The organism is Bacillus sp. FSL M7-1020 (genome assembly GCF_038050415.1).
GTDB classification, from domain to species: Bacteria; Bacillota; Bacilli; order Bacillales; family Bacillaceae_G; genus Bacillus_A; species Bacillus_A toyonensis.
Genome location: NZ_JBBOTW010000001.1, coordinates 4,449,977 through 4,506,759 on the forward strand (window position 1 = coordinate 4,449,977; position 56,783 = coordinate 4,506,759).

Consider the following 56,783-nt stretch of genomic DNA (forward strand, 5'->3'; position numbering starts at 1 on the left):
GAGCTGTAATATACGAGTCCGTTTCTGGGTTATATACGCTCGTGTCAATTCCATTTACAATGCCACTCAGCTTATCATTATATTTTCGTAGCAATCCATCTAATTTCTCACCGAAAAACTCATATTGTATTTCTTCTTTATATGTCGGGCTAACCGCTGTAATTTGATCAGAAGCGATAATACCGCCTTTCATAAAGTTCACATTTCCATAAAACTCTAGCTGCTCACTATGAAAATATTCATCACCAAGCTCTAACAGGTCGTACATCACTTCAGGAGAAAATACACCTTGGAACTGCAGGTTATGAATTGTATATACCGTTTTAATACGCTCATATAATGGGTTGTCTTGATACTTTTCGCGAAGTAAGAAATTAACCATAGCGGTATGCCAATCATGGCTATGAAGAACATCCACTTCAAAATCAAGATGCGGAATACACTCTAAAACTGCCTTCGAAAAATAAGAAAAACGCTCTCCGTCATCATAATGACCGTACAAAGAATCCCTCTTAAAATAATATTCATTGTCTATTAAATAATACGTAATCCCGTCTTGCTCACCTTTTAAAATTCCGCAATATTGATTTCTCCAGCCAAGAGGAACGTTAATTACTTTATGAAGCGTACATCCATCTCTTAATTTTTGCGGAATAAGACTATAATTCGGAAGTATAATACGTACATCCACACCTAATTTTTTAAGCTCTTTTGGGAGCGCACCTGCTACATCAGCTAATCCTCCCGATTTAACAAACGGTACACATTCTGATACTGCAAATAAAATATTCACTTGTTGTCCCACTGCTCGAAAAGCATATATTACTCTTCTTGCAGCTTCCTCCCTTCGAGTTTTCATTTAAATTAAAACTTTAATCAGTGGAGGAAAGACCCCCACTGATTCTTCAAGAATAACTATTAATCGTACTGTTTTGAATGCTTCCTTTTTCTACAACGTACGGCTCATCGGTGTTTCCTTTTAAAACGACACCGTCACCAATTTTCACGTCTTTATCAATAATAACACCGTCTATTATACAGTTATCTCCAATTTGGCTCTTTTGCATAATAATACTATTACGAACAATTGAACCTTTTCCAATTTTAACAGAACGGGAAACAACACTGTTTTCTACTTCCCCTTCAATAATACTGCCATTTGCAATCATTGTATTTTTCACGACTGCACCCTTTAGGTAACGAGTTGGTGGCTCATCTTTTACTTTCGTAAAAATCGGTGCTTCTTTCTTAAATAATTGCTTCCAAATAGCAGGTTGCAAAATTTCTAAGCTATGTTTATAGTAACTTTCAATCGAGTCAATAATAGCTACATATCCTGTATGCTCATACGTAGCAATATGCAGTGATTTTCCGCGCTTTTCTCTCACTACATCAAATAAACTGTATTGCTCCACATCTTTATATGTCTCAAATAAATCTAACAATAATTGTTTCTTTAACACGTATGTTTGAAGCGAAACCCCTTCATGGCAAACTTCAGTAATATCAGCTGCCGTATGTATATGCCGCTCTAACACCGCCTGGAAATTTAATGCTGTTACGAGATGGCTATTCGTAATAACAACGTATTCTTCTCTGCTTCTTAGAAAATAATCAATATGTCTTCTAAAATGTGCAAAAGATCCAAACTCATCTTGGTCACATTGGCAATTTGGTGGGAATAAAAACAATCCGTCACGTTTTCTATCTAAATCCCACTGTTTCCCTGAACCAACATGGTCCATTAACGAACGGTTTTTATGGCTTGTAAAAACCGCCACACTATGAATATTAGAATTCACCATATTGGAAAGCATGAAATCAATGAGTCGATAACGGCCCCCAAACGGTAGCGCCGCTAGTGAACGATGCCCTGTTACTTTCTGTAAGGAAGTAAAACTTCCCGTTGCATTAATAATTCCTAACATTTTTTCTCCCATTCATTTCATCCCCCTTTTCTATTTCCCTTCAGCAATTAATACTACATCGTCAACATTTTTTTCTGGACGAATGATTGTTCCATCTTCAATAACCATTTCCGATCCAACAATTGCTCTTTCAATCACAACATTTTTCCCAATCTTCGCTCCTGGCATAACGACGGAATCAATAACCATACTACCTTCTTCCACCGTCACCCCTTGGAATAAGACAGAATGCTTCACGTCCCCTTCAATGACGCACCCTTCGTTAATCAGTGATTCTTCCACTTTTGCCTTTTCCGCAATATATTGAGGCGGTTCGTTTGGATTGACAGAATAAATACGCCAGTTACGATCATTTAAATTCAATGATGTTTCATCGCGAAGTAAATCCATATTCGCTTCCCATAAGCTTTTCACTGTTCCAACATCTTTCCAATATCCTTCAAACGGATACGCCATTAGCTTCTTCCCTTCATCTAATAAAAGCGGAAGTACATCTTTTCCGAAATCATTACTAGATTCAGGATTTCTTGCATCCATTTCTAAATACTCTTTCAAAATTGCCCAGTTAAAAATATAGATTCCCATTGATGCAAGATTACTTCTTGGAAATTGCGGTTTCTCTTCAAACTCAACAATTTCCATCTCTTCATTCGTATTCATAATGCCAAAGCGACTCGCTTCATCCCAAGGCACTTCAATAACAGAAATCGAAACGTCCGCTTCTTTCTCAACATGGTAATCTAGCATTTTACTGTAATCCATTTTATAAATATGATCGCCTGATAAAATAAGGACATACTCTGGTTCGTACTGACTTAAATAGTTTAAGTTTTGATAAATGGCACTTGCCGTACCTGTGTACCACTTCACACCTGAAGACTCCGCATAAGGAGGTAATACTGTGACTCCACCGTTTACTCGGTCTAAATCCCAAGCATTGCCGATTCCGATATAATTATGAAGTTCGAGCGGTTGATACTGCGTCAAAATCCCAACCGTTTCAATACCAGAATTCGCACAATTACTTAACGTAAAATCAATAATGCGATATTTACCACCAAATGGAACAGCTGGCTTGGCTAAATTTTTTGTCAATGCACTTAAACGACTACCTTTTCCCCCTGCTAGTAACATTGCTACGCACTTTTGTTTTTGAGCCATCTTGTTTTTTGCTCCCCTTTCTAGTCTTCACTGGTCGTAATATGGATACGCCAAATGGTGGAATTGTAATTTCTACATGTGCCTCTTGATTATGGTACGGTTCTAGAGTCGCCTTAAGACGTTTTTTATTCACTTGCCCCGAGCCGCCATATTGCTCCGCATCACTGTTTAAAATCTCGTTATAATACTCGAAATCTGGCACACCTACTTTATAGTTTTCATATGTAGCTTTCGTAAAATTACATACGACAACTAACGCATCTTCTTGTTTATCTCCTTGGCGAATAAACGAGAAAATACTTTGCTCATTATTATTAGCATCAATCCACTGAAATCCTTCAGGTGAATGATCAAGCTGCCAAAGTGGTTTTGAGCGCTTATACAATGCTATGAGCTCTTTAAAGTAATCATGCATATAACGATGCATTTCAAAATCATGTAAATTCCAATCTAAATCTTCAAGGTCTTTCCACTCATCAAACTGCCCAAATTCTCCTCCCATGAAAAGTAATTTCTTTCCTGGATGAGTAAATAAATATCCATATAATAAACGAAGCTGAGCAAACTTATCCCAGTAATCTCCTGGCATTTTATTTAATAACGACTTTTTCCCGTGAACGACTTCATCATGAGAAAGCGGTAATATGAAGTTTTCAGAGTAAGCATATAGTAAAGAGAATGTTATTTTCTCATGAATATACTTCCTGTATTCAGGTGCACACTCCATATATTTCAGCACGTCATTCATCCAGCCCATATTCCATTTGTAATTGAATCCAAGTCCACCTTCATAAGTTGGAGCTGTTACAAGTGGCCAAGCTGTTGAATCTTCTGCTGTCATAAGAAAGTCTTCATCCTCTGCAAATACCGCTTCATTTAACTCTCGTAAAAATGAAACAGCGTGCTCATTACTTTGCTCCTGTCCTTCTTTATTCCAGTACAACATATTCGCAACTGCATCCACCCTGAAACCGTCAATATGGAAATATCTCATCCAAAATAACGCATTTGAAATTAAGAAATTACGTACTTCCCTTTTTCCTAAATCAAAATTGACAGTTCCCCATACTTGGTTTTCTTGTACATCCTTATCTTTATATTCATAAGTCGGTGTCCCATCAAACAAATATAGACCGTGAGCATCTTTACAAAAATGCCCCGGCACCCAATCTAAAATGACACCGATTCCATATTTATGACATTCATCGACAAAATACATCAAATCATGTGGTGTGCCGAATCTACTCGTTGCTGCATAATATCCCGTCCCTTGATATCCCCAAGAACGATCATATGGATGCTCAACAAGCGGCATGATTTCAATATGTGTAAATTGATGTTCCACCACATACGGAATGAGTTCTTCTACCATTTCCCTATAAGAATACAGCGTTCCATCTTCTTTCTTCTTCCAGGAACCGAAATGTAATTCATAAACTGTCATCGCTTCTTTATAAACCGGCTTTTTCTTTTTCTTACGACTCCAGTTTTTATCATTCCATTCGTATCCCCTCATATCAAAAACTACAGATGCCGTATTCGGTCTTACTTCTGCATATACAGCGTACGGATCTGCCTTAAAAATGACGTCACCAGCCATCGTTTCAATCGCATATTTATATATTTCCCTTTCTTCAATATGCGGTATAAACAAGGACCAAATTCCCTCTTCTGTCTCTTGTAGCATCTTATGTTGCTCATAATCCCATTCATTAAAATCGCCAACAACACTCATTGCTTTCGCATGAGGAGCCCATACTGTAAATCGTACCCCTCGCATCTCATCTTCCGTCACAATATGTGCGCCAAAGATGCTATAACTCTCATAGTACTTTTCTGTATGAAACTCATCTCGTTTCACTTTTTCACAATTTATTACACTCAATATGCTCACCTCACTAAGATGACAGAATTTTTTATACTTTAACTATTTCTGCAAAAAACTGTGATATCCTTGTTAATTTATAAAAAATATTCGTTTTTTTCTTAAAAACGTTGGTTTTTCTTCACATTTCCGTGTAAAATATCGAATTTTGACGAATATTCATTGCAAACGCTTCATTTTCCCCTATCTTTTTTACTATCATTTTTTCTCAACCTCTATTTTATTAGGTTTAGCCTATTTTTCATGCTATTTTCTACTTAAAACCGCAGCAAAACAATCTGTCATAAAAAAATATTTCTCAATATTTTTTGTCATAATTTTATTGAAATGCAAAATTCATCAGCATATACTTGTTCTCAATAAAGAACATTACGCTTTCGTAAATATAATTCATACTAGAATACTGTGTTTACTTTACGAACGTTTCATAAAAAATCATATTAGGGGGCTTTCTTAGGTCATTGAAACAAAAAGTAGGAATGGGAGTTGTCACAGCAACGCTTGGCTTATCACTTACATGCGGCGGTGTATTCGCCTACTTCAATGATTCTGAAACATCTAGTAACTCATTTCAAGCTGGAACACTAGATCTTTCTATTAATCCAAGTGTAATCGTTGATGTGAAAGATTTAAAGCCAGGTGACTTTATTGAAAAAAATTTCACGCTTGAAAATAAAGGGTCATTGGATATTGCAAAAGTAGCACTTGAAACATCCTATGAAGTTACAGATGCAAAGCTAAATAATGACGGTGAAGATTTAGGCGACCACATTATCGTAAAGTTTCTAGTGAATGATGGAAAGCCATCGAATCCAAACGATGATCATGAAATTTTGTGGGAAACAAAACTATCAAAATTAAAAACTATGAAACTTGAGGATGTAGCTACATCTTTAGAACGTCATAACTTAATAGACGGTATTACATCTGGTGAAACAGATTATTTACACGTGCTCTTCTCCTTTGAAGACAACGACCAAGATCAAAATAAATTCCAAGGTGATTCCTTACAGCTAAACTGGACATTCCATGCCGAGCAAACAAAAGGCGTGGAGAAATAATTTTTAAAATACAAATTACCGGAGGCCTATAAAGGTTTAAACATTACGCAAGAAGCGAACGGAGTTATGTATTATGACTATTCTCCATACTTGCATAAGTTTTTACCTATTAATGCAGATGGTGACTTTAAAGTTGGCATTACCCCTGAATCCTTTAAAGTAGAAGGACCAATGAACACAGGCGTATATATTTTCGATTATGCAACTGCAGGTCCTGATTATCCAAGCGGTGTAAATAACTATTGGTTTATCCCACAAGGTGCTCAATATGCGAAAACTAGTTATGATAAAAAAGAAGTATACAAAAATGATGAACTTACTGTAACACTAAACGCAAAACACGTAAAACAATTTGTTGCAGGGGAATTTAACGTAAAATTCCTAGAGAAAAATTTCAAATTTGCAAATGCGAAATTGAATCCTGCTTTTGAAAAGCTACTTTCTGAAAAAGGTGTAATCGCAAAAGTGAATGAGCCGAAATTAGAAGCCGGTTCTGTTACAATAGGCGGATCTATCGATGATAAAAACTTCGCCGGATTAGATGGTGATTTCCCGTTCATTGATGTAACTTTCAAAGTAGAAAATGATGAATTTTATGAAGCAAATGCCCAATTAGAATCACCAATTTTTGTTTACTGGAAACAAGGTGAAACAGAACCGAATAGAATGCGTGTACTTCAAGATCAAACATTCTCAGTTATGTCCTTAAACTCACTAGTAGAAGGAAATATTAAACCTGGTGCATTCTTAAATGAACGTGGATATTTAGATGAAAAGCTCGATTATACAAAGCTTGGTGTAAAAGTATATGCAACTGATTCTTACCGTCATAAATTTGAAGGCTCACTAGATAAATACGGATACTTCAAACTGAATGGACTTCCTGTTAATAATCGTGACTATAATTTATACTTAGAAGTACCAGGGCATTTAACAAGCCGTTTAACAACAAAATTAGGTACTGAAAAAGATGGTAAGCTACTTGGCCAATATTATTATGCACGACCTGATGAAAACCTTGCCGGTGATGTAAATGGTGATAAAGTCATTGATATTAAAGATGCTGAAATTATCGCTAGCAACTATGGTAAAAAAGGAGTATCTGTAAAAGGCGGCGACCTTAATAGCGACGGAATTGTCGATGAAAAAGACATTCGTTTCGTTGAAAAGAACTTCTTGAAAAAAGGACCAGATGCATCTAAATCACAAACAGCTGTAGAAAAATCAAAAAGCGGTACACTCGCAGATATTTTAAAGAAATTGGGCTTAACGCCTAAAAAATAATAAAGTGAAACTTTAATCAGTGGGGGGTTTGTTCATCCCCACTGATTATTAGCCCACACCAATCGGGGTCTTACTGCCCGGCAAATAGCGGGATAAAAAAGAGCACTCTACTTTACGTAGAGTGCTCTTTTTCTATAAACGACCCTTATCCAGCAAAAGGGGTATATTGGGGATATACAAGGGAAACCGGAAAAGGAATTTATATTAAATTATATAAGTTCAGAGGTAAGAAGCAGTTTCCCACCTCTGAATTATTTAGCAATTATTATAGTACTGGTGCCATTGTTTCTTTTAATACTTTTACAGAATGAGCGAATTTCACTTTTTCTTCTTCATTTAGCTCAAGTTCTACAATTTCACGTACACCTTCGCGGTTAATTACAGCTGGAACACCTACGTAAGCATCTTTCTCACCGTATTGACCTTCAAGGTATGCAGATACAGTTAATACGCTGTTCTCGTTGTTTAAGATTGCTTTAGTTACACGAAGTAGTGACATACCGATTCCGTAGTAAGTTGCACCTTTACGCTCGATGATATGATAAGCTGCATCACGTACGTTTTCGAAAATTTTATCTAAGTCTTCTTGATTGTACTGTTCGTTGTTAGCTAAGATTGTTTCTAGTTTTTGTACACCGATAGTAGCGTGGCTCCATACTGGAAGTTCAGTATCACCGTGCTCACCAACGATGTAAGCATGAACGTTACGTGGATCTACATCTAAGTAGTCACCTAACATGTAACGGAAACGAGCAGAGTCTAAAGTTGTACCAGAACCGATTACGCGCTCTTTTGGTAGACCAGATTCTTTCCAAGTTACGTAAGTTAAAATGTCAACTGGGTTAGTTGCGATTAAGAAGATTCCATCGAATCCGCTATCCATAATACCGCGAACGATTTGTTTAAAGATCTTTGTATTTTTCTCAACTAAGTCTAAACGAGTTTCACCTGGTTTTTGTGGTAATCCCGCAGTGATAACTACTAAATCTGCATCTTTACAATCTGCATAGCTACCGCTCCAAACTTTTGTTGGTGATGGAGAGAATGGTACCGCATGGCTTAAGTCCATTGCTTCCCCTTCTGCTTTTGCTTCATTAACATCTACAAGTACGAATTCTTCAGCTACACCTTGGTTGATCATTGAGTAAGCGTAACTACAACCTACAGCTCCTGTTCCTACTAATACTACACGATTGATACCTTTTTTCATGTTAATTTCCCCTCTCTATTGTTCACATATATTTTTTTATGATTGTTTAAGTAATTAATTAAAATACTAATTTAATGTTGTTTAACTTCTTTACATTCATATTGTAGCACGTATCATTGTGAATTACTTCACAATTTATGACCTATTTGTGAACTTTTTCACATAGAGTGTAAAGTTATTGGAATAGGTGTGGAATCCATTTCAATGGAGACGTTTTCTTTAGATTGTGAAAGGGTTTTTCTTATGGTTTTTGTCGATAAGTGAAATTATATCGGCGATTATTAGAATATATCGACCGTAACTTCAAATATATCAGCGATTATTGAAATTTATCGATCGTAACTCAAATTATATCAGCGATTTTTGCAATATATCGACTTACCGACAAAACTCGACAATAATGACAACATAAAAAGCTGTCTCCAGTAGATTACTTATTGGGAGACAGCTTCTTCTATATATTATCTATTTTCCGCAGTAGCCCCTAAAACAGCAGCTTTTACGTAATTTTGACCGTTTAATTTTTGTAAATCCACAGCCGTTCCCGTCACAACAACACCGATAACTTTTACATCTTGCTCACTTGGTTTTATTTTCTTTCCTTTTAGGTAGTCATATATACGTTCATATTCCTCATAATACTTTCCCTTTTGCTCCAGTCCATTTTGAATTGCTAAAAGAAAATCTTTTTCCGTTCCATTTCCAAATTCAATATCACCTGGTTTTGCTTTAAAACCGTACACATTATAAGCACTTTCGGTCATATCATCAATAGAATATGATTTTTTATCATCATACGTATCTACCCAATACCAAACAGGATGCACCCCTTCTGGAAGTATCTCTTTTATTTCAGACACTTTATACGGTTTATCAAAAGATATAGCCAATTCAGCTACTTTCTTTTCATCTTTTATTTTCTCTATATCATTTATATAACGATTATATGAAGCAAATGGGAGATAAAACTGCATCTCTCTTTCCATCGTTTGATTATTATACAATTCACTTGTCTTATTAATACGTTCATTCCCCATTACAACATTATCTGATATTGTTAATGGATTTACATTCGATAATCGGCGAAATGTATTCCAAACTTTATACTCATACACTTCATCTTCCCACTTAACAGGTTTCCCTTCAATAACCTTATATGTTTTATACTCTACTGTGCTTTTAAATAAACCGTTAGAAGTAATTGCTACGCCTCTTTCCGTATTAGGTCTTGTAATTTGTCTTATCATATTTAAGTCACGATCCATAGTTAAGTAAGCTCTATTGTTCAATTGTGAAATTACTATTATAAAACCAAAGAATAGAACAATAAAAAGTGAAATCGAAATTACTGTAATTTTTAATAATTGTCTTCGCTTCGCCTTCTTCAACATTTTTGATACTTTACTTGAATCTATATCAAAATCGAAATCATCTCTGCTCATCTTCAAACCTCCCATACAGCTTTTTAAACTCATTGCGAGCCCTATACAAAGAAACACGTACGGTCTCTTCTTTCATCTCTAATACGGTTGCTATCTCCTTATATGAGAGTTCATAGTCATACTTTAATAAAAGAATATGTTTATATACTGGATTTATCTTTCCAAGTATGCTTTGTATTTCTACTTGAAGCTCTTTTCTTAAAAGTGGTTCATCTAATCCTTTTGCTCCAATTAATTGAACAGATTCAATCGGGATTTGTTCAATACGCTGTTGCCTTCTTGCTAGATCACGATGCCTATTAATCGCAACTTGAAATAACCATGTTTTTATATACGTAATTTTCATATTCGGTATAGATACTAATGCCTTATGTATCGTGTCTTGAACGATATCTTCTGCTTCTACTGGTGGTACTCCAATTTTAAGTAAATACCTATAAATGCTTTTAGATGTTTCTATAATGATTTTTTCATACTCCATCGCTCTCTCCTTTCTATTAGTTAGACGATTCAAATAGAAAAAAGTATACAAGAAATCCATAAAAAAAAGCAGACTATCCAAAGCCCACTTTTACACAACAAAAAAGAGATAGCAGATTATGCTATCTCTTTTAGTATGACCCGTACGGGATTCGAACCCGTGTTACCGCCGTGAAAGGGCGGTGTCTTAACCACTTGACCAACGGGCCAATTCTGGCAGAGAAGAAGGGATTCGAACCCTCGCACCGCGTTCGCGATCTACTCCCTTAGCAGGGGAGCCCCTTGAGCCACTTGGGTACTTCTCTATAATATGGCTCCGCAGGTAGGACTCGAACCTACGACCGATCGGTTAACAGCCGATAGCTCTACCACTGAGCTACTGCGGAACAATTATGGTGGGCCTAAATGGACTCGAACCATCGACCTCACGCTTATCAGGCGTGCGCTCTAACCAGCTGAGCTATAGGCCCATAATTGAAAAGCGGGTGAAGAGAATCGAACTCTCGACCAGAGCTTGGAAGGCTCTTGTTTTACCACTAAACTACACCCGCATTAAATTGTAAATGGTGAGCCATGAAGGATTCGAACCTTCGACCCTCTGATTAAAAGTCAGATGCTCTACCAACTGAGCTAATGGCTCATTTTGAAAGTGGTGCCGGCTAGAGGACTTGAACCCCCAACCTACTGATTACAAGTCAGTTGCTCTACCAATTGAGCTAAGCCGGCTTGCGATTTCAAAATGGTGGCTCGGGACGGAATCGAACCGCCGACACGAGGATTTTCAGTCCTCTGCTCTACCGACTGAGCTACCGAGCCTTTATGTAAAAAAATGGCGGTCCCGACCGGGGTCGAACCGGCGATCTCCTGCGTGACAGGCAGGCATGTTAACCACTACACCACGGGACCATTTGGTTGCGGGGACAGGATTTGAACCTGCGACCTTCGGGTTATGAGCCCGACGAGCTACCGTGCTGCTCCACCCCGCGATGATAAAATATTTAATTTAGAAAAAATGGAGGAGGTAGAGGGATTCGAACCCCCGCGCGACTCTCGCCGCCTGTCGGTTTTCAAGACCGATCCCTTCAGCCGAACTTGGGTATACCTCCGAGATATAAACTTTGAGTGGTGGACCTTGTAGGACTCGAACCTACGACCGGACGGTTATGAGCCGTCTGCTCTAACCAGCTGAGCTAAAGGTCCTTATGGTAGCGGCGGAGGGGATCGAACCCCCGACCTCACGGGTATGAACCGTACGCTCTAGCCAGCTGAGCTACACCGCCATAAGTAATATAAAAATAAGTGGAGCCTAGCGGGATCGAACCGCTGACCTCCTGCGTGCAAGGCAGGCGCTCTCCCAGCTGAGCTAAGGCCCCATGTTTTTGGGAATATCGGGAAGACAGGATTTGAACCTGCGACCCCCTGGTCCCAAACCAGGTGCTCTACCAAGCTGAGCCACTTCCCGTTAATAAAAGCGCGCCCGAGAGGAGTCGAACCCCTAACCTCTTGATCCGTAGTCAAACGCTCTATCCAATTGAGCTACGGGCGCATATGGTGCCGAGGGCGGGGGTCGAACCCGCACGGTGGTCACCCACCGCAGGATTTTAAGTCCTGTGCGTCTGCCTGTTCCGCCACCCCGGCATGTCATATTGAAAATTGGAGCGGAAGACGGGATTCGAACCCGCGACCCCAACCTTGGCAAGGTTGTATTCTACCACTGAACTACTTCCGCAAGACATGTTATGAGATATTTTATTAAAAGTGCGGGTGAAGGGAGTCGAACCCCCACGCCAAAGGCGCCAGATCCTAAGTCTGGTGCGTCTGCCAATTCCGCCACACCCGCATATTAATTTATTTAAGAAAAAATGGGGCGACTGATGGGAATCGAACCCACGAATGCCGGAGCCACAATCCGGTGCGTTAACCACTTCGCCACAACCGCCATAGTTACTGGTGCCGACTAGAGGACTTGAACCCCCAACCTACTGATTACAAGTCAGTTGCTCTACCAATTGAGCTAAGTCGGCTAAATGGTGGAGGATGACGGGATCGAACCGCCGACCCCCTGCTTGTAAGGCAGGTGCTCTCCCAGCTGAGCTAATCCTCCATTTGCCTGGCAACGTCCTACTCTCACAGGGACAAGGTCCCAACTACCATCGGCGCTAGAGAGCTTAACTTCCGTGTTCGGTATGGGAACGGGTGTGACCTCTCTGCCATCATTACCAGACTGTATTCATTTAAGACAAGAATTATTGTAACTTATTTAACTTTTAAAGTCAACAAGTTTTTTATATTCTTTCAAAACTAGATAACATTGCTTCATATTATATGGTTAAGTCCTCGATCTATTAGTATTCGTCAGCTCCACATGTCACCATGCTTCCACCTCGAACCTATCAACCTGATCATCTTTCAGGGATCTTACTAGCTTACGCTATGGGAAATCTCATCTTGAGGGGGCTTCATGCTTAGATGCTTTCAGCACTTATCCCTTCCGCACATAGCTACCCAGCTATGCCCTTGGCAGAACAACTGGTACACCAGCGGTGCGTCCATCCCGGTCCTCTCGTACTAAGGACAGCTCCTCTCAAATTTCCTACGCCCACGACGGATAGGGACCGAACTGTCTCACGACGTTCTGAACCCAGCTCGCGTACCGCTTTAATGGGCGAACAGCCCAACCCTTGGGACCGACTACAGCCCCAGGATGCGATGAGCCGACATCGAGGTGCCAAACCTCCCCGTCGATGTGGACTCTTGGGGGAGATAAGCCTGTTATCCCCGGGGTAGCTTTTATCCGTTGAGCGATGGCCCTTCCATGCGGAACCACCGGATCACTAAGCCCGACTTTCGTCCCTGCTCGACTTGTAGGTCTCGCAGTCAAGCTCCCTTATGCCTTTGCACTCTACGAATGATTTCCAACCATTCTGAGGGAACCTTTGGGCGCCTCCGTTACACTTTAGGAGGCGACCGCCCCAGTCAAACTGCCCACCTGACACTGTCTCCCGGGTCGATAAGACCCGTAGGTTAGAATTTCAATACAGTCAGGGCGGTATCCCACCAGCGCCTCCACCGAAGCTAGCGCTCCGGTTTCAATGGCTCCCGCCTATCCTGTACAAACTGTACCAAAATTCAATATCAGGCTACAGTAAAGCTCCACGGGGTCTTTCCGTCCTGTCGCGGGTAACCTGCATCTTCACAGGTACTATAATTTCACCGAGTCTCTGGTTGAGACAGTGCCCAAATCGTTACACCTTTCGTGCGGGTCGGAACTTACCCGACAAGGAATTTCGCTACCTTAGGACCGTTATAGTTACGGCCGCCGTTTACTGGGGCTTCAGTTCAGAGCTTCGCTTACGCTAACCCCTCTCCTTAACCTTCCAGCACCGGGCAGGTGTCAGCCCCTATACTTCGCCTTACGGCTTCGCAGAGACCTGTGTTTTTGCTAAACAGTCGCTTGGGCCTATTCACTGCGGCTTTCCGTTAAGAAAGCACCCCTTCTCCCGAAGTTACGGGGTCATTTTGCCGAGTTCCTTAACCAGAGTTCTCTCGCACACCTTAGGATTCTCTCCTCGCCTACCTGTGTCGGTTTGCGGTACAGGCACCTTTTATCTCGCTAGAAGCTTTTCTTGGCAGCGGGGAATCAAAGACTTCGCTCCATAAGGAGCTTCCCCATCACAGCTCAGCCTTCACGATAAGCGGATTTGCCTACTTATCAGCCTAACTGCTTGGACGTGCACAACCAATCGCACGCTTCTTCTATCCTTCTGCGTCCCTCCATTGCTCAAACGATAAAGAGGTGGTACAGGAATATCAACCTGTTGTCCATCGCCTACGCCTGTCGGCCTCGGCTTAGGTCCTGACTAACCCTGAGCGGACGAGCCTTCCTCAGGAAACCTTAGGCATTCGGTGGACGGGATTCTCACCCGTCTTTCGCTACTCATACCGGCATTCTCACTTCTAAGCGCTCCACCAGTCCTTCCGGTCTGACTTCACTGCACTTAGAACGCTCCCCTACCACTGATACCATTGGTATCAATTCGCAGCTTCGGTGGTGTATTTAGCCCCGGTACATTTTCGGCGCAGAGTCACTCGACTAGTGAGCTATTACGCACTCTTTAAATGGTGGCTGCTTCTAAGCCAACATCCTAGTTGTCTAAGCAACTCCACATCCTTTTCCACTTAATACACACTTTGGGACCTTAGCTGGCGATCTGGGCTGTTTCCCTCTTGACTACGGATCTTATCACTCGCAGTCTGACTCCTAAGGATAAGTCATTGGCATTCGGAGTTTGACTGAATTCGGTAATCCGATGAGGACCCCTAGTTCAATCAGTGCTCTACCTCCAAGACTCTTACACTTAAGGCTAGCCCTAAAGCTATTTCGGGGAGAACCAGCTATCTCCAGGTTCGATTGGAATTTCTCCGCTACCCACACCTCATCCCCGCACTTTTCAACGTGCGTGGGTTCGGGCCTCCATTCAGTGTTACCTGAACTTCACCCTGGACATGGGTAGATCACCTGGTTTCGGGTCTACGACCACGTACTAAACGCCCTATTCAGACTCGCTTTCGCTGCGGCTCCGTCTCTTCAACTTAACCTCGCACGGGATCGTAACTCGCCGGTTCATTCTACAAAAGGCACGCCATCACCCATTAACGGGCTCTGACTATTTGTAGGCACACGGTTTCAGGATCTCTTTCACTCCCCTTCCGGGGTGCTTTTCACCTTTCCCTCACGGTACTGGTTCACTATCGATCACTAGGGAGTATTTAGCCTTGGGAGATGGTCCTCCCAGATTCCGACGGAATTTCACGTGTTCCGCCGTACTCAGGATACATTCAAGAGAGAACGAAGTTTCGACTACGGGGTTGTTACCCTCTACGACGGACCTTTCCAGGTCGCTTCGTCTACCTCGTTCCTTTGTAACTCCGTATAGAATGTCCTACAACCCCAAGAGGCAAGCTCTTGGTTTGGGCTAGATTCCGTTTCGCTCGCCGCTACTCAGGAAATCGCATTTGCTTTCTCTTCCTCCAGGTACTTAGATGTTTCAGTTCCCTGGGTCTGTCTTCCATACCCTATGTATTCAGGTAAGGATACCATACCATTACGTATAGTGGGTTTCCCCATTCGGAAATCTTCGGATCAAAGCTTACTTACAGCTCCCCGAAGCATATCGGCGTTAGTCCCGTCCTTCATCGACTCCTAGTGTCAAGGCATCCACCGTGCGCCCTTTCTAACTTAACCAAACTAAAATTAAAAAAATATGAGCTACACTGTTATCTAGTTTTCAAAGAACATACATTTATATATGAGAGATAGTTCTCTCAAAACTGAACAAAACGAAACACGGAAACTTATATTGATGAACAGCGTTCATCAATTCTCCATAGAAAGGAGGTGATCCAGCCGCACCTTCCGATATGGCTACCTTGTTACGACTTCACCCCAATCATCTGTCCCACCTTAGGCGGCTGGCTCCAAAAGGTTACCCCACCGACTTCGGGTGTTACAAACTCTCGTGGTGTGACGGGCGGTGTGTACAAGGCCCGGGAACGTATTCACCGCGGCATGCTGATCCGCGATTACTAGCGATTCCAGCTTCATGTAGGCGAGTTGCAGCCTACAATCCGAACTGAGAACGGTTTTATGAGATTAGCTCCACCTCGCGGTCTTGCAGCTCTTTGTACCGTCCATTGTAGCACGTGTGTAGCCCAGGTCATAAGGGGCATGATGATTTGACGTCATCCCCACCTTCCTCCGGTTTGTCACCGGCAGTCACCTTAGAGTGCCCAACTTAATGATGGCAACTAAGATCAAGGGTTGCGCTCGTTGCGGGACTTAACCCAACATCTCACGACACGAGCTGACGACAACCATGCACCACCTGTCACTCTGCTCCCGAAGGAGAAGCCCTATCTCTAGGGTTTTCAGAGGATGTCAAGACCTGGTAAGGTTCTTCGCGTTGCTTCGAATTAAACCACATGCTCCACCGCTTGTGCGGGCCCCCGTCAATTCCTTTGAGTTTCAGCCTTGCGGCCGTACTCCCCAGGCGGAGTGCTTAATGCGTTAACTTCAGCACTAAAGGGCGGAAACCCTCTAACACTTAGCACTCATCGTTTACGGCGTGGACTACCAGGGTATCTAATCCTGTTTGCTCCCCACGCTTTCGCGCCTCAGTGTCAGTTACAGACCAGAAAGTCGCCTTCGCCACTGGTGTTCCTCCATATCTCTACGCATTTCACCGCTACACATGGAATTCCACTTTCCTCTTCTGCACTCAAGTCTCCCAGTTTCCAATGACCCTCCACGGTTGAGCCGTGGGCTTTCACATCAGACTTAAGAAACCACCTGCGCGCGCTTTACGCCCAATAATTCCGGATAACGCTTGCCACCTACGTATTACCGCGGCTGCTGGCACGTAGTTAGCCGTGGCTTTCTGGTTAGGTACCGTCAAGGTGCCAGCTTATTCAACTAGCACTTGTTCTTCCCTAACAACAGAGTTTTACGACCCGAAAGCCTTCATCACTCACGCGGCGTTGCTCCGTCAGACTTTCGTCCATTGCGGAAGATTCCCTACTGCTGCCTCCCGTAGGAGTCTGGGCCGTGTCTCAGTCCCAGTGTGGCCGATCACCCTCTCAGGTCGGCTACGCATCGTTGCCTTGGTGAGCCGTTACCTCACCAACTAGCTAATGCGACGCGGGTCCATCCATAAGTGACAGCCAAAGCCGCCTTTCAATTTCGAACCATGCAGTTCAAAATATTATCCGGTATTAGCCCCGGTTTCCCGGAGTTATCCCAGTCTTATGGGCAGGTTACCCACGTGTTACTCACCCGTCCGCCGCTAACTTCTTGAGAGCAAGCTCTCAATCCATTCGCTCGACTTGCATGTATTAGGCACGCCGCCAGCGTTCATCCTGAGCCAGGATCAAACTCTCCAATAAAGTTAGTTTGTCTAGCATCTAAAAATAAAAATTGACGTTTCACGTTGTTTGTTTCGTTCAGTTTTCAAAGAACTACTTGGTCGCTCATTTGCGACTTCCTTATGTTAACATCTTCGTTTTTCGATGTCAACTAAGTTTTTTAATTTCTTTTTTGACGTTTTCTGCGTTTCCGCATCAGCGACGGTTATTAATATATCATGGTGAAAATTGAAATGCAACACCTTTTATAAACTTTTTTAAAACCACCCACATTTCTTTTTTAATATCATATACTTAAACGAAATATCTCTTTCATGTATAAGCAATTCCTACATATATTCTATATAAAGTTACTCTATCAAAAACCGTTTCTTTCTATAATAAACGTTTTATTCCTATAAAATATCATACAAGGAGGAATACATATGGACTATACCGATTTATTACTCAAACTAGGTCTCTCGGCTATTTTAGGATTCGCCATCGGTTTAGAACGTGAATTAAAACGTAAACCACTTGGTTTAAAGACTTGTTTAGTTATCTCTATTATTAGTTGCCTCCTCACTATTGTTTCTATTAAAGCAGCTTACAATTTACCACATACCGACCATATGAATATGGACCCCCTTCGACTTGCTGCTCAAATTGTATCAGGAATTGGTTTTTTAGGTGCAGGTGTTATTTTACGAAGAGGAAACGATAGTATTGCTGGGCTAACGACCGCCGCCATGATTTGGGGTGCTTCTGGTATTGGCATTGCCGTTGGAGCTGGTTTCTATATTGAAGCGATTTTCGGAATGTGCTTCCTTATGATTAGTGTAGAACTTATACCATTAACGATGAAATTTATAGGACCTAGGTCATTTCGTCAACGTGATATCGCAGTGAAACTTGTTGTACGAAATATGGACAATATCCCGATCGTAATTGAAGAAATAAAAGAAATGGATATAAAAGTTAAGAACATGAAGCTCAAAACATTGGAAAATGGTTCGCACTATTTACATTTAAAATTGTCTATCGATCAAAAAAGACATACTGCTGATGTTTATTATGCTCTTCAACACCTTGAAAGTGTTCAACAAACTGAAGTTGAAAGTATGTAATAGAAAACAAACTCTCTTTTAAATTAGAGAGTTTTTCTTTTTTCTATAATGGTAACAATGAATGTAGTCCTGCAAAGTAAGGAGGAATTGGCAATTGAAATCCCGTCCAAATTTAGTAGATACATTTCGTGATTCCATTATTTTTCGTTTAATTTGCTTTATTGTTGTACTTACTGCTTTTTCCGGCTTTCTTATACATAGATTAGAACCATCGCACTTCACCACATGGTTTGATGGAATTTGGTGGTCAATCGTTACAATTTTCACTGTTGGCTATGGTGACTTTGCCCCACATACACTAATAGGCAAATTCATCGGTATGAGTATTATTTTATTTGGAACCGGTTTTTGTTCTTATTATATGGTTCTATTCGCCACTGATATGATTAATAAACAATATATGAAAGTTAAAGGAGAAGAAGCTGCGACTGCTAGCGGTCATATGATTATTGTCGGCTGGAACGAACGGGCAAAACATGTTGTAAAACAAATGCACATCTTACAACCAAACCTTGATATCGTTTTAATTGATGAAACACTTTCTTTACTTCCAAAACCATTTCATCATTTAGAGTTTATAAAAGGTTGTCCACATCACGATCAAACGTTATTAAAAGCTAACATTACAACGGCACACACCATATTAATAACGGCTGATAAAGAAAAAAATGAAAGCTTAGCTGATACACAGTCCATCTTAAATATTTTAACTGCAAAAGGACTTAATCCAAACATTCATTGCATCGCTGAACTTCTTACTTCGGATCAAATTCAAAATGCAACGAGAGCTGGTGTATCAGAAATTATAGAAGGAAATAAATTAACGAGCTATGTATTTACCGCTTCTCTTTTATTTCCTTCTATTTCAGGTGTACTATTCTCACTTTACGATGAAATCTCTGATAACAAATTACAACTGATGGAGCTTTCTCCGCCTTGCACCGGACAAACTTTTGCAAATTGTAGCTATACTCTTTTAAAACAAAACATTCTCTTACTAGGTATAAAGCGTGACGATCAATATATGATTAACCCAGTCCATACCTTCATTCTTATCGAAAGCGACATACTCATTGTTATTCACCATTAAAAAAGTGACGCTCTAGTTCCTGTACTAATACTTTCCCAATATTAATATACTTACTTTTCACATCTCCATCTGGATCTTTCGGCTCAGCAAATTGATCAAATCCGCTCGTTCCAGCTGTTAACGCATTCACATTATCATCTAGTTCGTCTTGATACACATGCGAAAGAATATACGGCGTTTCAAGACGGACTATTACACCAGGCACATCTAATTCCCCATCCACAGCTGTAAATGGCACTCGTAAAAATTGATAGCCATCTTCTTCGTCGATTTTGTAATCAAAGCACCCTTTATCGTAATCCCAATTGCCACCAATACTATATCCAAGTGGTTTCATAACCTCTTCTAACTTATATAACGCATATGTATGTCCTTTTAACTTTGATTGAATCGGAATCAAGCCCATCCCTCCAAGACTTTTCCTTTAGCATACCCATTCTAGTTTGAATATACCGATGGACATTTCAGTAAAATAATAAAAAGCGACCGGAGATCCGGTCGCTTTTTATTATTTTAAACGCTCTTCTAATTCTGCTTTTAATTCTTCAAATCCTGGTTTACCAAGTAAAGCAAACATGTTTTTCTTGTATGCTTCTACTCCTGGTTGGTCAAATGGATTTACGCCTAATAAGTAGCCGCTCATCGCACATGCTTTTTCGAAGAAGTATACAAGGTAACCGAATGTGTACTCATTTAATTCAGGAATATTTACGATTAAGTTTGGTACTCCGCCATCGCTATGTGCAAGTAATGTGCCTTCATATGCTTTTGTGTTTACGAAGTCTACAGTTTCACCTGCAAGGTAGTTTAATCCATCTAAATCGTTTTCTTCTGATTCGATTGTCAGTTCATGTGTAGATTTACCCACTTTAAGAACTGTTTCAAATAAGTCACGACGACCTTCTTGAACGTATTGACCTAATGAGTGTAAGTCAGTTGAGAAATTTGCTGAAGATGGGAAAATACCTTTTTGATCTTTTCCTTCACTTTCACCAAATAACTGTTTCCACCACTCAGCGAAGTATTGAAGTGCTGGCTCATAGTTAACAAGCATTTCAATTGTTTTTCCTTTATTGTATAAAGCGTTACGAACTACTGCGTATTGATAAGCTGGGTTTTCTTCTAGTTCTGATGCCCCGAAGTCGTCATGGCCAGCAGCTGCACCTTTCATCATCTCTTCAATATTTAAGCCACTTACTGCGATTGGTAATAAACCAACTGGCGTTAATACAGAGAAACGTCCTCCAACATCATCTGGAATTACGAATGTTTCGTAGCCTTCGTTATCAGCTAATGTTTTTAATGCACCACGCGCTTTATCTGTAGTTGCATAAATACGTTTGCGAGCTTCTTCTTTTCCATACTTCTCTTCTAATAACTTACGGAAAATACGGAATGCAAGTGCAGGCTCTGTTGTTGTACCTGATTTGGAAATAACGTTAATAGAGAAGTCTTTACCTTCTAATACATCCATTAAATCTTTCATGTAAGTGGAGCTAATGTTTTGTCCAACAAATAGCACTTGTGGAGTTTTACGTTGTTCTTTAGAAAGCGTATTGTAGAATGAATGGTTTAACATTTCGATTGCTGCACGTGCTCCTAGGTAAGAACCACCGATACCTACAACAAGTAAAATGTCAGAGTCATTTTTAATTTTTTCTGCGCATTTTTGAATGCGAGCAAATTCTTCTTTGTCATATTGAAGCGGAAGCTCTACCCACCCAAGGAAATCGTTCCCAGCTCCAGTTTTTTCGTGGATTGCATGATGTGTTACTTTCACTGCATCACGTAAATAAGTGATTTCATGTTCACCGATGAAGGATAACGCTTTAGAATAGTCGAACGTTACATGTGTACTCATCTTTTTCCCTCCAATTATGGATATGTATTTCTGTATTCACTTTAGCGAAACTGAAGTTGTAAATCAAGCGATTCAACCAGTGTAAACGTAACCAATATATATTTTTTAGAAAAAGTTCATTTTTTGCATAAAAATTCGCATTTTTCGGTATAGATGTATATACATCTTTTTTTCACACATTTTTTATGTATAAAAACAACATAACTGCACCATTCTATAAAAGAGTTGATTAACTCAGCGCTTGCTCATGCTTCACAATTAAGGGGGGCTTTTTCATGAGTACATTGCAACGTATCGCATTAGTCTTTACTGTAATTGGTGCAGTAAACTGGGGACTAATCGGGTTCTTCCAGTTTGACTTAGTAGCAGCCATTTTCGGCGGACAAAACTCAGCTCTTGCACGTATTATTTACGGCATCGTTGGTATATCTGGGCTTATCAATCTTGGTTTACTCTTTAAACCATCTGAAAATCTTGGTACACACCCAGAAACAAACGAAATTCGATAACCAGTATGTCCTTTCACCTCCGACATACGAATATGATTGCATGCAATCATATTTGCAAATATATATCATAAGATAAAGTAAAAGAGGAACGCTCATATGCGCTCCTCTTTTACTTTGTTAACTCGGACTCTTCAATCCATTCTGTCAGCTTTTCTCGCAACGTATTAAATCCGTCCTTAGATGGATTCGGTATAAGAATCCTTCCTTGTTTTCTTTTCGCCGCTTTTAACGATAAACTCATTTTTCTGTGCTCTTCATCAATTGAAAGTACTTTTACTTCTACTGTATCGCCGACTTTCAAAAAGTCATGAATATCCTTTACATATCCATTTGTAATTTCAGATATATGCACAAGTCCTTGTGTTTCTGCATCTAACGCTACAAATGCACCGTAATCTTGAATTCCAGTCACTTTCCCTGTTACAACCACTCCTGTTGTATATTGTTCTGACATATGAAACACTCCCATACGTTTACCATTTTCTCTACAAATGTAGATTGCAAAACAGATGTACTTATTTTAAATATCCGATTAATTAGTACGCCTGTTACGTATCGCTACCTAACAGGCGCATACCTTATATTAGTAAATTATACCACTATGACAGAACTCATTCAAAATTCACGAAAAAATTTCCTGTAGCACGTATAATTCTCCAATATTGGGATAGAATACTAACACATGGCTTTCTAGTATTCCCCCCCTTTTATGGACAAAACGTATTATGTTTTGTCCTTTTTTTATTCTCGACGAACCGTTCCATTCTCTTCATTGCTTCTATAAGTTGTTCAAGCGATGTTGCATACGAACAACGAATAAATCCTTCACCACTTTCTCCAAATACACTTCCAGGTACAACAGCCACTTTTTCTTCTAGTAATAACTGTTCTGCAAATTCCACTGAAGTTAGTCCAGTTGAGGCAACAGAAGGAAAGACATAAAACGCTCCGCCCGGCACATGACACGTTAATCCCATCTCATTGAAAGATGTCGCCATAAAATTACGGCGTTTCTTATAGCTATCTCTCATTCGAATGACTTCATCATTCCCTCCGCGTAATGCTTCAAGAGCTGCGAACTGGGACATCGTCGGTGCACACATCATAGAATATTGATGAATTTTAAGCATCAACTCTGAAAATTGAACGGGAGCTGCGATCATACCGAGACGCCATCCTGTCATCGCAAATCCTTTTGAAAATCCCGAAATTAAAATCGTATGTTCGCGCATGTTTTGAATGCTCGCGAAACTCGTATACACTTCGTCATATACAAGCTCTGCATAAATTTCATCAGATAATACGATTAAATTGTACTTCTCAACCATTACTGCTAACTTTTCTAGTTCGGATTTGTTTAACATTGCACCTGTTGGATTATTTGGGGAACAAAGTAAAATTGCCTTTGTTTTCGCTGTAATAGCTGCTTCAATTTGTTCGGGTTGTAATTTAAACTCTTTTTCTAAAGTAGTCGCTATAGGAACTGGAACTCCTCCAGCTAATGTTACAAGTGGTGCATAAGAAACGAAGCTCGGTTCAATAATGAGTACTTCATCATCAGGATTTATAATGGCACGCATCGCTACATCTAACGCTTGGCTCGCTCCAACCGTAACAATGATTTCATCGTTTGAATCATAAGATACTGCAAATTGTTTTTTTAGATACTTTGCTATTTCTTGACGGAGCTCCAATAATCCTGCATTTGCTGTATACGCTGTATATCCTTGCTCTAAAGAACGGATACATGCTTGCCTTACATTCCAAGGTGTAACAAAGTCAGGCTCTCCCACTCCAAGTGAAATAACACCATTCATACTTGCGGCTAAATCGAAAAACTTTCGAATACCAGACGGTTGTAAAGATTCTGCTACTCTAGATAGTTCAAACTGCTTCATGGTGTCACCACAATTCGCTTATCATCATCGTTTTTTTCATAAATAATTCCCTCATGTTTATACTTCTTCAAAATGAAATGAGTTGTTGTAGAAACGACAGATTCAATCGTTGCTAATTTCTCAGAAACAAACATCGCTACTTCTCCCATCGTCTTTCCTTCTAATGTAATAGAAAGATCATATGTCCCTGACATTAAATACACGGATTTCACTTCTGAATAGCGATAAATTTGTTCAGCAACTGCATCAAACCCAACACCGTGCTTCGGCGTAACTTTCACATCAATCATCGCTGTTAAACCCGTATGTTCTTTTACTTTTGTCCAATCAATATGTGTTACATAATTCACAATAATCTTTTCACTTTCTAATTTCGCAACCATCTTCTTCACTTCTTCTACTTCTATATTTAACAGCTTTGCCAATGTATCTACAGACAAACGACTACTTTTTTCAAGACAAGCCAATAATTCTAGTTCCTTTTCAGTCACCATATAAATCATCCTTCCTTTTCGTTTCTGTCTAAATTATACAAATACCCTTTCCAATTTGAAAAGAAGATTTTTTTAGAGAATTATGTCAAAATAAAGTGAAACTTTAATCAGCGGAAAGGTTCATCCCGCTGATTATTAGCCCACACCAATCGGGCTTTTACGGGCAGTTAGTCTCCCCCTATCTTCTTTGCTTCAGGCATTTTTAGGGGCGGGAGGCTTATTGTCCGTTAACAAGGGATAAAAGTGAGAGGGGATGGAACCGTGAAACCAAAAGTATATATCGCTGAACCAGTTCCAACATTTGTAGAAAACTATTTATCAGAACACTGTGATTATGAAACATGGAATCAAAATGAGAAAGTACCTCGTGATGTTCTATTAGAGAAAATACAAGATAAAGATGGGTTATTAAATTTCGGATCTGCCATAAATGAAGAATTGTTAAATGTAGCACCGAAATTAAAAGTAGTGAGTAACATTTCTGTTGGCTATGATAATTTTGATTTACTAGCGATGGAAAAGCGAAATGTCATCGGAACGAATACACCATACGTATTGGATGATACAGTAGCTGACCTCGTTTTCGCTCTTATGTTATCTGCTGGTCGTCGTGTTTGCGAACTCGATTCCTATGTGAAAAATGGTGAGTGGAACGCTGAAATCGGAAAAGAACATTTCGGACTAGATGTGCATCATAGTACAATCGGTATTATCGGAATGGGACGAATTGGAGAAGCGGTTGCAAAGCGAGCGAAATTCGGATTTGATATGAACGTCCTGTATTATAACCGTCGTCGTAAAGAAGAAGCAGAACAAAAATTTGATGCTACATATTGTGATTTACAGACAGTAATAAAACAGTCTGACTTTATTGTTCTTCTTACTCCACTAACAGATGAAACGTATCATCTTATCGGAGAAAAGGAATTTTCATTAATGAAAGAAACAGCAATCTTCATTAATGCTTCTCGCGGGAAAACAGTAGATGAAGAAGCTTTAATCCATGCCTTAACAGAAAAGAAAATCTTTGCAGCAGGCATTGATACTTTTACACAAGAGCCGATTCAAAAAGATAATCCGCTCTTATCATTACAAAATGTTGTGACTTTACCGCACATCGGATCTGCGACATTAAAAACTCGGCAGCAAATGGCCATGACAGCCGCTGAAAATTTAGTTGCAGGGTTACAAGGAAAAACACCGCCTAATATTGTTCGCGGGTAATGATGAATAAGCGAAAGGCAAGATGACAATGTCATCTTGCCTTTTTTTGTTAACATATTTTTTTCTACCTTGGAGATGATATGAACAAAAATCAATGGAGTGACAAAAAATGAATCATGAATATACTTGTCCTTATTTCACTTTTTCCACTCGCGGCACTACTATTCATTACGAATTGTATGAACATAAAAATAAAACAAAACGTCCTACTTTCGTACTCGTTCACGGCTTTTTATCTTCCTCATTCAGTTACCGCCGTCTCATTCCTTTACTATCGAAAGCAGGAACAGTACTGGCTCTTGATTTGCCTCCATTCGGAAAAAGTGATAAGTCTCATCTCTTTAAGTATTCTTATCACAATTTAGCAACCATTATTATCGATTTAATCGAACATTTATCTCTCTCAAATATTGTGTTAATTGGGCATTCTATGGGCGGGCAAATTTCTCTCTATGTAAACCGTATACGTCCTGAACTAATCTCAAAGACGATTTTACTATGTAGCTCTAGCTATTTAGCACGCGCAACCTTACCTTTACTGTATTCTTCTTATTTACCGTTCTTTCATTTATACGTAAAGAACTGGATTATAAGGCGCGGGATTGTTCATAACTTAATGAATGTCGTTCATGATCACTCATTAATTGATGATGAAATGAAGGAAGGCTACTCCGCTCCTTTTTATGACAACCGTATATTCCCCGCCCTAACTCGCATGATACGAGACCGTGAAGGTGACTTATCTTCAACTGAATTACAAAAAATTGAAACACCTATACTACTCATTTGGGGTGAAAAAGATCGCGTCGTCCCTGTACATGTAGGACACCGTCTCCATAAAGATTTACCGAATTCAACATTTATCTCTTACGAAAATACAGGGCATTTACTACCTGAGGAAAAGCCTGAACATGTTTATGAAGAAATTATCGCTTTTTCCGCGCAATAAAGTGAAACTTTAATCAGCGGAATGTTTCACCCCGCTGATTATTAGCCCGCACCAATCGGGCTTTTACGAGCAGTGGATCTCCCACCTCACTTCTTTGCCTCAACCGTCTTTTTAGGCGTGGGTCTTACTGCCCTGCAAATAGCGGGATAATATTAAAAAGGCTGTCGGAAATTCCGACAGCCTATAATGAGCAACTTCCGCCTTCTTTTAATACAAGTAACTCTTCAGCTAATTTCTCACATTTTTCAAGCGCAGGTACTTCCTCAAAAGACATAAAGTATATATGTTGAATCTTCTTTGCAATATATTTCGAATCGTCAAACACAGTTACGACGTTCACTACATCGCTCGCTTCTGTTTCATAAAACTCCGGTCCCATTCGAAACGGATCCCAATTCTTCACAACCTCTATCATCTTTTCATATGTACCCATCTACTTCCCGCCTTTTCACTTTTTAATACTTTTCTTTATCCTATCACATCAGCTATTCTATAAGAAGAGAGAGAACTTTCATAACTTAGCAGTTTCACAGAAGAAAGGGGCAAACATATGCAGCTATTTCATAAAACGGTAAATCGGCGCGGAACACATAGTACAAAATGGGATACTTATAAAAACGAAGAACTCATTCATGCCTGGATTGCCGATATGGATTTTGAAGTACCAAAACCAATTCAAACTGCATTACAAAAACGTATCGAACACCCTATTTTTGGCTATACACTTCCACCTGAACATATTGGAGACATTATTTGTAACTGGACAAAAAAACAGTACAACTGGGATATTCAAAAAGAATGGATCGTATTTAGTGCGGGGATCGTTCCAGCTCTTAGTACGAGCGTACAAGCTTTCACAAAGGAAAACGAATCCGTTCTTGTACAACCACCTATTTATCCTCCATTTTTCGAAATGGTTACAACAAACAACAGACAATTATGCGTGAGCCCATTATATAAACAAGATGGCACATATATGATAGACTTCGATCATTTAGAAAAACAATTTCAACAAGGGATTAAACTAATGCTTCTTTGTAGTCCTCACAATCCTATTGGACGCGTTTGGACGAAAGACGAGCTAATGAAGCTCGGAGCGTTATGTACAAAATATAATGTAATTGTTGTCTCAGATGAAATTCATGCCGATATTATTTACGGAGATCGTACTCATACACCATTCGCTTCTTTATCTGAAGAATTAGCAGCACGTACCATTACTTGTATGGCTCCAAGTAAAACATTTAATATAGCTGGATTACAAGCATCTATCATTATTATTCCAAATGAAAAACTACGTAATACCTTTACGTCTATTCAATATAGACAAGGGTTCCATGGGCTAAATACATTTGCTTATACCGCGATGCAAAGCGCCTATACAGAATGTAATGATTGGCTAAGTGAAATCCGTTTATATATAGAAGATAACGCTCAATTCGCTTGTGAATATATCAAAACTCACATACCTACTCTTTCCGTAACGAAGCCAGAAGGTAGCTTTTTATTATGGATTGATTGTTCTCACCTAAAACTTTCTCAAAACGAGCGCACCACGTTACTTGAGGAAAAAGGAAAACTTATCGTCGAACCTGGTGAAAAGTACGGATTAGGCGGCGAAGAACATATTCGAATTAACATTGGCTGCCCACGATCTGTTTTAGAAGAAATTTTAAACAGACTGCGCCATACGTTTTCATAATAAGAAAGGAGCCTGCCCACGAATCAATTTTGGGCAGGCTTCTTTCTCAATTTTTGTCGGTAAATCAATATATTTTAAAAATCGCTGATATATGTTGAGTTACGATCGATATATTTCAATAATCGCCGATATATTTTGAGTTGCGGTCGATATATTCCAATAATCGCTGATATATTTCCAATTACGTTTCACAAAGAAAGCTACCATCCACGGTAGCTTTTACTTTTTCTTCATATCCGACGCTTTTTTTACAATCACACCGCAAGCAATTCGATCACCAGATTTACCCGTTGGTTGTGTCATGCCATCATCAGGGTTTTCAGTAATAATAATAGACGCTCCATCTTTTCTATGAATCGTCGTTTTCCCTTCTTCAAGCGTTATGTGCGGTGCATCGATATCCGCTTTAATCTTTCCAGAACCATCTGCAATTACATTCGGTAAATCACCATTTTCCGCACCCTTCGGATTGAGTAAGCCATGCTTTTTATTATCTGGATTAAAATGATTACCAGACGATTCAAAACGAGGCGCTTTACACTCTCCAATTTCATGTACATGTATGCCGTGCGGACCAGGCGCGAAACCTTCCCCTTTAATCGTAATTTTCACTCCACTTGTTTGCTGAACTACTTTCGCAGTCCCTACTTCATCTCCTGAAGCATTATGTAATTTCACTTCAATTTCTTTCGGCTTTCCTTGGTCACAACCTGCCATCAGAAATAATAAACAACAACTGAAAAAAAGCCGTTTTTTCATTCTATTCCCTCCAAAATACATTCTGCCCTTAGATTGTCCGAGCATAGAGGGAAACATACAAAAATGAATTACCGTTTCTTTTCAGCTAAAAGCTTTTCTTCTACTTTCTGTAATCGCTCTGCTTCTCGTTTGGATACACGAATGAACATACGCCACGTAGCAACGGCACCAATGATAAATAGAACGCAAACAATCCCTGGAATAATATATTCTGTTTTATCTTCCGGAAAATATAAAGGCATCATATGAAACACTCCTTATTGTAGGATTCAAAAACCATCAGAATTTTCTGTTATATTATTTTAAATTATAGTTGAACCAATTCATATTCTCAAGGGGGCGTTCCGAAAGCGAATGATTTCTTTGACTCCTTCTCCTACTTTCCTTACTATAAACTTGAGGTGAAAAATATGAGAGAAACATTTGAAATTGGTGAAATCGTTACTGGTATTTATAAAACGGGAAAATACATCGGCGAAGTTACAAATAGCCGCCCGGGCAGTTACGTCGTAAAAGTATTAGCTGTTTTAAAACATCCGGTGCAAGGTGACTTACATAACGTAAAACAAGCTGACGTACCATTTTTCCATGAAAGACGTGCTTTAGCTTTCCGTGAACAGACGAACATTCCAGAACAAATGGTGAAGAAATATGAAGGAGAGATTCTAGATTATACAGATTCACTCAAATTAGCATTAGAAACTCAAATGAATTCATTTTCTGAAGATGATTCACCTTTTGCGGTTCGTAGTCTAGAAACATTAGAGCAGTTAAAAAAAGACTACAAACTTTAAAAAAACAAAACGACCAAATTACATACTGTGCAATTTGGTCGTTACTGTGTACTCACTTTCTTTAACACTTTTGAAAAGTCCACGAGTTCCCCTAATGTTGGAGGTGCTGGTTTCACTAAATACTCTTTATCTTTTTCTACTAATTTAAAAATATTGTACGTCGTCATCGCATCATCTAGCGCACAATGATGCTTACCCGTTCCTACTTTTCCATACGCCTCAATCGCTTTCCATAATCCTGTTTGATTTCTTTCTCCAAAAAACTTCTTATACTCAAGCGATAAATCACGACACTGTCCGAAAAACGGAAAAGCTACTCCCGACATTTCACAATTATGCTTCAGCACTTTCATATCCATATTTCCCCACGTTACAATGGTCGGTTTACATCTTTTTTCGTATTCTGCAAGTTTATCAATGAGTTCAGGAAATGAAATCCCTTTATCCACGATTTCTTGTTTAATTCCTAAAAATTTCTTGCATCGATCCGTTAAAGAAGGAAATGTTTTCGGTCTGACATGTGATGAATACGTATCTTCTACCTTACAACCTACAACCGAGACGAGTCCTACCTCAATAATTTCCGGGAAAAATCCTTTTGGTTTCTTTCGATGCTGGGGCATCGTAAACTCAAAATCTAAAAATAAAAATCGTTGTTCATCCATACGATCCCTTCCTTATCATCTTTGTCATTCCTTTCTATTTGACACTCCTACACGAACAAGCTCGAATGCTAATTCCATTTTAAATATTCAGATTGGATGTATCTTATATATATGTCAAATGCCCACAAATATTTTTAAAAATGAGAAAAAATGACCTATGCAGAAAATATGACAAAATCCCTCCTTTCATTTACATCCGCAGTTTTTCTACTTTATAATGACGTTATGTGTGTTTCATCTAGTTAATATTTGACACACTAAGAAAAATGAATGAAAGGAGATGAGATTTTTGCACGAAACAACGCAAGAACTCGCTAACTGGCAGTATTATTTTGCTATCGCAGTCTTTTTAATTACATATGCCATTATTATTTCTGAAAAAATTAATCGCGCTGTCATCGCACTTCTTGGTGCAGCACTCATGGTAATTGTGGGGGTCGTCGATTTACATAACGCCTTTACGAAACATATTGAATGGGGAACGATTACGCTACTCATCGGTATGATGATTTTGGTGAACATTACGAGTAAATCAGGTGTTTTCCAATACGTTGCCATTAAAGCAGCAAAAGGGGCACATGGAAATCCAATTAAAATTTTAATTTCTCTTTCCCTACTTACCGCGCTTGGCTCCGCATTTTTAGATAACGTTACAACTGTACTTCTTGTTGTTCCAGTTACTTTATCTATTACGCGCATCTTGCAAGTAAATCCTGTTCCTTATTTACTTTCTGAAATTATTTTTTCAAACATTGGGGGAACAGCAACATTAATTGGTGATCCGCCAAATATTATGATTGGTTCTGCAAATAAGCACCTAGACTTCAATGCTTTCTTACTGAATCTAGCACCAATCGTAATTATTATTATTGCAGTTACAGCAACAATACTTTACTTCATGTACCGTAAACAATTAATTGCTGATCCTGTACAAGTTAAAAAATTAATGAGCTTAGATGAAAAACAATACATTAAAGATCCAGTATTAATGAAAAAATCTTTAACAGTACTTGGACTTACAATTGTAGGTTTCATGACTCATTCCATTTTCCATGTTGATGCAGCTATTATCGCCTTGACTGGTGCTACTGTACTTATGCTAATCGGTGTGAAAGAACATGAAATTGAAGAAGTATTCGCAAGCGTAGAATGGGTGACGATTTTCTTCTTCGCGGGACTATTCGTACTCGTTGGAGGACTTATCGATATCGGTCTTATCAAAATGTTAGCTCAAAAGGTAGTCGGAATAACAGGCGGAGATATTTCTCATGCATCTATCCTTATTCTATGGGTATCTGGTATCGCCTCTGCAACAATCGATAACATTCCATTCGTTGCAACAATGATTCCACTTATTAACGATATGGCAGTTGGGCTAGGTTTATCACCTTCTGACGCACAAATCGACGTATTATGGTGGGCATTAGCATTAGGTGCTTGCCTAGGTGGAAACGGAACTTTAATCGGGGCTTCTGCTAACGTAATCGTAGCCGGAATCGCAAGTCGTGAAGGACATAAATTTAGCTACATGGAATTCCTTAAAGTCGGCTTCCCAATTATGATTGTTTCATTAATCATTTCTCATATTTACATTTATTTACGCTATCTTATGTAGTAGAAAAAGGGCTGTCCTATGTGGCAGCCCTTTTTTCTTAGTCAACGAAATATCAATTAACCAACAAAGAGCTGTTCCAAAATAGCTTCGAAACAGCTCCCCGCATATATCTACTCGTTATATCTTACCGGCTCATTTCGGATAATGAATAAATGAATCGGCAAGAAAACCGAAAATGTGATTACATGAATAATCGTAAATAGTATAGAGTTCGTTCCGTATCTGTCTAAAATAGCGTAGATGAGATAAATGGACAGCACAATCGATACGGCTGTTGCTAGTAAACTTATAATTGGTACGAAGTTAAAGATGAAACATGCGACATATATACCGAATACTTTCCACCCTGCCTCTTCTTTCAAGAAATCTGGTAATTTATCCTTCGCCAAGTCACCCCACGTCTTACTATTCAAAAATGGAATAAACGCAAGAACCCCATCAGTTGCACCATCATTTTTTGCCATCGTATAAAGTGCAAAAGCCGTTAACAAATACGAAATAATTGCCCAAATTATTATAACAAGAATAAACGCAAAACTAAGAGCAAAGAAACCTGCTAGTACGCTCTGATCTTCCATCTTATCCTCTCCCCTCTCTTTTCAACATATTTCATTACATTGCAAGTTATGTTTTAAAATTTAACCAAACTCTTTGTATAATGAGAGAAGAAAGGTAATAAGAGAGGAGAAACACTTATGCATCCATTTGTACAAGCATTACAAGAGCATTTTACAGCTCATCAAAATCCTGAAAAAGCAGAACCAATGGCTCGTTATATGAAAAATCACTTCCCATTTCTAGGTATTCAAACACCGGAAAGACGCCAATTATTAAAAGACGTCATTCAAATACATACTCTCCCAGATAAAAAAGACTTCCAAATTATCGTACGTGAACTTTGGAACTTACCAGAACGTGAATATCAAGCTGCCGCACTTGATATTATGCAAAAATATAAAAAGCATATAAACGAAACTCATATCCCATTTTTAGAAGAACTTATTGTTACGAAATCTTGGTGGGATTCTGTTGATAGCATCGTTCCTACATTTTTAGGTACTATCTTTTTACAACATCCCGAATTAATTTCTGCATATATTCCAAAATGGATTGCATCAGATAACATATGGTTACAACGTGCCGCTATTTTATTCCAACTAAAATATAAACAAAAGATGGATGAAGAACTTCTTTTCTGGATTATTGGACAACTACATTCTTCAAAAGAATTTTTCATTCAAAAAGCGATCGGCTGGGTTCTTCGCGAGTATGCAAAAACAAAGCCTGATATCGTTTGGGAATACGTGCAAAATAACGAGCTTGCCCCGCTCAGTAAACGTGAAGCAATTAAGCATATTAAACAAAATTACGGAATAAATAACGAAAAAATAGGCGAGACTCTATCATAGATAGACGCGTTCCTCTATTGAGATTTAAAAAAGAACGTGTTAGAATATGTTCATTATTATTAATATAAGTAGCGATGACGGACTTATAAGTACTTGCACAAAAAGCGATTCAGGGATAGTGAAAGCCTGAAGACGCAAGGAAACGGCAGTCTCGAGCATTACATGATAAAGTGGATGCACCTTTTGTGTATCAACTAGGGTGGAACCGCGGGCAAACGCTCGTCCCTAGGCAAATATGCCTTGGGATGAGCGTTTTTTTATGTTTTTCAAAGCATATACTGCTCATTTCACAAGTACCAGAGCACGTCATCGCCAATACGTTAACTTTCAAAAGGAGGATTTTATTATGTATTCAATGGAACAAGTTGTAAACTTAGCGAAACATCGCGGTTTTGTTTTCCCTGGTTCTGAAATTTACGGTGGTCTTGCAAACACTTGGGATTACGGTCCACTTGGAATCGAATTAAAAAATAACGTTAAAAAAGCTTGGTGGAAAAAATTCATTCAAGAATCTCCACACAACGTTGGTTTAGATGCAGCTATTTTAATGAACCCAAAAACTTGGATCGCTTCTGGTCACGTTGGTAACTTCAACGATCCAATGATCGACTGTAAAAAATGTAAAGCGCGTCACCGTGCTGACAAATTAATTGAAGATGCATTAGATGCAAAAGGCATTGAAATGGTTGTTGACGGTCTTACTTTCGACCAAATGGCTGACTTAATGAAAGAACATGAAGTAAAATGTCCTGATTGTGGTAGTGAAGAGTTCACTGAAATTCGTCAGTTCAACTTAATGTTCAAAACATTCCAAGGTGTTACAGAGTCTAGCACAAACGAAATCTTCCTTCGTCCTGAAACAGCACAAGGTATTTTCGTAAACTTCAAAAACGTACAACGCTCTATGCGTAAAAAACTTCCATTTGGTATTGGCCAAATTGGTAAGAGTTTCCGTAACGAAATTACGCCTGGTAACTTCACATTCCGTACACGTGAATTCGAACAAATGGAACTTGAATTCTTCTGTAAGCCTGGTGAAGATTTAGAGTGGTTCGCATTCTGGCGTGAAACTTGTAAAAACTGGTTACTTTCACTTGGTATGCATGAAGAGAGCATGCGTCTTCGTGACCACGGTGAGGAAGAGCTATCTCACTACAGTAACGCAACAACTGACATTGAATTCAAATTCCCATTCGGTTGGGGCGAACTATGGGGCGTTGCATCTCGTACAGACTTCGATTTAAAACGTCACATGGAACACTCTAACGAAGACTTTAACTATATCGATCCACAAACGAACGAGCGTTACGTACCATACTGCATCGAGCCATCTTTAGGCGCAGACCGTGTAACATTAGCGTTCTTATGTGATGCATATGAAGAAGAGCAATTAGAAAACGATTCTCGTACAGTTCTTCGTTTCCACCCTGCTTTAGCACCATACAAAGCAGCAATCTTACCATTATCTAAAAAGCTATCTGAAGGTGCTACTGAAGTATTCGCAGAACTAGCTAAAGACTTCATGGTAGACTTTGATGAAACTGGTTCTATCGGTAAACGTTACCGTCGTCAAGACGAAATCGGTACACCATTCTGTATCACATACGACTTCGACTCTGTTGAAGACAAAGCTGTTACAGTACGTGACCGTGACACAATGGAACAAGTTCGTATGCCAATTAGCGAACTAAAAGGTTTCTTAGAAAAGAAAATCCAGTTCTAATTATAAAAAAAGAGGCTGCTCATGAGAGCTGCCTCTTTTTTATTTTTCACGTTTTTCTTTAATTGCTACTGTACATCTTGAAATACATATTAAATCATCATTTTCATCAATGATACGAATATCCCAAACCATCGTTGAATGTCCTCTATGTATCGGTGTCCCGATTGCTGTTACGATTCCATCTTTCTTTGAGCGAATATGATTTGCATTAATTTCTAGACCGAAACAAATACATTTCTCTTGATCAATTAAATTATATGATCCAACACTTGCTACTGTTTCCGCTAACGCTATAGAAGCACCACCATGTAAAAATCCAAACGGCTGATGCGTACGCTCGTCAACAGGCATCGTAGCAACTACTTTATCTTCTGTCATTTCTAACAACTCAATTCCAAGTGAGTCCATTAAAGTTTTTGCCATATCGTTTTCGCCTTCTCTCTTTAATTAAATGTATAATTTTACCTATTTATTTTCAAACTACCTATAACACTTATATAAGGAGGTTTCACCACAATGAAACAGAAACTTTGTATACTATTGCTCATGTTCTCCTTGCTGACTATTGTACCAAATTGTGCAATGGCAGCCAAAGCATCTAACCTGACAATCGATGTTCAGACTATAACGCAAAAAGGTAAGAAACCTTATATAGAATATCAAATTAGTAGGCCTTCTTTTCACAATTTTTCCGATTCTAAATTTCAAAATAAGCTCAATTTCTATTACAAAAAATCTACTGACAAATTTAAAAACAAATTAGAAAAAGAAGCAAAAAAATATTATAAAGAAACAGAAGGGTCTAGTACACCCTTCCATCCGTACGTGGCGAATGTTGATTATAAAATCTCCTTAAATAAACCACCTTTTCTCAGCCTATATGTGAATTACTATCAATATACGGGCGGGGCACACGGCCTTTATACGTGGAAAGCAAACACATTTGATTTAAATGAAAAAAAATTACTACGCTTAGACGATTTATTTCAACAAGAAGATAAATATAAAGAAGTAATCCGTGCAGAAATTGTAAGGCAAATTAAACAAAATGAAAGTATTTATTTTCCTGATGCAACGGAAAAAGTAATGAGTGCTAAAAAGTTTCACTTCTTTTTAGAACCAAACAATCTCGTTATTTATTTCCCTTTATATGAGATCGCTCCTTATTCAAGCGGCATTCCACAATTTCGTATTCCGTATACGTTGCTAAGAGACTATTTGAAGCCTTCTTATCAAAATAATTTGATTGACAACAAGTAAATATTTTCGCTACGATAATGTTAACCTAAAAACAACAGGAGGTTAACATTATGAGAAGATTTCATGTTTTAGATTTAGCATTAGCTGCCATGTTTGTTGCTCTTATGGCCATTGGTGCAAATATTGTATCTTGGGCGCCATTCCTGCAAATAGCGGGCGTTCCGTTATCTATGCAACCATTTTTCGCAATTTTAGCAGGCCTTCTTCTTGGAAGTAGACTTGGTGCATTATCAATGACTGTGTATATGCTAGTTGGCGTAGCCGGCGCACCAATCTTCGCTAACTTCAAAGCTGGATTCGGAGCACTTTTAGATCCTACTGGTGGTTTTATTATCGCATTTATTATCGTTGCTTACGTATCAGGAAAAATAGTAGAACAAAAAGAAAGACCAACATTCAGTACATTTGCTATCGCTTCTTTCACAGGAATCATTTTAACTTATATTATCGGTACTACTTACATGTACGGGGCGGTCAATCTCTTCATGGGCGGTAATATGAGTTATAAAGCTGCCTGGATGATTATGATGTGGTTTGCAGTAAAAGATATTGCATTTACAATTATCGGTGCTATTATCGCACCTCGCATATACTATGCTGTACGCCGTTCTGCTTATCAACGTTCTCATTCGACGATTTCTTAATAAAAAAGAGTTATTTCAGTACACTGAAATAACTCTTTTTTTATATTAAGACTCTTGTTTCGTTTGTTCTTCTAAAATTCTCTTCATCATTGTAACCATGTCACCACGTAATTCTGGGTGTTGCAGGGCCATTTCAATTGTCGTTTGAACGAATCCTAACTTTTCACCAACATCGTAGCGTTTTCCTTCGAAGTCGTAAGCAAATACTCGTTGAATTTCATTTAAGTTTTGAATTGCATCTGTTAACTGAATTTCACCGCCAGCACCGACATTTTGCTGTTCTAAGAACATGAAAATTTCAGGCGTTAAGACGTAACGTCCCATAATTGCTAAGTTTGATGGTGCTGTACCTGCTGCTGGTTTCTCAACGAAATTACGAACTTGGTAACGACGTCCTTCCTGCTCTAATGGGTCGATAATTCCATAGCGATGTGTTTCATCTTCTGGAACCGTTTGTACACCAATAACAGAAGAAAGTGTTTTATCATATTCGTCCATTAACTGACGTAAACATGGTTTTTCAGCTTGAACGATATCATCACCTAATAAAACAGCAAATGGCTCATCACCGATGAATTTACGTGCACACCAAACTGCGTGTCCTAATCCTCTTGGTTCTTTTTGACGGATATAATGAATGTCTACCATTTTTGAAGAAGCCTGTACTTTTTCAAGTAACTCATACTTTTTCTTTTCTAATAAATTTTGCTCTAATTCAAATGCATTATCAAAATGATCTTCAATAGATCGCTTTGTTTTACCAGTAACGATAATAATATCTTCGATTCCTGATTGTATTGCTTCTTCGACAATATATTGAATAGTTGGTTTATCTACTATCGGTAACATTTCTTTTGGCATTGCTTTTGTAGCTGGTAAAAAACGTGTTCCTAATCCAGCTGCTGGGATTATCGCTTTTCTTACTTTTTTCATAACAAAATACCCTCTCTTCTGTCAGGATCAATAACGATTATTTCCTTACATAGAACAAAAGGGAAGTTTTGCTTCCCTTTTGTTCTGACTACCTAAAATTAATTTATATTATAAACGATTCATAATATCTTCTTTAATAGTAAGTAACTTTTGTTCACTATTTTGTAAAGAATTATCTTTTACACCAAAGTAAAACTTGATTTTCGGCTCTGTTCCAGATGGACGTAAGCAGAACCAAGAACCATCTTCTAATTGATATTTTAACACATTTGATTTCGGTAAGTGAATCTCTTCTTTATGTCCATCTTGTAAAGATGTAACGATGCTTGCTTTATAGTCTTCAACCGCTACGACTGTTAAGCCCGCTACTTCTTTCGGAGGATTTTCACGGAATGTCGCCATCATCTCTTGAATTTGTTCCGCTCCATCTTTCCCTTTTAACGTTAATGACACAAGATCTTCACGGAAGAAACCGTACTTCTCAAATACTTCTAATAAACCATCATATAACGTTTTACCTTGTGATTTGTAGTATGCAGCTACTTCACATGCAAATAAAACAGACTGTACCGCATCTTTATCACGGCAGAATGGACGGATTAAATAACCATAGCTTTCCTCATAACCGAATTGGAATTCATATTGTCCGCTTTCTTCATACTGTTTAATTTTCTCACCAATAAATTTAAATCCAGTTAACGTATCAACTGTATCTAAACCGTATGCTTTTGCAATTGTACGACCAATTTCAGACGTTACGATTGTTTTTAATACAACACCGTTCTCTGGAAGCGTTCCGTTTTCTTTCTTTTGAGATAGTAAGTAATCAAGCATTAATGCACCTGTTTGGTTACCAGTTAATACTTGGAACTCACCATCATGATTACGAACTGCTACACCTAGACGGTCTGCATCAGGGTCTGTTGCGATTAGCACATCTGCACCAATTTTTTCACCGTCACGAATTGCATATTCAAACGCTGCATGCTCTTCTGGGTTCGGTGATTTTACTGTAGAGAAGTTTGGATCTGGTAACTCTTGCTCTTTTACAACCGTTACATCTGTAAATCCAACTTCCTCTAAACCACGGCGTACAGAAAGATTTGATGTTCCGTGTAATGGTGTAAAGACGATTTTTAAGTCTTTCCCTACCTTTTGTACCATTTCTTTATTAATAATGACATCGTTCAATTCTGCAGCATATGCATCATCTACTTCTTGTCCAATAATATGTAATAAACCGTCAGCTTTTAATTGCTCTACATCAGCTACTTCAACTGTTAATTCATCTTCTACTGCATTTACGTAACTAATTAACTCATCAGCTTCTTTTGGAGGCAACTGTCCACCATCGTCACCATATACTTTATAACCATTATATTCAGGCGGATTATGGCTTGCCGTAAGAACGATTCCACTTACTGTATGTAAATGACGAACTGCGAAAGAAAGCACCGGCGTTGGGCGTAAGCTTTCAAATACATATGTTTTAATACCATGTGCACCAAGTGTTGCAGCTACTTCCATTGCAAATTCAGGTGATTTATGACGAGAATCATATGCTACAACAACACCACGTTCCTTTGCTTCTTCACCTAATTTTTCAATAAATTTCGCTAATCCTTGTGTCGCTTTACGAACTGTATATACATTTAATCGGTTCGTACCAGCACCAAGTTCACCACGCATACCACCTGTACCGAACTCTAAATTTTTATAAAAGCTATCCTCAATTTTCTTCTCATCTTGCTTCATGTTTTCTAGCTGTTCTTTTAATTCTACGTCTAATTCTGCATATGAAAGCCAGCGACTAAATTCTTGTTTCCAATTCATATCTCTATCTCCTCCCGCTTGTCATACCTTTATTATATGAAAAAAACAACCTGTATCTCAATATTTTATAAAATATAGCAGGATTTTACTAGGAATATTTGTATACACTATGGTTAAATACTCCACCAAAGGGAATGAGGATTATGCAAGAATGGGGCTTGTCCGAAGAGCTCAAAATACAAACAAAGCAAATGATTGAAAGCGCTGAAAAAGAATTATCTATTATGAGGCAAGCGATTGATAAAGAAGATGAATGTATTTTATGTAAAATGGAAGAGATTCATCATATGTTGGCAAATGTACAAACATTGGCAGCTACATACTATATTCAGGCGTATTTATCACCTTATACAGAAAGCTCACATTTTATCACAACTGCTGTCCAACATTTAAGTGCCCGCAAACACGGTGCTCTTATCGTTGTGGAACGAAACGAGACGCTTGAATCTTGTATTCAAACTGGCACAACATTAAACGCTCATTTAACTGCACCGTTACTCGAATCAATTTTTTATCCAGGTAATCCTCTTCATGACGGAGCCGTTCTCGTTAAAAATAATCATATTGTTTCAGCAGCTAATATTCTTCCGTTAACGAAAAGTATGGAAGTTGATCCTGAACTAGGAACACGTCACAGAGCTGCAATTGGCTTATCAGAAAAAAGTGACGCACTTATTTTAGTTGTCTCTGAAGAAACAGGACGTACTTCCTTTGCTTTAAGCGGGACGTTATATACGATTTCTTTATAAGACGAGCCTTTCACTATGCCACACGTTTTTAAACAGCATAATAGTAAATGAAGTTGTATCGACTTACCGACAAAAACTGATCACACTCGTACCATATCAATAAGAAAAGACTGCCTCAAATGTTTGAGACAGTCTTTTCTTCAAAAATTATTCTTCCCCGAAACGCTCAACAAGTGTTGCAAGTGTACGTACCATTGCACCTGTTGCCCCGGCCGGCCCTAAATCATTTGCTCCTGATGTTTCAGATGTTCCAGCGATATCTAAGTGTACCCACGGTGTATCTTCAGCAAATTCACCTAGGAATGTACCTGCCATAACCGCATGCCCTTCACGGCCTGGTGAGTTATTTAAATCAGCAAACTTACTGTTTCGAACGCGTTCTTTATCACGATCAAAAATCGGTAATTGCCAAATTGATTCATCCGTTTCCATAGAAGCTTCTAGTACTTGCTCAAACAACTCTTCATTGTTTGTCATTGCGCCTGTCGTATGATTTCCAAGTGCAACAATTACACCGCCTGTTAATGTCGCAACATCAATAAGGTAGTTTGCACCTAGTTTTTTCGCATACGTAATACCGTCCGCTAACGCAAGGCGACCTTCTGCATCTGTATTTAATACTTCAATTGTTTTTCCGCTCATAGATGTAATTACATCGTCTGGCTTAAATGCTGTACCACTTACAACGTTATCAGTTGATGGAATAACAGCGATCACATTTTGCTCTGGGCGAAGTTCACCGATAATTTCCATCGCACCTAATACAGCAGCAGCACCGCCCATATCACCTTTCATACCGACCATGCCTTCACGTGGTTTTAAAGAATAACCACCTGTATCGTATGTGATTCCTTTTCCAACAAATCCAATGACATCTGTCCACTCTTCTTTTCCTTTATAAATAAGAGCAATCATTTTTGGCGGCTCTGTACTACCTTGGTTTACTGCAAGTAACGCACCCATACCAAGATCTTCCATCTCTTCTTTCTCAAGAACTTTATAATCCATATCATACTTTTCCGCTAACTCAACAGCATACTCAGCAAGCTTCGTCGCTGTTAATACGTTTGGCGGCATATTTACAAGTGTACGAGCCGAATTTGTTGCGCGTCCATGCACGTAGCCAACTGTTAATGCAGCTTCAATTTCCTGTGCATCTTCCGCTGTAATAGCCGTGAACTTCTCTAACTCTACACGATCCTTTTTATCTGATTTATACGTTTGTAATTCATATGTACCAAGACCTTGTACTTCTGCCGCTATATGAGCTACATCAATCACATCTAATTTCTCTGTTACGAAAGAATCAAGTAAGATTGCTGCATCTTGTACTTTTGCTGCCTGTAACGTTTTAAACGCCTTACCAAGAGCCGCACGTAATGTTTCTGTCGTATAAGATTCTTTCTTTCCTAAACCGACGAAGTAATAGCGTTTTACATTTGTTTTTCCTAAACTATGTACTTTTGAAATAGCTTTCTTCTTAGTAGAAAGTTCTTTCTCTTCTAATAAAACTTGTAATTGCCCTTCAAACGCTTTGTCCAGTTCTTGTACAAAACTACTCGTTTTCTCTTCTTCAAATAAGGCAACAATTACCGCTTCATGACCTGCTAATTCTTTTTGTACTTGAAACATGTTCAGACCCCCTAAATTTCTCTACTCTGCCTTTATTATAACTTTATTTTCGATAAAATGCGACAATTCTAACTTCTGTTACATCCTATATAAAGTGAACCTTTAATCAGTGGTGTTTTTCTTCATCCCCCACTGATCATTAGCCTTCACCAATCGGGCTTTTATGGGCAGCCCGCCCCCCGCCTAATTTCTTTGCTTTCGCTGAATTTTGAGGTGGGGGTTTTACTGCCCACAAATAGCGGGGTGATCCATCTTTCTTCTATTATCAAATAAAAAAGTCTAGCGTAATTACCACTAGACTATCTTTGTTTTAAATATTGGCCACGAAACACTTGCATCGTTTCGTCTTCATTTAACATCGTTAACTCTTCTTCTGTAAACTTACCATTTCCTACCTTAACTACATATACATTTACTTTTTTCTTACCCCATTGGCTATAAACATCTTTCACCGTATCATAATATAAATCGAGACGGTTTCCTTTTATAGCACCGCCCTTATCAGCGACAACCCCATATCCGTAATCTGGCACGAATAAAATCGTTCCAATCGGGAATACACGTAAATCCGCAGCGATTGTAGAATATAAATCCCTTTTCGCTTTAACACCTGAATATGTAATACCATACTCTGGATGTCCTGGACTCTTACCAGTTGACTCCACTCCTGACGTATAACCAGTTGCAGTCATTTCAATTGAACGATATTTAGACCAGTCGTTTGCCTGCTCTAAAGCATTTATCACTTCTTTACTCGGAGCAACATTTCTCTTAACTTCTGCTGCATGTACTTCTTTTGCACTCGTTCCCTCATATTTCTTTACAATCTCTAATAAAGAAACTCCTGTGAAAGCCTTCCATGTTACGCATAATGCGGATACAAGTAAACAAGTCATCATAATGCGAATACAATATCGTTTTAACATTTTTATATTCCACACTCCTTCATCGTTAATCATTCCCTATACGATGAAGGAATATGCAAAAAAATAATCTCCAAATTGATTGGAGATTAAAACATTTGATATCCACTCTTTCGAAGTTTCTTAATTACGATTCCTGCCAAAGCAGCACCTACTAATCCAGTAGATAAAATAAACATATCGGCTTGTCCTAAATGCGATACACTTGTCCCAAATGAAGAAAATGTTTCTTTCGGCTTTGAAAAATAATCCCACACACTCGCTTTATTAATAATAAGCATACAAACAATCGGATACACAATAACCATTACCCATGTAGCTCGCAAAATCATGTTGAGTAAAAATCCAATTCCAAAAAACAAAATAAAGAATAACATCATTGAAATAAGTAGTACCGGTATACTCACTCTTTCTCCCTCTCCTTCGCATGCGCCGTAAATACGTGATAGGCTGTATAACCAAATTGCTCTCCTGGATTTAATGTTTTGTCCATTTCAAGATGTAGTTCTGATCTTCTTTCTAGCAAATATTTAATAAGTATAGACGTATTGGGATCGTCAGCAATCGTCTCTGGATGTAAAAATGCTACTTCAGACAATTCCTTCTCCTGTACAATAATATTTTCCCCTTCAGGCTCCAAAAGGAAAATAATCATATTATCACTAATTTCATTACGAATAACGCCCGACCGAATACCTATAATCCCCTTCACATGAGCGACAATACCTGTCTCTTCTAATACTTCACGTTTCACAGCTTCATCAACCGTCTCACCTTCATTTACAAAACCAGCTGGCAAAGACCATTTCCCCTTTAATCCACTGTATTTTTTCTTAACAAATAGCCACCTGCCATCTTTTGTAGCTACTAAACCACTAACAGCTAACCAAACTTTCCCTCGTTTCTCCATGATGTAATAACCTCCTCCACCGGAACGGACAGAATATTCTTTCTTTTTTATATATTATACTATATTTTTAATATGAAAAAAGCAGAAACAGCTCTTAGCCGTTTCTGCTTTTTCTATTATATATTAAAAGAACTTTAATTTACCTTTTTTAAGAACTAATAAAGGTCCACCTAATAAGAATAGGTAACGGTTATCAATTACTTTCTTCATGAAGGAAGCTTTCCAACCTGTTAACTTTTTACCCATAACAACGCCCATTGCATCGTCATGACCTAAAGAACATACAGATCCTTTATTGTCGAATGCGAATTTTTTCATTTCGCCCTTACCACGAACTAACACAGTTAAGTTATGTGCAATGTTGTAACCTTGTTGTATTGCAATTTGTGCTGTTGGTGGGTATGGACGGTTAATTTCTTCGTTAATGATTAACGCTGCATCACCAACCATGAATACATCTTCGTATCCTGGAGCGTGCATGTACTCATCGACTTTTACACGTCCGCGCATTGCTTCAAAGCCAGACTCTTCCACAATACCGTTACCACGAACACCTGCAGCCCAAACTACTGTTTCAGACTTAATTAATTCAGTGTCATCGCCATTCGCAACGATAATACCTTCTTCAGTTGCTTCTTTAATTGCTGTACCGATGCGGAATTCTACACCTTTTTTCTCAAGTTGTTTTACAGCGTATTCTACTAACGCTGGATCGAAACCTGGAAGTGCTGTTGGAGCAGCTTCTACACAGATGATACGTGCTTTTTCACGTGGTACATTGTACTCTTTGCAAAGTTCAGGAACACGGTTTGCAAGCTCACCTACGTACTCGATACCAGTAAATCCAGCACCACCAACAACGATTGTTACTAACTCATCGCGTTGTTCAGTTGCATATTTAGCGAAACTAGCTTCCATATGCTCACGAATTTCACGAGTTGCATTAATGTTAGCGATTGAGAATGCATGCTCTTTTAATCCTGTAATTCCGAATGTTTCTGATTCGAAACCAAGACCAATTACTAAGTAGTCATACTCTAACTCGCCGTCTTTTAAGATAATGCGTTTTTCAGCAGCTTTAATTTCTACTACTGTATCTTGTACAAAGTTCACTTTATTTGTATCGATAACGTCTTGAATATCTAGACAGATTTTTTCATCTTGTAATGTACCAGCTGCACTCTCATGTAACCAAGTCGCTTGGTAGTGATAGCTGTTGTTGTTTACTAACGTAATTTCAGCTTCATTTACAGATAATGCTTTTTGCAGACGAACAGTCGTAATCATCCCGCCATAACCTGCACCTAAAACTACGATTTTTGGAGTCTTCACCAAATCACAACCCTTTTCTTTATATAATAGTAATGAAAAATAATACCAAGTACTAAAAACTCTATTTGTCAAGAATGTGGAATTTATCACATTCTATATCGTAACAAAACGCAGTCAAAAAATCGTACGAATTTTGTCATAGAAATTTAACATAATACTTCCCTATATTAGTCGGTTTTATTCCATAATTCAAGCACCTAGCGAATTATCAATATTTTAAAATAACATAGCGTTTACAAGGGTTTTTCAGCCTTTTTTTCATGTATTTTCCTTTCTGTATATTTTATACAATGTAAAAAACATCTATGCGGAAACTTACTTATAATTCAGTCGTTTTCAGAAGTATTATGAACTGAAATATGCTATCATTTATTTGAAAGTATCATCATTTGCAGGATTTTCATGTACATATGAACAATATATGAAATCAATATCAAAATTCCATCTATAGGGGGAATGAAAGTGGCAGAAAATCAAAAAGTTTACGACATAACAATTATTGGTGGTGGTCCAACTGGACTTTTCACAGCATTTTATGGCGGTATGAGACAAGCAAGTGTAAAAATCATTGAAAGCTTACCTCAACTTGGAGGACAATTATCCGCACTCTACCCTGAAAAATACATTTATGATGTAGCTGGATTCCCAAAAGTGCGTGCACAAGAGTTAGTTGATAACTTAAAAGAGCAAATGAAGAAATTTGATCCAACAGTTTGCTTAGAAGAAGCTGTTGATACGCTTGAGAAACAAGCTGACGGTATATTTAAACTTGTTACGAATAAACAAACTCACTATTCTAAATCAGTCATTATTACTGCTGGTAATGGTGCTTTCCAGCCACGCCGCTTAGAATTAGAGGGGACCGCAAAATACGAAAAGAAAAACTTACATTATTTCGTTGATGATATGAATAAATTTGCTGGCAAGCGTGTTGTTGTATTTGGCGGCGGCGACTCAGCCGTAGACTGGACGATGATGTTAGAACCGATTGCTGACAAAGTTACAATCGTTCATCGCCGTGATAAATTCCGTGCACATGAGCATAGCGTCGAAAGCTTAATGAATTCTCGTGCAGAAGTAAGCACACCGTACGTTCCAGTTGAACTTATTGGTGATGATAAAATTGAACAAGTCGTTCTTCAACACGTAAAAACAGAAGAAAAACTTATCATCGATGTTGATGACGTAATTGTAAACTACGGCTTCGTTTCTTCTCTTGGCCCAATTAAAAACTGGGGCTTAGATATACAAAAAAATAGCATTCTTGTGAATTCAAAAATGGAAACAAATATTCCTGGCATTTACGCTGCTGGTGACATTTGTACATATGAAGGAAAAGTAAAACTTATCGCTTGTGGATTTGGTGAAGCACCGACAGCAGTAAACAATGCAAAAGCTTACTTCGATCCAAACGCAAAACTTCAACCAATGCATAGCTCCAGTATGTTTTAATATAGAACTACGAAGAACCCTTTTCACATATGAAAGGGTTTCTTTTATATCTCCTCAAAAAAGTAACACTTTCTAAAAAGCTCTACTTTTCCCCAAAAACATGTTACAATAAAACAGAACAAACGTTCTTATTTAAAAGGAGGAATTTTCATGATTAACGAACCCATTATCGTAAAAAAAGAAGCTTTCCAAGCAATCGGTGTTTCTCTTACAACGACAAATGAAAAAGAGGCGTCTACTGAAGGAAAAATCCCAGGGCTTTGGAACAAATACTTCCAAGAACAAATGATGCATCACATCCCAAATCAACAAACAAAGGAAACGTTCGCTTTCTATTCAAACTACGAATCAGATGAAACTGGTACATATAAATTTACAATCGCTATGCCCGTTTCTTCATTAAAAGACGTTCCTGAAAATATGACAACTTTAACAATACCTGCCGCTACATATGCGGTATTTACATCGAGAAAAGGCCCAGTTTCTGAAGTCGTGTGCGAAGCTTGGGAATACATTTGGCAATGGTCGAAAGAAAACAAACGTGCTTTTACAACAGATTTCGAACTGTATGATGAAAAAGCGGTAGACCCAAATAATGTGCAAGTAGATATTTATATCGCATTAGCTTAAAGAAGATACTCTTTGGTATCTTCTTTTTTTGTCGTTAAATAGCTACTGGGCAAATTCATTATTATTGTCTACAATGAGAAAGTGCAGTATAGAAATATTAGAAACTGTATAAAGTGAAACTATACTCAGTGGGGGTTTTGTTCATCCCCCACTGAGTATTAGCCTTCACCAATCGGACGTTTACGGGCAGTTGGTCTCCCACCTAACTTCTTTGCTCGAACCGAATTTTGAGGTGGGATTTTTACTGCCCGTTAACGCAGGATAAAACGATTGTTAATAGGTTTTTTAGTTTAAATTTGTCACATAGAAAGGAAGCAATATGGAGGAACTACAACAAAATAAAACTGCTTTAGAAGGAAGCGGAAAACCGTTATTAAAAAATACGAATTTCCTTTTTCTTTGGGCAGCTACTCTTTTTTCAAGCTTTGCTTTAGCCTTTTTTACTTTTTCACAAACGTGGTACATAGCAAAAACATTAAACCTTGAGGCTTCACTCGGTGTTGTTTTCGTAGCTCTTAGTGTTCCAAGGCTTATTTTTATGATTATCGGTGGCGCTGTAGCTGATAAATTCCCGAAAAAAAATATTATGTTTTACTCCAATATTATTCGAGCGATTCTTGTCGCAACCATTCTCACATGGTTCATCGTCGGTGATGTAACACTATATACATTTGCTTTATTCGCTTTATTCTTTGGACTTGCTGATGCCTTTTTCTGGTCCGCAGATGGATCTATTCTGCCCGAACTTGTAGAAAAAAGCCGCTTAACGCAGGCAAATTCACTTACACAAATGACGAATCAAGCGTCGGTCATCTTGGGCCCTGTACTTGGTGGAATTCTCATCAAATTTACGAACTATGAAACAATCTTTTCGATTACGATTTTACTACTGATCGTTGCGGCCATACTCGTCCAAAAAATACAATTTACGATGTCAGAGCAAAAAGATACCGACAAAGGCATGTTTACTTCTATTAAAGAAGGAATCTTATATGTAAAGGAATCACCATTCCTTTCAACTTTCCTTATTTGTAGCGCCTTTCTAAACTTATTTTTAATCGGTCCGATGCAAGTCGGTTTCCCGCTCTTCGTTAAAAATGTCCTGCACGGTGATTCACTTCAGTTCAGTTACTTAGAAGCTGCTGTTGGTGGTGGAATGGCGATAGGCGCTGTCATTGTTGGTTTAAAGAATATTAATCGTAGACGCGGCCTATTTTGCATTATCATGATGCTACTGTCTGGTATATTCTTCTTATCCATTAACTTTAGTACGGTACTTTGGCAGGCATTATTAGCTGGCATGTTTTACGGTATTACAATCGCAATGGCGATCGTTCCACTTATGGCAATGATTCAAGCAACTGTAAAAGAAGAGATGATGGGGCGTGTAATGAGTTTACTTATGCTATCATCAATGGGCTTTATCCCACTCTCTTATGCATTCACATCCATTGCACTTGCAATAGGAATTCCAATCGTAACCGTTATGAAAAGCGGTGCAATCGCCGTTATCGTCTTCGTACTATTTGTAGCGATTCGTGTTCCAGTTGTAAGGAAATTCGATTAACAAGCAAGAGTCATGTATTATAAGCATGGCTCTTTTTTAAACGGATCAAATAGATGTAGTCCCTTTCTCCTCCTTAATACTGCTCCCCACTCTAATCCAACCTCAAAAAATAAATCTCGCACTGTACTGTAAAAAAGTGCCCCAATATCTTTACGAATTTCCCCATATTTATGTGCCCTCACAACACTTTTCACGCGCCAAATGAAATTTCCGTTCACTTCTTCATCAGCTAATATTTGCTCTAATAAAACACCTTGCTCTAGTAAGCCACTCTTTTTATACGCAAGTTCCACCTTACTCCAAAATATATTAATCTTCTTCGGATTACTTGTCATCGGCACCAGTGCGTATATAAAAGACTTCGGTATATCGTGACGGCAATACGTTTCATCAAGCTCATACGTTATTTTTCTTTTCTCTTTTATTTGTGGAATGTTTTTAAAAAGAATTGTTTCCCCCTCATATTTTTGCTCATTTTTACTACAGCCAGCTGCATAATCCTCACTTTCACATGCGGACATTTTCATACGGTCATCCATGCGGTCAATTGCAGATATAAGAAAAATATATAAGTTCGCACTATACCCGCCGCGCTTATGTCTTTCTTTTGTCGCAACACGCTTTATAATTCCTAGTTCCTCTAACTTTGCAATGGAGCGGCGTACTGTACGAATACTCTTTCCAACATTCGTCGCAATCGTCTCCATTAACGGACAAGCAACTCCTACTGTTTTCTGTTTCTCATTCACCGCATACTTTCCTAAAAAATGAATAATGGTAGCATCCGTTTTATTTAATTGAAATCGATAATATTTCAAAACTTGTTTTTGATATATATTAAACTCCTCTTTACTTTGAAATTCACTATATGGTTTCATTAAATTATATAAGCTTCCCATTCTTATCACCTCATTTATAAGTAAGAAGCAGGAAGAGAAATTGGCGTGATAGTTAATATTTCTTTATTGGAGATGAAAATATGATTGTAATTAGCGCTTGTTTAGGTGGTATCGCTTGTCGTTATGATGGGAATGACAATCTCGTTTCAAAAATAGAGGAACTTTTGCACAAAGAAGATACAGTCCTCATTTGTCCTGAAGTATTAGGAGGACTACCGACGCCTCGTCCTTCCGCTGAAATTATTGGTGGGAATGGCGATGACGTTTTGGACGGAAAAGCGAAAGTGATGACAAAAGATGGAGAAGATGTCACAGAAGCTTTCGTAAATGGTGCTTATAAAGCATTAGAACAACTTAAAGACTTACACCCAGAATATATTATTTTAAAAGAACGTAGTCCATCTTGTGGTAGTTCTACAATTTACACTGGAGAATTTAACGGGAATAAACAAACCGGTTACGGGGTAACAACTGCTTTATTCAAAAGACATGGATTTACAGTCATTTCAGAAGAGGATTTTGAGAATATAAAAAGGAATTGACCCTGTTCGTCAATTCCTTTTTTCTTTCTTATTTTGCACCTAATTTTTCTTTAACTTTCGCTGGAAGCTCGTCTTTTTTCACTTCTTCCCAAGCTGTTACACCTTTTTTATCTGAATTGTATACGCGTAAGAATGCTTCTTTGCGAAGATTTTTTGGAGCTGTGAATTCCAATTCTTTTTCTTCTCCACCTTTATCGAATCCTTTTAATTTATACTCGAAATATTTATGTGGCTCTCCGTTATCAAACTTCTCATTTTTTTCAATTCCATCAGCTGTAACTTGAACATAATACTCATCTTTTCCTAAACGATTAATATCACAACCAACTAACAGACTTGCAAATACAACTAAAATACTAAAAAGTGCAATGTATCTTTTCATTTCCTTCACCTCAAATGTTTTTTCTTATATTCTTATCTTAAAGCTCAGGCTTTAAAGAAGAAATTCAAAAACATGACATGAACATTACACTTTTGTAAGATAATAATTATTTCTTCACTTTAGAAATAGTCATTCCAACACCAATTGGAACGAGGACAGATTCTACCTTCGAATCAGTTGCTACTACTTCATCAAACTTCTTCATACACATCAGCCAACTTCTATTATGCAAAAGACAAAAATCGTAAGAAAATAGATAAAAAATAATAATTCCTTACTCAACCAACTAGCGATTTCGTTTTCAATATGTGAAAAGGGATTTGTAAACGATGAATTGAATATATATTTATTATTTTCTAACTTTTGGCTGAAAGTTTTTTTATTACATAAATTTCATTATTTCCTAATTTAAAGTTTTCGAGGGGAGAAATAATATGAATCCTATTTTATTAGATGTTCCGTTACAAATAGAAACAGACAAACTCATTCTTCGAGCACCACTGCAAGCAGGTGAAGGGAATGTAGTACATAAAGCTATTAAAGATTCAATTCATGAATTAAAGCAATGGTTGTCTTTATTCCAGTCCATTCCTACTGTTGAAGAAACGGAAATTCTCCTTAGAAATGCACATATAAATTTTTTGAAAAGAGAAAGCTTTCGCTATCTTATCTATCATAAGGAGACGAATAATTTTATCGGAACTGCTAGCCTTCACGCGATTGATTGGAAGGTTTCTAAATGTGAAATTGGATACTGGATTAACACCCAATTTAGTGGCAATGGATATATGACAGAAACAGTAAGTGCGTTAATAAACCTTGGATTTCAGTTATTCAAATTTAGAAGGATTGAAATACGATGTGAACGTAATAACACAAAAAGTCGTGCGATTCCTGAAAAACTAGGCTTTGAGCTTGAAGGGATATTACGTAATGAAGATGTTTCAGCTGACGGCAAACAACTAACTGATACCTGCATCTATGCAAAGATAAATTAGATTAAGACTTTAAAACTCGTTGCACAACATATCTTGAGGCTGATTTCTAAATTTAGAAGGTGGCTTTTTGATTTTTCACGACAAAAGAAAAGACCTCCTTAACGATTGTATTCCATCGCTAAAAAGGTCTTTCTCTATTTCTGCCAAAAACTTAGCACTCTTCTGGCTTACCAGCATTCGTCGCTGTACGGAAAGATGATCCACATCCGCATGATGCGATTGCGTTTGGATTATCAATTGTGAATCCGCCGCCAAGCATCGATTGTTTATAATCAACTTTTACTCCTTTAACAATTGGAGCACTTTCTTTATCGATAACAAATTCAACACCGAAAAATTCAAGAACTGTGTCGTCTTCTTTTGGTTCTACTTCAAATCCTAAGCCGTAAGAAAGACCACTACATCCGCCGCCATGTACAGCAAGGCGCACGTACTTCTCTCCATCTTCAGCATCTTTTAACATATCTTTAATTTGAAAAGCTGCTTGTTCTGTTACTTCAATCATGAAATACACCATCCTTTCTGTTCTCATTCTATTATACATCTTTACGCTTCTATCTTGTACTCATACACTCCGCGGCAAATTACTTCCGCAGGTCCTTTCATTAACACATTTCCTTCTTCTGTCCATGCAATCATTAAATCGCCGCCAGCTAAATGAACTGTAATCTCTTTACCACGTTCCAGCTTTCCATTTAAAATAGCAGCTACAACTGCAGCACATGCTCCTGTCCCACAAGCTTGTGTTACACCAGATCCACGTTCCCAAACACGGAAGTTCATCTCGTCATCATTCAAAATTTCGATAAATTCAACATTTACTCGCTCTGGGAACATTTCATGTGTCTCAAGGACTGGTCCAAGTGTTGTAAGTGGCGCTTTTTCTACATCATCAACAAAAATAACCGCATGCGGATTCCCCATTGAAACAGCTGTAAATGCATAACGATGATTATTGTATAAGAAGTTTTCACGAACAAACGGTGTTTCACTTTCACCAAGCATCGGGATTTCTCCACGTGTTAAACGCGGTGCTCCCATATCGATTTTTGCTAATGTTACTACACCATCTTCTACCGTTACTTCAGCCGTTACAATTCCGGCTAACGTTTCAATTGCGAAAACTGTTTCTTCTACTAGTTTATGCTCATACGCATATTTCGCTACGCAGCGTAAACCGTTGCCGCAGCTCTTCCCTTCTGAACCATCGTTATTAAACATGCGCATTTTCACCGGAGCTACGTCAGAAGGACAAATTAAAATCATTCCATCTGCCCCAATACCAGTATTAATATTTGAAACTTTTTCCGCCACAAGAGCTAAATCTTCTTCAAGAATTTGTTCCTCAAACATATTTACATATATATAACTATTGCCAAGACCATGCATTTTTGTAAAAGAAAATTGGCTCATTTGTATTCACTCCAAAAATAATTTGTTATTTTAAGTATAGAATGCATGCTTTTAGAACACAATATGAATGTCCCCCGTTTCTCATATTTGACAACATTTGGCGATGAGCCATTCTTGCACAAATTGTGTAGGAAAAAAGCCCTTCTAAAAGGGCCTTTTTTTATTTATATTCCGTATTATCCTACCCTGCGAAATAATATTTTATCTAATGGAAAAAGGTGTTGCCCATTCACAACACCTTAAAACATTGGATTTTCATCCAAATACTCATATACATTATTAACAAGCTCTTCTACTGTCAATCCTTGTACTACTTCACCATTCACAAGGGCAAATGGACCTTCAAAACAAATACCACAATATCCTAAACATCCATACTCCATTACATCTAAATTCGGATCTTTTTCTAATTTCTCTAAAGCTGCTTGTGAACCACTCGCGAGGTTACCTACACAAAATTCAATTAACGGTTTAATCAAAATTCTCCCCCCTGTACTACAAAACAAATTACCTTCTGACTTCATCTATAAGAAGAAAACTAAGCTGTTTCTTGTTGTTGTCATTACACTTACTAAACTATTCAATTCCTTCACTGTTTCACTTCAAAGCAAATATTCTTTTCTATATAAATATATTCACAACACTGCTTTTCGGCCTTCATAATGAAATAGTAACTAGAAAAGGAAAACAGTTTACTTTACTTTTCTTCTTATTGTACAACAGAGTATTCATTCATGCATTGTTATTTGTTCACAAATTCGATATAATTTGATTGAGTAAAGTCGAAATATTTTATTAATATAAAATTTTAGGATTAGGGGACATTTCAACAGAAAAGGGGTAATCCATCATGAAACACCTCGTAATACTAGGTGGTGGCTACGGTGGAATGAGAATTCTGCAACGGCTACTTCCAAGCAACCAACTTCCAGATGATGTACAGGTGACATTAATCGACAAAGTACCATACCATTGTTTCAAAACTGAATATTATGCATTAGTAGCGGGTACAATTTCAGAAACGCATATTCGCATACCGTTTCCTGAGCACCCACGCCTCAATATTCAATACGGCACAATAACAAATATTGATCTCGAAGAAAAAGCTGTTCATCTTGATGGCGGTGAAGCAATCCAATATGATGATTTAATTATCGGACTTGGCTGTGAAGATAAATATCATAACGTTCCTGGGGCAAAGGAATATACACACAGTCTACAATCAATTGAACAAACACGTAAGACATATGAACAATTAAATGGCCTAGAACCGAATGCTACAGTTGCTGTCGTTGGTGCTGGCTTAAGTGGCGTTGAAGTAGCAAGTGAACTTCGTGAGAGCCGTTCTGATTTAAAAATCTATTTATTTGATAGAAAAGATAGAATTTTATTCCCATATCCAGAGAAATTAAGTAGATATGTAGAAGAATGGTTTATAAAACATAACGTTACCATTATACGAAACTCTAACATTACCAAAGTCGAACCAAATATTGTGTACAACCACGATGAACCTCTTGCATGTGATGCAATCGTCTGGACAGCTGGTATTCAAGCAAATGAAGTTGTTCGAAACCTTCCGGTTGAACAAGATGGTAGCGGACGGGTTGTTTTAACAAAATATCACAATATTCCAAATGACGAGCACGTTTACGTTGTAGGAGATTGTGCAGCACTTCCACACGCACCATCTGCTCAACTTGCTGAAGGTCAAGGAGAACAAATTGTCCAAATATTATTAAAACGTTGGAATAATGAACCACTTCCTGATGAATTACCTGTTATTAAATTAAAAGGTGTTCTCGGTTCCCTCGGCAAAAAACACGGATTTGGTTTACTAGCAAACCAACCATTAATGGGACGTGTACCGAGATTATTAAAATCCGGTCTTCTTTGGATGTATAAATATCATAACGGTTAATACTTTACGAGCTGTCTACTATGTAGGCAGCCTCTTTTCATCAGTTGAAAAAATTTTTTTCATAAACAGAAATTATCAGAAATATTTTTCTCAATATTTATTCACAAAATTTTCTATTTTTATATTAAAAACTATTGATGAAAAGTGTATGCTATTTGTAAGTTGTTTTTATTATTTCCTTTAAGACCGAATTCATTCGGTCTTATTTTTTATGTGATAAATACTTTTATAGGAGGCATTACATTTCACTTATGAACTTGACGAAACTACACGATCGAATAGAAGCGAAGAAGAAAGAATTGATCTATCTCGTTGAAATGTACGGATTCACTCATGATAAAGTAATTTCTTTCAGTCAAGAATTAGATTGTTTACTTAACTTATTAATAAAACTCAAGACGAAGAAAAAACGTTGCTCTTTATAACCTTATTTTTCTATTTCTCTCTCTTTTTTGATACGATATAACTAGAATCAGAAAGGAGCAATTTATGTTTATATTAAAAAACGTTACATATAAAGATATACTACACATTCCTTATTTACAGATTCAAAAAGAGACAATCACTTGTATTATCGGTGAAAGTGGGAGCGGAAAGAGTACATTACTTCGCATGTTAAATGATTTACAATCTCCAACATCCGGTACAATCGAATATAACGGAAAACCAATTTCTGATTATCCCCCTATTCAATTACGCCGTGACGTAGTTATGCTCGGACAAACTCCACCTATTTTTGACGGAACAGTTAAAGACAATCTATTAATGGGACTTCGTCTTTCTGAAAAACCATCTCCAAGTGATGATACTTTGCAGAATGCATTAACGACTGTTAGCTTAAATAAGAATTTAGAAGACAACGCCGCTTCATTATCAGGCGGGGAAAAACAACGGCTTGCTTTTGCTCGCATCATACTTATGGATCCGCCTGTCTATTTATTAGACGAACCAACTTCGGCATTAGATAGTGATACAGAACGCCGCGTTATGAAGCAATTCACTATACTCGCAAGAGAAAAGAAAAAAACCGTTATCTTCATCACGCACTCGCAACAACTTCCAGAAGAAATTGCAGACGATATTATTGAAATTAGTAAAACAAACGGTGCAACTAGAAAGGGAGTGCTCTCAGTTGAAGGGCGTTATTGAACTCCAAATTTGGCAACTTGCTGCTGCCTATATTTTCATTCTTATTTTAATCGGACTTGTAAGATTAAAAGGGATACCTCGCGAGAAACAAATTGCGATCGCAACATTCCGTATGACCATTCAGCTCGTACTTGTTGCATATGTCCTTACATACATATTTGAAAACAGTAATCCATTTTATACAATTGCTCTCATTACTTCTATTACTACATTTGCTATTTTTAATATTTATAAACGAGTTAATATTCCGATGTCCAAAGAATTAAAACGTGTAGCCGCTCTTTCCATGGTTGCGGGATCAATCGGACCATTACTACTATTTATCTTTGTTATTATCGGGCATAATCCGTGGTATGCACCGCAATATATCGTTCCTATTGCCGGCATGTTAATCGGTAATGCTATGACCGGTATTTGCCTCGGGGCAAACACCTTTTTAAACAA

The 56,783-nt window shown here is 38.2% G+C and carries 54 protein-coding genes, 22 tRNA genes, 3 rRNA genes and 1 pseudogene (2 of these 80 running past the window's edge); 24 read left to right on the forward strand and 56 right to left on the reverse strand.

The features are described from left to right. The 4 genes from glgA to glgB all read right to left on the reverse strand — a co-directional run. On the reverse strand, positions 1-793 hold the 5' portion of the coding sequence (gene glgA / locus MHB70_RS22870) for a glycogen synthase GlgA (protein ID WP_002106619.1). Its footprint begins 638 nt before the window's first position; the window shows 793 of its 1,431 coding nt (coding positions 1-793); it begins with the start codon at positions 791-793; its stop codon lies off the left edge, out of view. A gap of 112 nt (positions 794-905) precedes the next feature. Beyond that, positions 906-1,940, reverse strand: coding sequence for a glucose-1-phosphate adenylyltransferase subunit GlgD (gene glgD / locus MHB70_RS22875; RefSeq protein WP_000504178.1), 1,035 nt, complete (start codon positions 1,938-1,940; stop codon positions 906-908). Between the two features lie 18 nt (positions 1,941-1,958). After that, complete coding sequence (glgC, locus tag MHB70_RS22880) at positions 1,959-3,089, reverse strand: glucose-1-phosphate adenylyltransferase (protein ID WP_000057608.1); 1,131 nt, start codon at positions 3,087-3,089, stop codon at positions 1,959-1,961. Further along, positions 3,037-4,974, reverse strand: coding sequence for a 1,4-alpha-glucan branching protein GlgB (glgB, locus tag MHB70_RS22885; RefSeq protein WP_000111418.1), 1,938 nt, complete (start codon positions 4,972-4,974; stop codon positions 3,037-3,039). Before glgB ends, glgC begins: the two co-directional genes overlap by 53 nt. A 437-nt stretch (positions 4,975-5,411) precedes the next feature. Between glgB and MHB70_RS22890 the strand changes: the two genes are divergently transcribed. Continuing rightward, on the forward strand, positions 5,412-6,035 hold the full coding sequence (locus tag MHB70_RS22890) for a CalY family protein (protein ID WP_268258747.1): 624 nt from the start codon (positions 5,412-5,414) through the stop codon (positions 6,033-6,035). Between the two features lie 30 nt (positions 6,036-6,065). After that, positions 6,066-7,319, forward strand: a pseudogene (locus MHB70_RS22895) (dockerin type I domain-containing protein); the annotation flags it as partial. Between the two features lie 265 nt (positions 7,320-7,584). Here MHB70_RS22895 and MHB70_RS22900 read toward each other — a convergent pair. From MHB70_RS22900 to MHB70_RS23035, 28 genes are all read right to left on the reverse strand, one after another. Continuing rightward, positions 7,585-8,529 (reverse strand): L-lactate dehydrogenase, encoded by a 945-nt coding sequence (locus MHB70_RS22900; RefSeq protein WP_000715347.1) that lies wholly within the window; start codon positions 8,527-8,529, stop codon positions 7,585-7,587. A gap of 461 nt (positions 8,530-8,990) precedes the next feature. Next, positions 8,991-9,971, reverse strand: a complete 981-nt coding sequence (locus MHB70_RS22905) for an anti sigma factor C-terminal domain-containing protein (RefSeq protein WP_061529472.1) — start codon at positions 9,969-9,971, stop codon at positions 8,991-8,993. Continuing rightward, complete coding sequence (locus MHB70_RS22910; protein WP_061529473.1) at positions 9,958-10,452, reverse strand: RNA polymerase sigma factor; 495 nt, start codon at positions 10,450-10,452, stop codon at positions 9,958-9,960. The genes MHB70_RS22905 and MHB70_RS22910 overlap by 14 nt, the downstream gene beginning before the upstream one ends. Before the next feature lie 136 nt (positions 10,453-10,588). Continuing rightward, positions 10,589-10,660: transfer RNA gene (locus tag MHB70_RS22915), tRNA-Glu, on the reverse strand. A 5-nt stretch (positions 10,661-10,665) separates the two neighbouring features. Beyond that, positions 10,666-10,756: transfer RNA gene (locus tag MHB70_RS22920), tRNA-Ser, on the reverse strand. Positions 10,757-10,762: 6 nt separating this feature from the next. Further along, positions 10,763-10,837, reverse strand: a tRNA-Asn gene (locus MHB70_RS22925). Positions 10,838-10,844: 7 nt separating this feature from the next. Next, positions 10,845-10,921: transfer RNA gene (locus MHB70_RS22930), tRNA-Ile, on the reverse strand. Between the two features lie 10 nt (positions 10,922-10,931). Next, positions 10,932-11,002, reverse strand: a tRNA-Gly gene (locus MHB70_RS22935). 13 nt (positions 11,003-11,015) lie between these two features. Continuing rightward, positions 11,016-11,091, reverse strand: a tRNA-Lys gene (locus tag MHB70_RS22940). 10 nt (positions 11,092-11,101) lie between these two features. After that, a tRNA-Thr gene (locus MHB70_RS22945) sits at positions 11,102-11,177 on the reverse strand. A gap of 14 nt (positions 11,178-11,191) precedes the next feature. After that, a tRNA-Phe gene (locus MHB70_RS22950) sits at positions 11,192-11,267 on the reverse strand. Between the two features lie 14 nt (positions 11,268-11,281). Then, positions 11,282-11,357, reverse strand: a tRNA-Asp gene (locus tag MHB70_RS22955). Positions 11,358-11,360: 3 nt separating this feature from the next. Beyond that, positions 11,361-11,437, reverse strand: a tRNA-Met gene (locus MHB70_RS22960). A gap of 27 nt (positions 11,438-11,464) precedes the next feature. Next, positions 11,465-11,557, reverse strand: a tRNA-Ser gene (locus MHB70_RS22965). Positions 11,558-11,574: 17 nt separating this feature from the next. Then, a tRNA-Ile gene (locus MHB70_RS22970) sits at positions 11,575-11,651 on the reverse strand. 3 nt (positions 11,652-11,654) lie between these two features. Then, positions 11,655-11,731 (reverse strand) — tRNA-Met (locus tag MHB70_RS22975). A 20-nt stretch (positions 11,732-11,751) separates the two neighbouring features. Further along, positions 11,752-11,824, reverse strand: a tRNA-Ala gene (locus tag MHB70_RS22980). Positions 11,825-11,839: 15 nt separating this feature from the next. Beyond that, positions 11,840-11,913: transfer RNA gene (locus tag MHB70_RS22985), tRNA-Pro, on the reverse strand. A gap of 10 nt (positions 11,914-11,923) precedes the next feature. Beyond that, positions 11,924-11,997: transfer RNA gene (locus tag MHB70_RS22990), tRNA-Arg, on the reverse strand. Between the two features lie 3 nt (positions 11,998-12,000). After that, positions 12,001-12,089 (reverse strand) — tRNA-Leu (locus MHB70_RS22995). Between the two features lie 16 nt (positions 12,090-12,105). Then, a tRNA-Gly gene (locus tag MHB70_RS23000) sits at positions 12,106-12,180 on the reverse strand. Positions 12,181-12,210: 30 nt separating this feature from the next. Beyond that, positions 12,211-12,291: transfer RNA gene (locus MHB70_RS23005), tRNA-Leu, on the reverse strand. 23 nt (positions 12,292-12,314) lie between these two features. Further along, positions 12,315-12,390: transfer RNA gene (locus MHB70_RS23010), tRNA-His, on the reverse strand. A gap of 9 nt (positions 12,391-12,399) precedes the next feature. Continuing rightward, positions 12,400-12,475, reverse strand: a tRNA-Thr gene (locus MHB70_RS23015). Positions 12,476-12,479: 4 nt separating this feature from the next. Further along, a tRNA-Val gene (locus MHB70_RS23020) sits at positions 12,480-12,555 on the reverse strand. A 4-nt stretch (positions 12,556-12,559) separates the two neighbouring features. Continuing rightward, positions 12,560-12,675: ribosomal RNA gene (rrf, locus tag MHB70_RS23025) — 5S ribosomal RNA — on the reverse strand. A gap of 101 nt (positions 12,676-12,776) precedes the next feature. Next, positions 12,777-15,696, reverse strand: a 23S ribosomal RNA gene (locus MHB70_RS23030). A gap of 146 nt (positions 15,697-15,842) precedes the next feature. After that, positions 15,843-17,393, reverse strand: a 16S ribosomal RNA gene (locus MHB70_RS23035). Together the 16S, 23S and 5S rRNA genes with 22 tRNA genes alongside form the textbook arrangement of a ribosomal RNA operon. A 404-nt stretch (positions 17,394-17,797) precedes the next feature. Between MHB70_RS23035 and MHB70_RS23040 the strand changes: the two genes are divergently transcribed. Continuing rightward, on the forward strand, positions 17,798-18,478 hold the full coding sequence (locus tag MHB70_RS23040; protein WP_000386692.1) for an MgtC/SapB family protein: 681 nt from the start codon (positions 17,798-17,800) through the stop codon (positions 18,476-18,478). 94 nt (positions 18,479-18,572) lie between these two features. Then, positions 18,573-19,568: a potassium channel family protein gene (locus tag MHB70_RS23045; protein WP_061530568.1), complete on the forward strand. Its 996-nt coding sequence runs from the start codon at positions 18,573-18,575 to the stop codon at positions 19,566-19,568. On the opposite strand, the gene MHB70_RS23050 is transcribed toward MHB70_RS23045, so the two are convergent. Both MHB70_RS23050 and MHB70_RS23055 read right to left on the reverse strand, forming a co-directional pair. Next, positions 19,555-19,968, reverse strand: coding sequence for a YugN-like family protein (locus tag MHB70_RS23050; protein WP_000612324.1), 414 nt, complete (start codon positions 19,966-19,968; stop codon positions 19,555-19,557). The genes MHB70_RS23045 and MHB70_RS23050 overlap by 14 nt on opposite strands. Before the next feature lie 108 nt (positions 19,969-20,076). After that, a complete protein-coding gene (locus MHB70_RS23055; RefSeq protein ID WP_000103665.1) occupies positions 20,077-21,429 on the reverse strand; it encodes a glucose-6-phosphate isomerase in 1,353 nt (450 codons plus the stop codon). Between the two features lie 275 nt (positions 21,430-21,704). Here MHB70_RS23055 and MHB70_RS23060 point away from each other — a divergent pair, with 275 nt between their 5' ends. Beyond that, entirely contained in the window at positions 21,705-21,938 is a 234-nt protein-coding gene (locus tag MHB70_RS23060) for a DUF378 domain-containing protein (protein WP_000105788.1), read from the forward strand. 109 nt (positions 21,939-22,047) lie between these two features. On the opposite strand, the gene yugI is transcribed toward MHB70_RS23060, so the two are convergent. The 3 genes from yugI to MHB70_RS23075 all read right to left on the reverse strand — a co-directional run bounded on the left by yugI (position 22,048) and on the right by MHB70_RS23075 (position 24,330). After that, on the reverse strand, positions 22,048-22,392 hold the full coding sequence (yugI, locus tag MHB70_RS23065; RefSeq protein WP_000003767.1) for a S1 domain-containing post-transcriptional regulator GSP13: 345 nt from the start codon (positions 22,390-22,392) through the stop codon (positions 22,048-22,050). 253 nt (positions 22,393-22,645) lie between these two features. Beyond that, on the reverse strand, positions 22,646-23,836 hold the full coding sequence (locus tag MHB70_RS23070) for an aminotransferase (protein ID WP_061530569.1): 1,191 nt from the start codon (positions 23,834-23,836) through the stop codon (positions 22,646-22,648). After that, positions 23,833-24,330 (reverse strand): Lrp/AsnC family transcriptional regulator, encoded by a 498-nt coding sequence (locus tag MHB70_RS23075; RefSeq protein ID WP_061530570.1) that lies wholly within the window; start codon positions 24,328-24,330, stop codon positions 23,833-23,835. Before MHB70_RS23075 ends, MHB70_RS23070 begins: the two co-directional genes overlap by 4 nt. Positions 24,331-24,573: 243 nt before the next feature. On the opposite strand from MHB70_RS23075, the gene MHB70_RS23080 reads away from it, so the two are divergent. Beyond that, positions 24,574-25,554, forward strand: coding sequence for a 2-hydroxyacid dehydrogenase (locus MHB70_RS23080; RefSeq protein WP_139138349.1), 981 nt, complete (start codon positions 24,574-24,576; stop codon positions 25,552-25,554). A gap of 109 nt (positions 25,555-25,663) precedes the next feature. Next, the gene (locus MHB70_RS23085; protein WP_001015213.1) at positions 25,664-26,503 is read left to right on the forward strand and encodes an alpha/beta fold hydrolase; all 840 of its coding nucleotides are present in this window, start codon (positions 25,664-25,666) and stop codon (positions 26,501-26,503) included. Positions 26,504-26,684: 181 nt separating this feature from the next. On the opposite strand, the gene MHB70_RS23090 is transcribed toward MHB70_RS23085, so the two are convergent. Beyond that, on the reverse strand, positions 26,685-26,936 hold the full coding sequence (locus tag MHB70_RS23090) for a YugE family protein (protein WP_000537646.1): 252 nt from the start codon (positions 26,934-26,936) through the stop codon (positions 26,685-26,687). Between the two features lie 117 nt (positions 26,937-27,053). Here MHB70_RS23090 and MHB70_RS23095 point away from each other — a divergent pair, with 117 nt between their 5' ends. Next, entirely contained in the window at positions 27,054-28,205 is a 1,152-nt protein-coding gene (locus MHB70_RS23095; protein WP_001175860.1) for a MalY/PatB family protein, read from the forward strand. Positions 28,206-28,424: 219 nt separating this feature from the next. Here MHB70_RS23095 and sodC read toward each other — a convergent pair whose 3' ends face one another. Continuing rightward, positions 28,425-28,964: a superoxide dismutase [Cu-Zn] gene (sodC, locus tag MHB70_RS23100; RefSeq protein ID WP_000746516.1), complete on the reverse strand. Its 540-nt coding sequence runs from the start codon at positions 28,962-28,964 to the stop codon at positions 28,425-28,427. A gap of 68 nt (positions 28,965-29,032) precedes the next feature. Beyond that, the gene (locus MHB70_RS23105) at positions 29,033-29,209 is read right to left on the reverse strand and encodes a hypothetical protein (RefSeq protein WP_000982764.1); all 177 of its coding nucleotides are present in this window, start codon (positions 29,207-29,209) and stop codon (positions 29,033-29,035) included. Between the two features lie 165 nt (positions 29,210-29,374). Here MHB70_RS23105 and MHB70_RS23110 point away from each other — a divergent pair, with 165 nt between their 5' ends. Beyond that, positions 29,375-29,758, forward strand: coding sequence for a kinase-associated lipoprotein B (locus MHB70_RS23110; protein WP_001209336.1), 384 nt, complete (start codon positions 29,375-29,377; stop codon positions 29,756-29,758). A 41-nt stretch (positions 29,759-29,799) separates the two neighbouring features. On the opposite strand, the gene kapD is transcribed toward MHB70_RS23110, so the two are convergent. Further along, positions 29,800-30,423, reverse strand: a complete 624-nt coding sequence (gene kapD, locus MHB70_RS23115; RefSeq protein ID WP_000344367.1) for a 3'-5' exonuclease KapD — start codon at positions 30,421-30,423, stop codon at positions 29,800-29,802. Positions 30,424-30,712: 289 nt separating this feature from the next. Between kapD and MHB70_RS23120 the strand changes: the two genes are divergently transcribed. Further along, positions 30,713-32,038: an ArsB/NhaD family transporter gene (locus MHB70_RS23120; RefSeq protein WP_000545228.1), complete on the forward strand. Its 1,326-nt coding sequence runs from the start codon at positions 30,713-30,715 to the stop codon at positions 32,036-32,038. Between the two features lie 110 nt (positions 32,039-32,148). Here the strand turns inward: MHB70_RS23120 and MHB70_RS23125 are convergent, their stop codons facing one another. Continuing rightward, positions 32,149-32,616, reverse strand: coding sequence for a hypothetical protein (locus tag MHB70_RS23125; protein WP_000390112.1), 468 nt, complete (start codon positions 32,614-32,616; stop codon positions 32,149-32,151). A 117-nt stretch (positions 32,617-32,733) separates the two neighbouring features. Between MHB70_RS23125 and MHB70_RS23130 the strand changes: the two genes are divergently transcribed. Both MHB70_RS23130 and MHB70_RS23135 read left to right on the forward strand, forming a co-directional pair. Continuing rightward, on the forward strand, positions 32,734-33,447 hold the full coding sequence (locus MHB70_RS23130; protein WP_000553335.1) for a DNA alkylation repair protein: 714 nt from the start codon (positions 32,734-32,736) through the stop codon (positions 33,445-33,447). 346 nt (positions 33,448-33,793) lie between these two features. After that, the gene (locus tag MHB70_RS23135) at positions 33,794-35,170 is read left to right on the forward strand and encodes a glycine--tRNA ligase (protein ID WP_000287143.1); all 1,377 of its coding nucleotides are present in this window, start codon (positions 33,794-33,796) and stop codon (positions 35,168-35,170) included. A 39-nt stretch (positions 35,171-35,209) separates the two neighbouring features. On the opposite strand, the gene MHB70_RS23140 is transcribed toward MHB70_RS23135, so the two are convergent. Continuing rightward, positions 35,210-35,593 carry a hotdog fold thioesterase gene (locus MHB70_RS23140; protein ID WP_001140604.1) on the reverse strand — a complete coding sequence of 128 codons (384 nt, stop codon included), beginning with the start codon at positions 35,591-35,593 and terminating at the stop codon, positions 35,210-35,212. A 93-nt stretch (positions 35,594-35,686) separates the two neighbouring features. Between MHB70_RS23140 and MHB70_RS23145 the strand changes: the two genes are divergently transcribed. Then, positions 35,687-36,430: a DUF3298 and DUF4163 domain-containing protein gene (locus tag MHB70_RS23145; protein WP_000810657.1), complete on the forward strand. Its 744-nt coding sequence runs from the start codon at positions 35,687-35,689 to the stop codon at positions 36,428-36,430. Positions 36,431-36,480: 50 nt separating this feature from the next. Beyond that, positions 36,481-37,074, forward strand: a complete 594-nt coding sequence (locus MHB70_RS23150; protein WP_001252145.1) for a biotin transporter BioY — start codon at positions 36,481-36,483, stop codon at positions 37,072-37,074. 45 nt (positions 37,075-37,119) lie between these two features. Here the strand turns inward: MHB70_RS23150 and galU are convergent, their stop codons facing one another. Both galU and MHB70_RS23160 read right to left on the reverse strand, forming a co-directional pair. Next, entirely contained in the window at positions 37,120-38,007 is an 888-nt protein-coding gene (gene galU, locus MHB70_RS23155) for a UTP--glucose-1-phosphate uridylyltransferase GalU (RefSeq protein ID WP_000757817.1), read from the reverse strand. A gap of 108 nt (positions 38,008-38,115) precedes the next feature. Then, on the reverse strand, positions 38,116-39,840 hold the full coding sequence (locus tag MHB70_RS23160) for a phospho-sugar mutase (protein WP_001104199.1): 1,725 nt from the start codon (positions 39,838-39,840) through the stop codon (positions 38,116-38,118). 143 nt (positions 39,841-39,983) lie between these two features. On the opposite strand from MHB70_RS23160, the gene cdaS reads away from it, so the two are divergent. Then, positions 39,984-40,589, forward strand: a complete 606-nt coding sequence (gene cdaS, locus MHB70_RS23165) for a sporulation-specific diadenylate cyclase CdaS (protein ID WP_001158744.1) — start codon at positions 39,984-39,986, stop codon at positions 40,587-40,589. Between the two features lie 147 nt (positions 40,590-40,736). Here cdaS and pepA read toward each other — a convergent pair whose 3' ends face one another. The 5 genes from pepA to MHB70_RS23190 form a co-directional block, all read right to left on the reverse strand. Then, positions 40,737-42,221, reverse strand: coding sequence for a cytosol aminopeptidase (gene pepA, locus MHB70_RS23170; RefSeq protein ID WP_000487963.1), 1,485 nt, complete (start codon positions 42,219-42,221; stop codon positions 40,737-40,739). A gap of 299 nt (positions 42,222-42,520) precedes the next feature. Next, the gene (locus MHB70_RS23175; RefSeq protein ID WP_000920107.1) at positions 42,521-43,147 is read right to left on the reverse strand and encodes a 3D domain-containing protein; all 627 of its coding nucleotides are present in this window, start codon (positions 43,145-43,147) and stop codon (positions 42,521-42,523) included. An 86-nt stretch (positions 43,148-43,233) separates the two neighbouring features. Next, positions 43,234-43,551: a YuiB family protein gene (locus MHB70_RS23180; RefSeq protein WP_000027018.1), complete on the reverse strand. Its 318-nt coding sequence runs from the start codon at positions 43,549-43,551 to the stop codon at positions 43,234-43,236. After that, on the reverse strand, positions 43,548-44,054 hold the full coding sequence (locus MHB70_RS23185) for an NUDIX hydrolase (RefSeq protein WP_000415303.1): 507 nt from the start codon (positions 44,052-44,054) through the stop codon (positions 43,548-43,550). The genes MHB70_RS23180 and MHB70_RS23185 overlap by 4 nt, the downstream gene beginning before the upstream one ends. A 123-nt stretch (positions 44,055-44,177) precedes the next feature. Beyond that, positions 44,178-45,386: an NAD(P)/FAD-dependent oxidoreductase gene (locus MHB70_RS23190; RefSeq protein WP_000856608.1), complete on the reverse strand. Its 1,209-nt coding sequence runs from the start codon at positions 45,384-45,386 to the stop codon at positions 44,178-44,180. 462 nt (positions 45,387-45,848) lie between these two features. Between MHB70_RS23190 and MHB70_RS23195 the strand changes: the two genes are divergently transcribed. The 3 genes from MHB70_RS23195 (at position 45,849) to MHB70_RS23205 (ending at position 49,035) form a co-directional block, all read left to right on the forward strand. Next, positions 45,849-46,838, forward strand: a complete 990-nt coding sequence (locus MHB70_RS23195; RefSeq protein WP_000829781.1) for an NAD(P)/FAD-dependent oxidoreductase — start codon at positions 45,849-45,851, stop codon at positions 46,836-46,838. A gap of 150 nt (positions 46,839-46,988) precedes the next feature. Next, complete coding sequence (locus MHB70_RS23200; RefSeq protein WP_000606662.1) at positions 46,989-47,468, forward strand: GyrI-like domain-containing protein; 480 nt, start codon at positions 46,989-46,991, stop codon at positions 47,466-47,468. Between the two features lie 319 nt (positions 47,469-47,787). Continuing rightward, the gene (locus tag MHB70_RS23205; protein WP_000391933.1) at positions 47,788-49,035 is read left to right on the forward strand and encodes an MFS transporter; all 1,248 of its coding nucleotides are present in this window, start codon (positions 47,788-47,790) and stop codon (positions 49,033-49,035) included. Positions 49,036-49,052: 17 nt separating this feature from the next. Here MHB70_RS23205 and MHB70_RS23210 read toward each other — a convergent pair whose 3' ends face one another. Then, a complete protein-coding gene (locus MHB70_RS23210; protein ID WP_000535233.1) occupies positions 49,053-49,934 on the reverse strand; it encodes a helix-turn-helix domain-containing protein in 882 nt (293 codons plus the stop codon). 80 nt (positions 49,935-50,014) lie between these two features. Between MHB70_RS23210 and MHB70_RS23215 the strand changes: the two genes are divergently transcribed. Continuing rightward, complete coding sequence (locus MHB70_RS23215; RefSeq protein WP_000635478.1) at positions 50,015-50,476, forward strand: DUF523 domain-containing protein; 462 nt, start codon at positions 50,015-50,017, stop codon at positions 50,474-50,476. Positions 50,477-50,504: 28 nt separating this feature from the next. Here the strand turns inward: MHB70_RS23215 and MHB70_RS23220 are convergent, their stop codons facing one another. Both MHB70_RS23220 and MHB70_RS23225 read right to left on the reverse strand, forming a co-directional pair. Then, entirely contained in the window at positions 50,505-50,858 is a 354-nt protein-coding gene (locus MHB70_RS23220) for a YxeA family protein (protein ID WP_000833123.1), read from the reverse strand. Positions 50,859-50,964: 106 nt separating this feature from the next. After that, positions 50,965-51,063: a methyltransferase gene (locus MHB70_RS23225; protein WP_225893378.1), complete on the reverse strand. Its 99-nt coding sequence runs from the start codon at positions 51,061-51,063 to the stop codon at positions 50,965-50,967. 229 nt (positions 51,064-51,292) lie between these two features. Between MHB70_RS23225 and MHB70_RS23230 the strand changes: the two genes are divergently transcribed. Next, positions 51,293-51,856 carry a GNAT family N-acetyltransferase gene (locus MHB70_RS23230; RefSeq protein ID WP_001068187.1) on the forward strand — a complete coding sequence of 188 codons (564 nt, stop codon included), beginning with the start codon at positions 51,293-51,295 and terminating at the stop codon, positions 51,854-51,856. A 151-nt stretch (positions 51,857-52,007) separates the two neighbouring features. Here MHB70_RS23230 and MHB70_RS23235 read toward each other — a convergent pair whose 3' ends face one another. From MHB70_RS23235 to MHB70_RS23245, 3 genes are all read right to left on the reverse strand, one after another. Continuing rightward, positions 52,008-52,361: a HesB/IscA family protein gene (locus MHB70_RS23235; RefSeq protein WP_000573824.1), complete on the reverse strand. Its 354-nt coding sequence runs from the start codon at positions 52,359-52,361 to the stop codon at positions 52,008-52,010. A 41-nt stretch (positions 52,362-52,402) separates the two neighbouring features. Continuing rightward, a complete protein-coding gene (gene dapF / locus MHB70_RS23240; protein WP_061530572.1) occupies positions 52,403-53,269 on the reverse strand; it encodes a diaminopimelate epimerase in 867 nt (288 codons plus the stop codon). Positions 53,270-53,508: 239 nt separating this feature from the next. Beyond that, the gene (locus MHB70_RS23245; protein ID WP_061530573.1) at positions 53,509-53,748 is read right to left on the reverse strand and encodes a YuzB family protein; all 240 of its coding nucleotides are present in this window, start codon (positions 53,746-53,748) and stop codon (positions 53,509-53,511) included. Between the two features lie 371 nt (positions 53,749-54,119). Here MHB70_RS23245 and MHB70_RS23250 point away from each other — a divergent pair, with 371 nt between their 5' ends. From MHB70_RS23250 to MHB70_RS23265, 4 genes are all read left to right on the forward strand, one after another. Then, positions 54,120-55,190 (forward strand): NAD(P)/FAD-dependent oxidoreductase, encoded by a 1,071-nt coding sequence (locus MHB70_RS23250; RefSeq protein WP_000682063.1) that lies wholly within the window; start codon positions 54,120-54,122, stop codon positions 55,188-55,190. Positions 55,191-55,441: 251 nt separating this feature from the next. Next, a complete protein-coding gene (locus tag MHB70_RS23255; RefSeq protein WP_001054617.1) occupies positions 55,442-55,615 on the forward strand; it encodes an aspartyl-phosphate phosphatase Spo0E family protein in 174 nt (57 codons plus the stop codon). A gap of 64 nt (positions 55,616-55,679) precedes the next feature. After that, positions 55,680-56,339, forward strand: coding sequence for an ABC transporter ATP-binding protein (locus MHB70_RS23260; RefSeq protein ID WP_000470318.1), 660 nt, complete (start codon positions 55,680-55,682; stop codon positions 56,337-56,339). Beyond that, positions 56,323-56,783, forward strand: partial view of an ABC transporter permease gene (locus MHB70_RS23265; RefSeq protein ID WP_000679276.1) — the 5' portion only. Its footprint extends 337 nt past the window's final position; the window shows 461 of its 798 coding nt (coding positions 1-461); it begins with the start codon at positions 56,323-56,325; its stop codon lies off the right edge, out of view. The genes MHB70_RS23260 and MHB70_RS23265 overlap by 17 nt, the downstream gene beginning before the upstream one ends.

What these genes read in the sequence shown, in the direction of transcription:
- glgD (WP_000504178.1), bottom strand. Translation starts at nt 1,940, where the DNA reads ATGGGAGAAAAAATGTTAGGAATTATTAATGCAACGGGAAGTTTTACT.
- glgC (WP_000057608.1), bottom strand. Translation starts at nt 3,089, where the DNA reads ATGGCTCAAAAACAAAAGTGCGTAGCAATGTTACTAGCAGGGGGAAAA.
- MHB70_RS22900 (WP_000715347.1), bottom strand. Translation starts at nt 8,529, where the DNA reads ATGAAAAAAGGTATCAATCGTGTAGTATTAGTAGGAACAGGAGCTGTA.
- MHB70_RS22905 (WP_061529472.1), bottom strand. Translation starts at nt 9,971, where the DNA reads ATGAGCAGAGATGATTTCGATTTTGATATAGATTCAAGTAAAGTATCA.
- MHB70_RS22910 (WP_061529473.1), bottom strand. Translation starts at nt 10,452, where the DNA reads ATGGAGTATGAAAAAATCATTATAGAAACATCTAAAAGCATTTATAGG.
- MHB70_RS23040 (WP_000386692.1), top strand. Translation starts at nt 17,798, where the DNA reads ATGGACTATACCGATTTATTACTCAAACTAGGTCTCTCGGCTATTTTA.
- MHB70_RS23055 (WP_000103665.1), bottom strand. Translation starts at nt 21,429, where the DNA reads ATGAGTACACATGTAACGTTCGACTATTCTAAAGCGTTATCCTTCATC.
- MHB70_RS23060 (WP_000105788.1), top strand. Translation starts at nt 21,705, where the DNA reads ATGAGTACATTGCAACGTATCGCATTAGTCTTTACTGTAATTGGTGCA.
- yugI (WP_000003767.1), bottom strand. Translation starts at nt 22,392, where the DNA reads ATGTCAGAACAATATACAACAGGAGTGGTTGTAACAGGGAAAGTGACT.
- MHB70_RS23070 (WP_061530569.1), bottom strand. Translation starts at nt 23,836, where the DNA reads ATGAAGCAGTTTGAACTATCTAGAGTAGCAGAATCTTTACAACCGTCT.
- MHB70_RS23075 (WP_061530570.1), bottom strand. Translation starts at nt 24,330, where the DNA reads ATGGTGACTGAAAAGGAACTAGAATTATTGGCTTGTCTTGAAAAAAGT.
- MHB70_RS23085 (WP_001015213.1), top strand. Translation starts at nt 25,664, where the DNA reads ATGAATCATGAATATACTTGTCCTTATTTCACTTTTTCCACTCGCGGC.
- MHB70_RS23090 (WP_000537646.1), bottom strand. Translation starts at nt 26,936, where the DNA reads ATGGGTACATATGAAAAGATGATAGAGGTTGTGAAGAATTGGGATCCG.
- MHB70_RS23095 (WP_001175860.1), top strand. Translation starts at nt 27,054, where the DNA reads ATGCAGCTATTTCATAAAACGGTAAATCGGCGCGGAACACATAGTACA.
- sodC (WP_000746516.1), bottom strand. Translation starts at nt 28,964, where the DNA reads ATGAAAAAACGGCTTTTTTTCAGTTGTTGTTTATTATTTCTGATGGCA.
- MHB70_RS23105 (WP_000982764.1), bottom strand. Translation starts at nt 29,209, where the DNA reads ATGATGCCTTTATATTTTCCGGAAGATAAAACAGAATATATTATTCCA.
- MHB70_RS23110 (WP_001209336.1), top strand. Translation starts at nt 29,375, where the DNA reads ATGAGAGAAACATTTGAAATTGGTGAAATCGTTACTGGTATTTATAAA.
- kapD (WP_000344367.1), bottom strand. Translation starts at nt 30,423, where the DNA reads ATGGATGAACAACGATTTTTATTTTTAGATTTTGAGTTTACGATGCCC.
- MHB70_RS23125 (WP_000390112.1), bottom strand. Translation starts at nt 32,616, where the DNA reads ATGGAAGATCAGAGCGTACTAGCAGGTTTCTTTGCTCTTAGTTTTGCG.
- MHB70_RS23130 (WP_000553335.1), top strand. Translation starts at nt 32,734, where the DNA reads ATGCATCCATTTGTACAAGCATTACAAGAGCATTTTACAGCTCATCAA.
- MHB70_RS23135 (WP_000287143.1), top strand. Translation starts at nt 33,794, where the DNA reads ATGTATTCAATGGAACAAGTTGTAAACTTAGCGAAACATCGCGGTTTT.
- MHB70_RS23140 (WP_001140604.1), bottom strand. Translation starts at nt 35,593, where the DNA reads ATGGCAAAAACTTTAATGGACTCACTTGGAATTGAGTTGTTAGAAATG.
- MHB70_RS23145 (WP_000810657.1), top strand. Translation starts at nt 35,687, where the DNA reads ATGAAACAGAAACTTTGTATACTATTGCTCATGTTCTCCTTGCTGACT.
- MHB70_RS23150 (WP_001252145.1), top strand. Translation starts at nt 36,481, where the DNA reads ATGAGAAGATTTCATGTTTTAGATTTAGCATTAGCTGCCATGTTTGTT.
- galU (WP_000757817.1), bottom strand. Translation starts at nt 38,007, where the DNA reads ATGAAAAAAGTAAGAAAAGCGATAATCCCAGCAGCTGGATTAGGAACA.
- MHB70_RS23160 (WP_001104199.1), bottom strand. Translation starts at nt 39,840, where the DNA reads ATGAATTGGAAACAAGAATTTAGTCGCTGGCTTTCATATGCAGAATTA.
- cdaS (WP_001158744.1), top strand. Translation starts at nt 39,984, where the DNA reads ATGCAAGAATGGGGCTTGTCCGAAGAGCTCAAAATACAAACAAAGCAA.
- pepA (WP_000487963.1), bottom strand. Translation starts at nt 42,221, where the DNA reads ATGTTTCAAGTACAAAAAGAATTAGCAGGTCATGAAGCGGTAATTGTT.
- MHB70_RS23175 (WP_000920107.1), bottom strand. Translation starts at nt 43,147, where the DNA reads ATGTTAAAACGATATTGTATTCGCATTATGATGACTTGTTTACTTGTA.
- MHB70_RS23185 (WP_000415303.1), bottom strand. Translation starts at nt 44,054, where the DNA reads ATGGAGAAACGAGGGAAAGTTTGGTTAGCTGTTAGTGGTTTAGTAGCT.
- MHB70_RS23200 (WP_000606662.1), top strand. Translation starts at nt 46,989, where the DNA reads ATGATTAACGAACCCATTATCGTAAAAAAAGAAGCTTTCCAAGCAATC.
- MHB70_RS23205 (WP_000391933.1), top strand. Translation starts at nt 47,788, where the DNA reads ATGGAGGAACTACAACAAAATAAAACTGCTTTAGAAGGAAGCGGAAAA.
- MHB70_RS23210 (WP_000535233.1), bottom strand. Translation starts at nt 49,934, where the DNA reads ATGGGAAGCTTATATAATTTAATGAAACCATATAGTGAATTTCAAAGT.
- MHB70_RS23215 (WP_000635478.1), top strand. Translation starts at nt 50,015, where the DNA reads ATGATTGTAATTAGCGCTTGTTTAGGTGGTATCGCTTGTCGTTATGAT.
- MHB70_RS23220 (WP_000833123.1), bottom strand. Translation starts at nt 50,858, where the DNA reads ATGAAAAGATACATTGCACTTTTTAGTATTTTAGTTGTATTTGCAAGT.
- MHB70_RS23225 (WP_225893378.1), bottom strand. Translation starts at nt 51,063, where the DNA reads ATGAAGAAGTTTGATGAAGTAGTAGCAACTGATTCGAAGGTAGAATCT.
- MHB70_RS23230 (WP_001068187.1), top strand. Translation starts at nt 51,293, where the DNA reads ATGAATCCTATTTTATTAGATGTTCCGTTACAAATAGAAACAGACAAA.
- MHB70_RS23235 (WP_000573824.1), bottom strand. Translation starts at nt 52,361, where the DNA reads ATGATTGAAGTAACAGAACAAGCAGCTTTTCAAATTAAAGATATGTTA.
- dapF (WP_061530572.1), bottom strand. Translation starts at nt 53,269, where the DNA reads ATGAGCCAATTTTCTTTTACAAAAATGCATGGTCTTGGCAATAGTTAT.
- MHB70_RS23250 (WP_000682063.1), top strand. Translation starts at nt 54,120, where the DNA reads ATGAAACACCTCGTAATACTAGGTGGTGGCTACGGTGGAATGAGAATT.
- MHB70_RS23255 (WP_001054617.1), top strand. Translation starts at nt 55,442, where the DNA reads ATGAACTTGACGAAACTACACGATCGAATAGAAGCGAAGAAGAAAGAA.
- MHB70_RS23260 (WP_000470318.1), top strand. Translation starts at nt 55,680, where the DNA reads ATGTTTATATTAAAAAACGTTACATATAAAGATATACTACACATTCCT.